The organism is Yersinia similis (genome assembly GCF_001053095.1).
Lineage (GTDB): Bacteria > Pseudomonadota > Gammaproteobacteria > Enterobacterales > Enterobacteriaceae > Yersinia > Yersinia similis.
Window position 1 is genome coordinate 1 of record NZ_CGBP01000016.1, and the last position, 57671, is coordinate 57671.

The following is a 57671-nucleotide window of genomic DNA, read 5'->3' on the forward strand; positions in this document are numbered from 1 at the left end:
CGGAAGATCTCTAAAAATGAATGGGTCGTTTTGGTGGGATACTTACATGATGACTTGCTTGCTCATCACTCATTTCCTGAGTGTCTACCCCCATTGCTTGTGCAATTCGGGCAAAGCGGCTGGTGGCTTGCGGGCGATTATATTCTTCAATCACCGGCAGCAAGATAGCATTGCAGACGCCATGAGGAAGATTATGTGTGGCGCCCGGTTGGTGGGCCAGTGCGTGAACCAAACCTAGACCAGCACTGTTAAATGCCATACCGGCCAAGTACTGCCCAGATGCCATCATTTCGCGCGCTTGCAGGTTTTTGCCGTCAGCGACGGCTAATGGCAACCATTGACTGATAAGACGGATTGATTCGAGTGCTGAATGGTCCGTTAACGTATGCGCACCTAACGAAACATACGCTTCGATAGCGTGGGTAAGGGCATCCATCCCCGTTGCCGCCGTGACACTGGCAGGAATATTGAGCATCACTGAGGGATCGTCAACCGCAATATCAGGGATGATATTGGTATCGATAATCACCTCCTTCACTTGCCGCTGACTATCAATAATCACCGCATTACTGGTCAGTTCTGCCGCCGTTCCCGCCGTGGTATTGATGGCTATTAAGGGAACACCTGTTTGTTCAACTTTACCCACACCGGCATAAGCTGTAGATGGCCCTGGATTGGCAGTCAGTATCTTGATGGCTTTGGCGGTATCAATGGGGCTGCCGCCACCGAAGGCAATCAAATAGTCACATTGATGCAGCGTAAAGGCGGCAAAACCGGCCTGTACCAACTCTTCTGTCGGATTAGGAAACACCTCTCCAAACAGCCCGTAAGGTAACTGATACTGCTCCATCGCCGCGAATAAGCTGTCCAATAATCCGAGTTCAACCAGTTGCCCGTCAGTAACAATCAGTGCTTTCCCCCACTGTTTGTCACTGAGTAATTTAACCATATCGCCGATTGCACCCGTGCCGTGCAAGCTGATTTTCGGTAGTGCCAACATGAAACTCATACTGTACTCCTCAAATAACGCATAAATGATTCGCCCCGACGTTAGCCAGGGCTTTAATCGAAGGGATTAGGCGTCCAGCGCCGCTGCCATCGGCGTAACATCAAAACGAGCCGCCAGCGCGATCAGTTGTTCACGTGAAATGGTCTGTTTTTTACCGCCCATCGACAGGACTTTTACCATGATTTCGGCTGATTTCTCGGCGGTATCAATCAGGCCAAAGGCGTCATCCAGTGTGGGTCCGCTGCCAAAAATACCGTGGAAAGGCCAAAGCACCAGGCTGTGTTCACGCATTTGCTCCGCCGTTTGTGTACCGATCCCATCGGTGCCCGGCACCATCCATGGCACAATGCCAATCCCATCAGGAAATACCACCAAACATTCCGTACTGCCTTCCCATAACAGGCGCGTGAAGCTGGCGTTCTCCAGTTTTTGTACATAACTCAGGGCAATCAGATTGGTGGCATGGCAATGCATAATGACCCGATTGGTGCCGCCGCTGACTTGCATTTTGACGATGTGAGATTGGAAGTGAGCGGCCAGCTCCGAGGTGGGTAACCCTCCCTGGGTTAGGCCCCAGTGAATGTGATATGCCGTGCCATCATTGCTGACTTGTAGCAACACCAGATTTTCTGCTGGGTTCAATTCAACATTGCGGAAAAACTTGCCGGAACCGGTGACAAGGAACCAGCTATTTGCCAGTTCGGGAGCTGGTTGCGTGAGCTCCACGTTACGCGGTTGTTGGTAAAAATCACGACGATAAGGTTCAACCTCTTCAGCGAGCAGGCGTAGGCTGATATTACCACCGTTACGTTCATCCCACCCTTTGTGCCACATATCACTGGTGGCTTTAATCATTCCCTGAATAAACCAGGAAGATAGAATAGCTTGCATAATTATGAGTCCTTAACGTTGGCTGAGAGTCTGTTGTTCATATTCACGTACTGCGTCGAGCCAGCGGGCATCAACCGGAACGTCATTGCGCTGGCAGTAACCTTCCCAGATGGCTTGCCATGGCAGGGACTTTTGCTCTTCCAGCAGTGCCAGCCGTGCAGTGTAATCACCGCGCAATTCCAGTTGACGTAGCATGTCGGTAGGTTCCAGTAAGGCGCGCAGTAGGGCCTTTTTCATGTTGCGGGTGCCAATAACCCAAGCGGCAATCCGGTTAATGGAGGCATCAAAGAAGTCGAGGCCGATGTGAACCCGATCAAATAGGTTGTGACGAATAATTTCGCTGGCGATGGCTTGGGTTTCATCATCCAGTAACACCACATGGTCACTGTCCCAGCGAACCGGACGGCTGACATGCAATAGCAGGCGTGGGACATACAGCATGGCGCTGGATATTTTGTCGGAAATCACCTCGGTTGGATGGAAGTGACCCGCATCCAAACACAGCGCCGTTTGGCGACTGGCGGCATAGCCCATATAAAACTCGTTAGAGCCCACGGTGTAACTTTCAGCACCAATACCAAACAATTTGCTCTCAACCGCATCAATATGGTGAGCCGGGTTTAACTTCTCGCTGATGACTTCATCCAGAGCCGATAGCAGGCGCTGACGGGGGGCAAGGCGATCAATCGGTGTGTCTTTCATGCCATCGGGGATCCAGATATTCATGACCGACGGCGTTCCTAACTGTTCACCAAAATAGGCAGAAACCCGGCGGCTAGCCTGACAGTGTTCAATCCAGAACTGGCGGATTTCCGGATCGGCATGAGACAAGGTAAAGCCGTCAGCGCTGAGGGGGTGAGAGAAGCAAGAAGGGTTAAAATCCAGCCCCAACTGGTGTTTTTTTGCCCATGCAACCCAGTGGCTAAAGTGGCGCGGCTCAATTTTATTGCGCGCAACCGGCGTGTCAGATTCCAGATAAATAGCATGTAAATTGAGTCGTTTAGGGCCAGGAATTAATGCCAAAGCCAGTTCAAGGTCAGAACGCAACTCGGTCGCATTGCGCGCTTTGCCAGGATAGTTTCCTGTTGCCTGAATTCCGCCGGTCAATACGCCATCGGGATCCTCAAAACCGGTGACATCATCGCCTTGCCAGCAGTGCATAGAGACCGGTAACGTATCAAGACGGGTGAGTGCGGCATCAACATCAACGCCGACAGCGGCAAAACGCTGTTTAGCCAGATCCCAGGCCTGTTCAATAGAGTTCGTCATATGCAAAGTTCCTTAGGTAATTGACTCAGTGATTGGAATTGCAGCCAATGGGCAGCAAAGTCCGAGTTGTCGTGAGGGGATAAATGGTGCAATGGGAAGTTATTCGCCACGATACGGCGGTAATGGGTGACATCAGCGACCTCACCCAGCGAGATTAATTGGCTACCAATATTGCCGAGCGTGGAGGCCTCAACCGGCCCCATGCTTACATTCAAGCCACAGGCATCGGCACACAGTTGATTCAGAAATTGGTTTTGACAGCCGCCACCGACGATATGTAAATGGCTGATTGGGCGTCCGCGGAGTGTTGCCAATTCTTGAGCCACTTGCCGGTACAGCATGGCGAGGCTATCAAAGATACAACGGGCCAGCTGGGCGGCTGTGTTCGGCACGGGGAACTGATGTTCACGGCAGGCGTTTTGGATCTCACGGCACATATTGGGTGGATTAATAAAGCGGCTGTCATTGGGATTGATCAGCGAGCGGCAAGCGGGTTGTTGTGCCGCTTGCTCAATAAGCTGCGGTAAATCGTCAATCTGCAATTCATCCGTCGCCCGTTGCAGTAGCCACAGACCCATAATATTTTTGAGTACGCGATAGCGGCCTTCAGCCCCTCCTTCGTTGGTGATATTGCTGCACTGTGCCTGCTGGTGGGTGAGTGGTGTACCGCTTTCGAAGCCCATAAGTGACCAAGTGCCGGAGCTAAGATAGGCAGCATCAGCATCAATGAGGGGGGCGGCAAGAACTGCGCTGGCCGTGTCATGGGTGGCAACGGCCACCACCGGAACCTGCTGACCGTTGGCGCTGTGCCAATAGCCGATGGTATTCCCAGGTTTGCCGGGTTTGGCAAACCAATGGGCCGGTACGCCAGCATAGGCCAGTAAATCGCTATCCCAATCGCCGGTTTCGATGTTGAGCAACTGGGTAGTACTGGCATTGGTATATTCCCAGTTTAGCTGGCCGGTAAGGCGATAATGCAAATAGTCCGGGATCAATAATAGATGGGTAACATCGGCGAGTAAGTGAGGTTGTTGTTCACTTAATGCCCGCAGTTGATACAGCGTATTGAACGGCAAGAACTGAATACCGGTACGGCGATAAATCGCATTGCTACCCAGCGTCTGCTGCGCCCGCGCCATCACTCCCTGAGTACGACTATCACGGTAAGATACTGGCTGTCCGATCCGTTTCCCTTGCTTATCAAGCAAAACAAAATCAACCCCCCAGCTATCAATACCGATGCTGTCCAGCGCTATCCCTTCACTGTCTAGTTGGCTCAGCCCCTCACGGATAGATTGTTCAATGGCATCGATATCCCAGACATCGGAGCCATCAATAGATTTAATCTGGTTGGTAAAGCGGCAGACTTCCCGCAATGTAAGCTGTTGCTGACCGGGATAATAACTTGCCAGCATCACCCGCCCGCTGGACGCGCCAAGGTCAATGGCAACCATGTGCCGTGCGGCTTTTGGCGATGTGGCTACCGATGGTGAACATGTAGGTTGTGAACATATGGGTTGTGAACATATGGGTTGTGAACATGTAGATGGTGAACATGTAGATTGTGTGGGCATGATAAGCGGCCTGTTGTTTCTCAATGCCAACAGTGTAGAAATTTGCCTGTTAGACGACCTTCTCATCACTGCCAACCGCTATGGCTTGATGGCAGAATGACGAAAGTGAAAGTGAAACAGCTCACAGTTTCGTATTTAGGCGGCTGCTCATTCCCCTGTGACCCCGCGCATACTTTTCAACATTGTCATGCCTATCTAAAAAAAATCGCTGCCAAAGTGGTTTTTAATGTCAAAAATTGAAGGTTTAGTCATCACTGCAGCTTTTACTATCAAGGGCTGAAGCAGGGCGATTTCGCCGTGCCTGTCGAAAGAGGGTAAAAGATGACTGTATTGCACAGTATTGATTTTTTCTCTTCCAGCTCAGCACCCGTGGCGATTGAAACGCGTGCGCCACAATCGGCATATCCTGAGCATCATCATGATTTTTATGAGATTGTTATTGTTGAAGAGGGGGCGGGCGTACATGTTTTTAATGGCAATCCCTATACATTAAGTCGCGGTTGCGTCTGTTTTGTCCGTGACCATGATCGCCATTTGTTTGAATCCACTGATGAGCTGTTCCTCACCAACGTATTGTTTCGTGCCCCAGATGCCTTTCGCTTTTTATCCGGTGTCGGGCACTTCCTGCCCCGAGAGTGTGATGGGGTCTACCCCTCCCATTGGCGGGTTAACGGCCAGGTTTTACAGCAAATAAAGTGCTTGATTGCTTGTCTGGAACACGCCCCGAAAAGTGATCGGGTTGAGGATATCGCTCTGCATGAAAGTGTTTTTATGCAGCTATTGGTGAAACTGTGGCAAGGGTGTCAGACGCAGGCGGGGGATGATCAGGAAGGGCGGTTATACCAACTGTTGGATTGGCTACAAAATAACTATAGCGAGGCGATTGAATGGCTGGAATTGGCTGATCGCTTTGCATTGCCGTTACGTACTCTACACCGCCAGTTAAAAAATAAGACCGGGATGACGCCCCAACGCTATCTGACACGTTTGCGCTTACTGCAAGCCCGTCATCAACTGTGTTACAGCGACAATAGCGTTACTGACATCGCTTATCTGTGTGGGTTTGGCGACAGCAACCACTTCTCAACTTTATTTAAGCGAGAGTTTTCGCAGTCTCCCCGTGATTTGCGTAGTCAACTTTAGCCGCTTGAATTGCCCTAACAAGAAAGGGCGTGAAGGGTATTACGGTAAAAATTGAAGGGTATCACGGTAAAAATTGGCAGTTTCAAGATAATGAACGAGTCATTAATTAACCTATAACGATAAGGCTGTACACATGCGGGTACCACTGCTGTTAGAAAGCCGGGATTATTTACCATCGGAACAGATGCCGGTGGCGGTAACCAATCGATACCCGCAGGAAACCTTCGTAGAGCATACCCATCAATTTTGTGAAATTGTGATTGTCTGGCGGGGAAATGGTTTACATGTCCTGAATGACCACCCCTATCGCATTACCTGTGGGGACGTTTTTTATATTCAAGCCGCAGACCATCATAGCTACGAGTCAGTACATGATTTGGTATTAGATAATATTATCTATTGCCCAGAGCGACTCCACCTGAATGCGCAATGGCATAAGTTACTGCCGCCTTTTGGACATGAACAGAATCAGGGCTATTGGCGGTTAACGACACAAGGCATGGCGCAGGCACGGCCTATCATTCAACAGTTGGCGCAGGAATCGCGCAAGACGGATTCCTGGTCGATACAACTGACTGAAGTCCTGTTATTGCAACTTGCCATTGTGCTGAAACGGCATCGCTATAGAGCTGAGCAAGCTCACTTACTGCCCGATGGCGAGCAGCTTGATTTAATCATGTCTGCGTTGCAGCAAAGTCTGGGAGCCCATTTTGACATGGCCGATTTCTGCCATAAAAATCAGTTGGTTGAACGTTCTCTCAAGCAACTGTTCCGCCAGCAGACCGGCATGAGTATCAGCCACTACCTACGCCAGATTCGCTTGTGTCATGCCAAGTGTTTATTACGCGGCAGTGAGCATCGTATCAGTGATATCGCCGCTCGCTGTGGGTTTGAGGACAGTAACTATTTCTCGGCTGTTTTTACCCGTGAAGCCGGTATGACCCCACGAGATTATCGCCAGCGCTTTATCCGCTCCCCGGTGTTACCCGCTAAAAATGAGCCGTGATAACCACAGCGCTCTCATTTAGCATTATTCTTCACCACGATTAGCCATAAGATAACGGACAGGTTTTTCAACGCTGCCCGTCAATATCATCATCTTTAATAATAGATAGTACGATCTTTAATAACAGATATTACGCAGCCATACCCAAACCAACAATATTCGCAGCCAGAATAATCACCAGACAACCAATACACAGCATTGCAACAGGCTTTTTGGTTGAACATTTCCACTCTTTGAGTAGCAGGCCGACAATACCGCCACACAATACATAGAAGCTCATGTGCAGCATCCAGCTCATATAATCATACTGTTGTGGGATCTTGGCGTGGCCCCAGGCATAGAAGAAGAATTGCAGATACCACATTAAACCAGCTAACGCCGAGAACAGAATATTGGTGATCAGCAGTGGCTTGGCAACCGAGAAATCGGCTTTGACTGACAAGTTTTTAAGTGTTGCCAACCGGATAAAACAATAGCTGAGGTTGATGATCGCCCCGCCTCCCATAATGATGACGTAGCTTGGTAGGGCGACATACAGTGAGTTGATCCCTAATGCGCTGGCGGCTTCATGCATCGGTTTTGCGGCATCCATGGCAAATGACATACCGGCGGAGAAAATGCCGCACATTACGGCTAATATTAGCCCCTTCTTCAGGTTGAATTCTTCCGCCTGAATGCCCATTGCCCGTTCTTTCAGTAACCCGGCATAACTGACGATGGCAACACCGATCAGAGCGACGAACACCCCTAAAAGGGTCATTCGCCCACCTGGGGTACCGAATAGCACATCAAAACGCCCTTGCAGAATAGGGGTCATCAACGTGCCGATAATGAGTGTGATACCGATGGCTATCCCTATTCCCATCGACATCCCAAGGTAACGCATGGTCAGGCCATAGTTGATGTTACCTATCCCCCACATAGCGCCGAATAGAAATACCGGCAGTAAGGTAGCGATGCTGAAGGAACCGTAATATTGCCAAAAATCAGGTAATAACAGATAACTGACCGTCCATGGCAGGATAAGCCAGGAGACTAGCCCCCCAATAGACCACATGGTTTCCCATGACCATTTCTTAACTTGTTTAAACGGCGCGTAGAAACACGCTGCACTGGCAGCACCGACCAGATGCCAAATTATCCCCAATATAATCGCATTATTCATCTTATTATCCTTCGCTGTGATGGTGCGGGTAGGCGCAGAATATGAAGGGCGCACAAACCGCTGATGACGAAGGAGTCTAAATAGTGTGCAGTCTTGTCACCTTCGGCTGACTGCCTTAGGACAAGGAAAACTGGCAAAATTCAGTAGGTAAGAATGATGATGATCACAAAATGGAATTCTGGTGGCAGATTGACGGGTTTTGTGGCATTAACGGCAGTCAGTCAGCAAAAGCCGCGCTGCAGGGTAGGCTGTCCTTGCTCACCCCAGTCACTTAGTTATCTAAGCTTCTGGGGATTAATGAGCCTCCCTCTTCGGACAGCATAAATGCTATTCAAATGGGTTCCCGACCCATTTGTTGCTCGGTTGCCGCCTGCCTGCATCTCGAAATCAATTGGGTATAAGCATATTAAGTCGGAGGTGATTTAATTTAAGCGTTGTTTTTGAATTTAATTCTATTGCTCGGCTTGCGTCTCGTTTTACTGCAATGTTCATATCACCCAAAATGACGTAATTCGGTGATGTTTTATATCTGAATTACTGTCAGTCCATATTATCCAGACGTCGGCGTCAGAATTTATATCGAAAATTTTTCTGGCAGAACATCTGTTAGAGATAAACTAATATTAGTTCAGATGCCTAATCTATTGGAGATTGATATGAATGGATGTTTTCACTAAATAATGCTTGGCCATCATAGTGGTATAAAATATCGAGCGAGCCATTTACTCGTATTTTCCACTATTATTACAATGTTCCAAGGTTATTCAACGACAATACACTCATATTCGTGGAGGCTAAAAAATCCACATATTGATATGTAAAATCAGACTATCATGCTTTTCTGTCCAAAAATAACTTATCAACGTTTTATCCATTTACTTATCGCCATTCGCGATAGTTCTTGACCATCTAACTTTCCCTCCCCGTCCTGTCGTCTTCATCGAAATCGTTCCCTTGCGGTACTCTTTCAGTAAGTGATAGCGCGCTTGATATACAGAGATGTTTAATGCATATGCTATTTCTGCTGTGGTTAAATAATCATGCGTGTAAAGAAGGTCACTAATTTTCTTCGTATAATTAACCATTCTATTCTCCTTAAACGGTTACAATAAATGTAACTAAATAACATTGCGTTGAATTAATAATTAGGTGGTTATTGGTTTAAAATAAATAGACGTGTATAGCATGTTTTAGGTTAAATTTATTTAATGTGAAAGCTTTTAATGTAAAAATAGTAAAAATAAATAAATTAACTAACGTTTAAATTAATAGGACGGTGAGATTACAAAATATAACATTATGTTTTTTAAATTTATTGTTCTTGTACGTGCATATGTATATAGATTGCGTGCTTAATATTGGTAAGCATGTTTGGTGTTTTTTGAAGAAAAGATGGAGCATATTTTTTTTCATTATGATGGCAATGTTAGCTGTAAATGAATCTATGGGTTGATAATTAATTGCTTTTAAAAGGTGATTGAAAAATTAAATTGACTAACGTTGTCATAGTTAGCCCACTGAGTGTGGATATTATGGCCTCTGCTGTTCCGATTATTCATCATTCTATTGCTGTACTATAGCTGGTTCCTTCTGGCTGTTTCTCTCCGTAGAGCCGTGATCTGTGTGTCACTCAACCTCTTTTTCTCATGCCCCGTTTGAAACCTTAACACTGTTAGTTTCTACAAACCGTCAATATCGTGACTCCCGAAACCAAAGGATGATATGTAAAAAAGGATAATAGAAGCAATACGGTCTATACGGAAGAAGGGAATGTCAAAGAGTGACTAACTGCGTGTGATTATATAAAAAACTTTCTTATGTCCAGTATTTTAAACTCTTTTTTTTTACACTTTGTCTTAATTTCAATGCTCATCTCATTAATAGCAAACACCTAAAAACAGTTATCATGCAAACAATGATTAAATTGTCTTTGTTGTAACTTGTTATTTATTAAAACATTTCCTTTGTTTGGCACAATATCTTATTTTGCACAATAAAAAAAATTATTTTACTTTTTTATTTGTAGTTTACGATCTTTTCTGTTGCCAATTTGCGGCGTTTTGGTTTCTTATTCCTTTATTTGTTTTTATTTTGGTTTTTTATGTTGTGTTAAACGGTATAATTAGTTTAAAAGATCGATTAAATTGCTTTTAATAGCATAAAAATTCGTATAGCATTCATGCATAAAGATGTGGCAGGTAATATATTGTCAATATTGTCAAGTGTTGTTTTAAAGGTATTTCCTGTGAGTTATTTATGTGTGGGAACAAAGGAGTGACATGGTTTTCCTTATTTTCCTTGCTGTTTTAAATATGAAGGAAAATAAGGCCAGCCATGCTGGAAAATGTTATTAACCAACTAATTAAATAGGGTTACTCACATGAAAAAGAGTATTATTTCTTCTGTTATTGCATTGGGTGTAATGGGTGGGTCAGCAGCTTATGCGGCCCCTATTGATGTAACGTTCACTGGTGGGGTCACCGCTAAAACCTGTGATATTACAGTTTCCCCATCTCCTGGCGTTATGGGAAATACCGTTGATCTGGGCGTTGTTGGGCAAGGTCAGACGGGGCAGCCAGTGACTTTTGCTCTGACTGCTTCTAACGCAACTACTCCTGAGTGCGCCAGCTTGAGCGCTCAGGAGACCGCAGAGGTGATGTGGCTTTCTTCGAAAATGGATGGAGTTGGTTTAGGGATGACCTCTGGTGACGCTACAGGTTCTAGAGTTCTGCTGACTAGCGTGAATGCTAAGGATGCTCAGGTGTCTATCAATAGTGCTAATACATCTGCTGCGTTTGAAGCCAATAAAGTCATTGGTGATGGTTTTAAATTTGAAGCCAAGTTACAAGGTGGCCAGGTTCCGGGTAAATTCCAGTCTGTTGCTTCAGTCCAGGTCCTTTATAAATAATAGTTTATCAGCATATACAAACTTTATTTAAATAAAGGGGTGGAGACACCCCTTTTATATCGCTTGCTCGAGTTTTTTTCTTATTTCGTTTAATCGAAAAAGGAGGGTGAATTGTGTTATTGCGCCCACAGATATTTACGTTGTCAGTACTGAGCCTTGCATTATTCTCACGCTTTTCTTTTGCTTCGGAGCTTAATCTTGATTTTTTGCAAGGTACTAGTGTCACGCCATCCATATTAAATACGGCTTCACGCTATCCTGTCGGTCAATATTATATTGATGTTATCGTCAATAAAGAAAATATCGGCAAGGCGCAATTAAATATTTCCCCCGAAGAAGATAAGGCTGATGTTTTATGTTTATCACCGGCTTGGTTAAAAGCTGCAGGTGTTCCAGTTCGTCTGGATAATTATACCTCTGAGTTGAATGCATCGAAACAGTGCTATGAGCTGAGTAAAAATCCATATACACATGTGGATTTTGACTTTGGTGCCCAAAGCCTGGTCTTCAGCATTCCCCAGTCTTATCTCATCAGTAAAACCGACCCCAGCCACTGGGACTATGGGGTGAGTGCTGCGCGCTTGAAATATTTCGGTAACTTTTCCCAGTCATCTGGACAAAAAACCAGTGCGTTTGCCAACACTGACCTGATAGTTAATTTGGGACGTTGGGTATTGGCCAGCAACATGAATGCCACCAAAAATAGCAGCGGCTCCAGTGAGTTTGCGGCGCGGGATATTACGCTATCGACAGCTATCAGTCAGTTGCGAGGGGATTTGTTGCTGGGGAAATCCCAGACGCGGAGCATTCTGTTCAGTGATTTTGGTTTTTATGGGGCATCACTGCGCTCCAACAGCAATATGACACCGTGGGAGTTGCGTGGGTATGCCCCACTGATCAGTGGGGTTGCCAATTCCACATCCCGTATCACCATTACCCAGAGTGGCTATACGGTGTATTCAAAAGTGGTTCCACCTGGTCCCTACCAACTGGATGATGTACGTCCTGTGGGGAACGGTGACTTGGAAGTGACGGTGGAAGATGCTAACGGTCACAAGACCACCACCCTCTACCCGGTCACTACGCTGCCAACCCTGCTACGTCCGGGGGAGCTGGAGTACAACATGGCCACCGGGCGTAAAACAAACAGCAGCAATATTAAAGATGCTTTTTCCTCCGGTGAGAATGGCCTTTTCTGGCTGGGAAGTTTGGGATATGGCTTCCCAGGTACGACATTCAATGCATCCTCGATTTTGCACAATAAGTATCAGGCAGGTGGCCTGAGCATGACGCAGTCTTTGGGCGTGTTCGGGGCTTTCTCGATCGGGGGAACTCTGGCACAGGCGCGCTATGACCACGGCGTGAGAAAAAATGGTCACAGCGCGAATGCCAAGTACGCTAAGAGCTTTTCCGACAGCACCGACCTGCAGTTACTGGCCTACCGCTATCAAAGTAAGGGGTATATCGAGTTTGCCGATTTTGATGCCACGGATCGCTATGCCCGTAACAACAAAAAAGCGCGTTATGAGATGCGGTTTTCACAGCGCCTGGGGGATGTCAACCTGAGCCTGTTTGGCTGGCGGGAGAACTATTGGTGGCTAGATGGCAATGCGACAGGGGGGGATATCTCATTCAGTAGCACGCTATTTAGTGATGTATCGATGTTCCTGCGCGGAAGCTACAGCAAGCAACCCTATCTGGATAAGCCTGATTACAGTACTTCCATCTCCTTTAGTGTGCCTTTCAATCTGGGGGGGGTACGCCATTACAGTAGCACGGGGATGAATTATAGCAGCCACCAAAAAATGGGGATGACAGCAGGGGTGTCAGCTAATCCAACAGACCGTTTCAGTTACGGCTTGAATACCTCATTGAATGAAAAAGGAGACCGAAATCTGAGCGGTAATGTGTCTTACGGATTCGATGCCATACAGACCCGCCTGATGTTAACACAGGGCCGCCATCAAACCAGCGTTTCAGGCAGTGTGAGCGGTACCGCACTGGGGACGCCGGAAAGTGGTGTGCTGTTGACCAAAGAAACGGGGAATACCCTGGGAATTGTTCGGATGCCGAATGTGGCTGGTGTGCGCTTTAACCGCTCGGCACCGACCAATCGCAAGGGGTATACGGTGGTCAACCTGTCGGACTACACACTCAATCGCATTAATGTCGATATGGAGAACGTGCCGGATGATTTAGAACTTCAAACTACGTCTTATAACGTGGTGCCGACGGAGAAGGCGGTAGTCTATCGCCAGTTCGGAGCAAAATATGTACAGCGCTATATCCTGCGAGTAAAAGACCGTAATGGCAAAATTCTGGATGGGGGCAGTGCGCGTACGGAACAGGGACTGGATGCCGGATTTATTGCCAATAACGGGGTGTTGCTGATGAACCTGCTGAGCGCGCCGACGTGGGTGAAAGTCACCTTGGATAAGGGGAGTACCTGTCGTTTTTCAATGAGCGGGATACAGGCTGATGCCAATAAGGTTCAGGAGGTACGTTGTGAATAAGGTGATGAAATGGGGGATGGTTTTTCTGCTATCCATGGCGGTGTGTGGTAATGCGATGGCTGCTTTTGTCCTGAACGGGACGCGTTTTATCTATGAAGAAGGTAAGAAGAACTTGTCCTTTGAGGTAACAAACCAGGCTGAGGAAACGTTTGGAGGGCAGGTCTGGGTGGATAACACCAATCAGGGCGATGGCGTGTACATGGTTCCGGCACCCCCATTCTTCAAAATTGGGGCCAATCAGAAGCAGATAGTGCGAATCATGAAGACGGACAGTAGGTTGCCGACGGATCGGGAATCGCTGTTTTGGTTGAATGTACAAGAAATTCCCCCAAAGCCGAAGACGGAAGACAAAAACGTGCTGTCGGTGGCGGTCAATACCAAAGTGAAGCTTATTTATCGCCCGAAATCCCTTATCGAGGGGCGTAAAGAGGCAGAAAAGAATGTCAGGGTGATTCACAACGGCGGGAAGACCTACCTGAGCAATCCGACCCCTTATTACTTTGCCGTCATAGGGGTGAAGGTAAACGGTCAGGCGGTCAAATTAAGTTCTGCTGAGCAAAATGCTTTGGCTCAGATGGCACCATTGAGTGAAGTATTGATCGGTAAGCATGCATTGAATGGCACGGTGACGATTGATGCTGTCAATGACTGGGGCGGTGTTGATAGCTACACACTACTGAAGGGTTAGAAGAAGCACAACAAACGAGGAGCGAGAGGAGATGATGATACGTGGCATTAAGCGATATGCGGGCGTGAGCTTACTCTTTCTTAGCATGGCATTGCCACCCGAAGCCGGGGCCGCGACGTCAGACACGGCAACAATAGAGGTCACGCTGATCAACAACCAGCCCACCTGTTCACTGGGGTTTAATGGCAGCAACGCCGCCAGTTTAAACTATGACTTGGGAGTGATAAGTGACGGACGGAAAACGCATGCGCCGTTTACGGTGGATATCACATGTCAGGGTAATACGCCGGTCAAGACAGCGCTGAAGGCCAAGAACCAGAACGGCAGCTTGGTTGCGGGTAATGACATAATGGTACTCCCGATTGATGGAAATGCGGGAAGTTCGGGGCCGTTGCTGTGGCTGGAAAACAATGGAAAGAGTGTGATGTTAACCGGGAATGATACGGATGCGTTTTGTATACAGACGGGGATAAATAACAGTTGCCGTTTGTCGCCGGTAACGGAGGTGAGTACGTCAGACCCACGCGGACAGATAAGCGCGACGATCCGCTTTGATGTGGTGTATCCGGCCTGAGTCTACTGCATCTATTACAAACAAAGAGTTCTATTAATGATTTTGTGATGTGAGGTTTCGACGATGTGGAGAACAACGGTAATCGTGCTGCTGGTGTTATTCAGAATAACAACTGGACACGCAGGAATGATAACTCTAAGTAACGAAAAATTGGCGATGACGTCCGTGCAGCTTGTACTCAGTACGTATATTGGAGCGGATAACAGCAAAATTGGTGACGTTATTACTGATGTTGGGGTGCTTTCCAGCTATAACAGTAAAGAGTACGCACATCTTATCCAACCAGCCACAAACTCAGCGTATCAGTGCGAACTAGCGAATGGGTTTGATGGTTATACGAACGATATCAAACTGCAAGTGAGAAAACTGCAAGCAGGATACGCAGGGGAGGCTACATGTGTCATTGAAGTGGCCGTTAAGGGACCAGACGCATGGATGAATTCGTATACGAATGTTTATGTTTATAACTCTATAACGGCACCGTCTGAATATGGGCCTAGCTCTGTCACGATAATGCCATCGGGTACAAAAGTTACGCTCCCCAATCCGTGGTATGCGTGGGGGCCGAATGGGCAATATCATCCCTGGCAAGATAAGAGCAATTTCTCTGCGAAAGCGGTCAAGTGGTCTGCAACGTACGATGAGCAAATTCAGCACAACGTATCACAAAGTAATCCATATGTTCCGATTCTGACCGTTACGGATGACAGTAACATATGGGCGTATGTGACTGCCACCACCAAAGATGTCGATGCGGGGTTTACTACGGCGGTACGTATCACGATGCCGGATGGCCGTTCTTGCTCTAGAGGGATGGGGGCTGGTGAGCAATGTTTCATGTACGTAGATAAAGACAAACTGAGGCCAGGGACGACCAAAGGGCAGATCGTACTTAATATTCAGCTACCCTGAAAGCACAATAGAGGAGGTTGTAAAGGCAGTGACATGGTTCCATGCCAAACGAGCCGAGGGGACAACAAAATGCACCCGATAATGACATTATATGGAGCATGTGATTACGAATACATCGGGTTATGTCACATCATAGATGACATGGGGTTGCCTTACCGCCGTTATCATTTTGGGCTGCCTCTCGGGCCTGATGATATTTTGGTGATGTGCTGGAGCGATAAGCCTGCATTGGGATGGGGAGAGCGGTATATTGATAAGCTGCATACGCTCTTGTCTCGCTATAACTGCACCATTATTGTACTGCACCCTTCTCGTGTCCCCTCAGCGGTTATTAGGCATCCGCGCTTGCGCATGATAGCTGGTCATGGATATAAGCGGGGGCTGCGGGCGCTACGGCAGTTGATAAGAGACAGTATCGCTTCGTTGATTGAGCGTAAGCGGGCGGATGATATGTCTGTTCCCCCTGAATCGGTGAAACGTACCGGGGCGGTATACGAGAGTCTGATGAGTGACAGTGGGGTGACAAAGTACGCGAGGGAAAAGGGGGCTTGTATCAAAACGGTACACAACCAGCGGCGCAGCTTTGTCCAGCGGTATGGGTTTTCCTGTGTGCATGAGTTTCGGCTAGTCATGCTCTCGCCTGAGCGGGTGGAGACACTCTCCGGGTGAGGTGGGCGGATCCCCTGCCTGAATTGATTGATCTGATAGTGTGAGGACAACGATGAGGATGTGGAGAACGATCAAGCTGCTGAAAATAATCGTGCTGCTAACAGTAATGAGAAATAAATACTAAAAGTAGGATTGTTATTTTAGTATTCTATTTTTTAACTCAACTTATTATTTTATATGTCTGTATCACTTTATTCTACCGCAATAGGATGCATCGATAGGTGAATTTATATGGTTTGTGGTCTGGAACTACCCCGGATTTTCTGGGCTATAATAGTTACCATTTTTGTTTTCGTATTAATCTATCTGGTAATGCGAAAATAAATGCCTAAAAATTATAACTCACCCTGCTTCGAGCGTTTATTGATAAAGGAGATGTTTATGTTTGTACGAGAGTCATTTATTATCTGATAAAACGATGCTTGTGCTTATTTTGGTGTCTTATATCTATTTTTTTCATCTTCATGATTATTTAATTCAGAGGTGTCTGTCATGATAGTTGGACTTGCTGAAAATCATGCGAAATATCATTTTTTAAATCTGATGTTTATTTTTCTTTTTGTTTTATTACTTTTGCTGCCTTTTATTTTTGCAGTGCTGGAATGGTTTTTCTCCAAAGATGCCACGCCTATTAATATTAGTAAGGTAAAATCACAGAGAGGTAAGAGTGCTAATGAGAAAATAAAGTGTAACAACGTAGTTCATAAAAGTACCTCAGTCACCTAATTATCTAAGACTCTGGGGCTTTTCGGTACTATTCTGAGTTAAATGAGACTTGAAATTCAGCTGGGTATTTTCATTTTGTCTGAATTATCAGGTAATCCATGAAATATTGTCTTTCAGAGTGGAGTATAAGGCGATTTTTATTGATAATAATATTTATACATGCCAAGTGTTGGTTATTGTCTGGTTGGCAATGTCAATCGCATGGCTAATGTAATGTTTGGTGTTTTTCTAATATATTGGGTGATTTTATGAAAAAAATATTACTAACCTATTCATTGATTTCATGCTTATCAACTGTGTCTGCTAATATATATGCTGCTGACAAAAATAGTATTTCTGTTGGGTATGCTCAAAGCCATGTAAAGGTAGGTGGAGCGTCATTGGGGGATAACCCTCAAGGTTTTAACCTGAAGTATCGTTATGAAGTTAATGATCATTGGGGGGTGATTAACTCATTTTCTTATACTCATAAAGGATATAATTTTTACTATGGCAATAGTAAAGTAGGGTCTGTAAATATAGATTTTTATTCTCTGGAAATAGGCCCAACCTTCCGTATTAATGAGTATGTTAGCTTGTATGGATTAATTGGTGCTTCTCATGGGAAATCTAAATTATCTTTATTTGATCAATCTGATAGTGTAAGTAAAACAGCAATGGTAGCTGGCTTGGGGGGGCAGATTAATCCATATCCAAATGTTGTTATCGATGCTTCATATGAGTATTCCAAACTGGGTGATGCGAAAGTTGGTACATGGATGCTTGGTGCCGGCTATCGATTCTAATTGGCCTGCGGATCTACAAATCCATTTATATTAGGCTAGGTTATAGTTTCTTAAATAAAAAGCACTTTTATCGTGAGGGATATAAAAAATCATCTATTAATAAGCTACTTCCATATTTTTTGGATTTAGTAAGGTAATTGATCTCTCTATGTTAGTGATACTAATTCCAATATTATCGGAGGGTGTGTTGATATATTTCTCCACCAGAATATGTCGTAAATCTTGTTTTTAGGTTAAGGAGTAGTCAGTCTTAGGTGAAGAAATATATTATAATTTTTCGGGTAAAAAACTGATGGATGTGTACAACGAGAAAGGGATTTCTTCTAACAAGATAGATGCCAAAAATACATTATAAGCTATGTTGTAAACCTATTTTTATAATATGGAAGTCATGCTGTCTTAGGAGGGTTTCTCCTCTTTTTTCCAATAATGAGATTTAACAAATCCCTCTAAATACTTGTAAAATCCGGGCAGAGATAAAATGTTAAGTAGATGTTGTATTATGAAGAACATACCATTGATGTATCTTTATCACCATTGGCATAGGTGCTGGAATACGACTGCACATCTACACGGAGTTACTTTTATGCAGCGCCAACACCTATACAATTGTGCAACACATCAAACGCCTTCTCATCACTGAATGATGTGCTGAATTGGAGCGGCCAGCGGGGATCGAACCCGCATCATCAGCTTGGAAGGCTGAGGTAATAGCCATTATACGATGACCGCTTTCAGTGAATAAGAATTTTAAAAGTACGGTGAATTTTTTCAAGATCCGAAGCAAAAAATCAGACAAATTGAATCTTTTTAGTTGAATATGGCTTTAGAAATAACAAAACTCGCACATTGGCGGGTTTGCAGACTGCTGACAAACCCCGATGACGCGATCTTGAACGGTGAGGATAGGCAGAGGAGTAAAGCGTCCGCGCCAAGGATGGCGCGGCTCGAGCCTACATGGATGTATTTACGGCGTCTTTACGATCTGCCTGTTCTCTCCGTCGCGGGCACTTTGTCAATAACCTCAAAACCCGCACATTGGCGGGTTTGTTGACATTATAAGGAAACATTCATTTTATAACACACAGTAAATTTACGGTTTTTTTCTATCCGGGCCAAAGCACGAACTTTCCGAGATACACGTTGAGAATCCAACCAGAGCATTTGCTGTAAGTGCCCTCACAAAACGCTTATGAGTCCAGACATCCGGAGCGTAATAAACTCTGATAAGCTTACCGGTTGTATAATAATGCATAGCCTGATCATATAACGTGTTATATGATGCTCCCCATATAGAGGTGTCCTTTACTGAACAGGCTGTTATCGTTGTTGACGGCTTGAATGCCTCAATGCAGAAATAAGGTTTCCCATCAATCTGGCCTGAATGAAATTTATTTATAATCATGCCTGAATGCATACCTTCTGCTTTATCACCAGTCCATTCAGCAAATGCAGGATTAAGAGAGACAATAAGAAAAACAGACAGAGATAATAAATAACGCATACTTTACCCTCCAATGATACATGAAAAATCACAGTTCTATTATTTTATTTATTAATTTAGTTGTAAAGTTGTTTTTAGTACGGGAAAATAAAATCGTAATAGTTAAATAATTCCAGGTACCTTGTTAGATATATAATTTAAATATTAACGAGGTAAGGATGCAACGACAAGTCTTTACTCACTCGTTTAAACTAGAATAATTCAGACTAAGTCTGCGTTACTACACTCATGACTACTTTCAGTGATAGTAGTACTTTTATTTTTATAACAAGATACATTATTTTAATTTGTTAATTATGTATGAAGTGTTAATTATATATAAAGCACCACGTGTATTTCAAATGAGTTTTTTATGTGTAAATATCACTAATGAATTACATGTGGCGCTTTAATATATAACTTATGTGATTTCATTAAGTATACCTAATTATGTCATTTTAGTGAGGGTTGTATTTATGAGACAAGTAACTAAATCAAAGAAACTTAAAATCTTGCCATATCCAGAATGGTTAATTAAGGCAGGGATGTCAAAAGGTATTGATCATGACAGACAACATTTAGGCATTATTCTTGCTGCAGGTGAAGTTATTAAAGTCCGACAAATCAATACTGAATTTAAGGCGAAGCTTAAATTATGCTTACTCAATGACAATCAAAATACTCAACGCTCGATAAGTTTTAATACTGATTGGATAGAGTTGAGTGTCGATGCTGTTTCAGTACCCTTTATTAATACCCCATATAGTGATGAGGTTATTCCTGAGATTGTTTTTGAGTATCCGGATACTTCTAAATTACTGCCAGTTTATGAAACAGGAGAGGATGAGAGCATATTTTTTGAAAATTGGGATAAACAGAATGCCGAGTTTGGCGTAGTAGAATCAGAATATATCATAATTCTGATCCCAGAAGTCAGTAAGGACAGGCTAAAATCTTTCAGTACGAGTGGAGGTATTGATAAGGTTTTGGCGTTTTATCAAGACATTTTTTCTTTCAATAATTCTCTGGCTGGGTTGTCTTTTGAACCGCAAAGAAATTCTGACGAAAATACACGGAATCGTTATTTTGCTAAAGCAGATAAAGGGGGCGGTGGGGCAGCATATTATTCTAACAATTGGGTTGCATCATCCTCTGGTTCCGTAAATACATTTTGGCTGTCTCCCAATTCTACTAACTGGGGCTGCCTGCATGAAATTGCACATGGTTATCAGGGCGGATTTATTGATGATAAATACTTTTCTACAAGAGAAGTGTGGAATAATATTTATGCCGCCTGCTACCAAGATATTATGTTAGGCGCTGAAAAATTTAATAAAGGGTGGTTATATAATTACGGTAAGCAAAAAGAGGTTGAGAAAAGCATTTTAAATAACATTAATAATGGTAAAGAAGTAAACGCCTGGGGGGAACGTAACAAATTATATTTTTTCATGCTGATGTTGGAAAAAGCGGGAGTAAATTGCTTCACTCATTTCAACCAGATATATCGTGAAAGAAAAAATGCAAATAAAAGCGTAGACTCCGTATTAGATATGCTCTCAAATACTTTCACAACTGTTGAAAATAGAGTTGATGTTACACCATTTTTACAAATGGTTGGTGGACATATATCTCAAGCTCAATACCAACTTAACTTATTTAGCCATGCAAAGGCCGTGTATCCATTGAATCAACTCTTGCAAGGTGATGAGCTAACTGCTGTTAAAAAAACGCTAGATTTGAATAGCGAACTCAGTCTTGTTGATGTAGATAATATTGAATTTACAGATATAAAAAGTAATGTGATATTGCAATTTTCTATAGATGATTTTACCCAGATCTATGGTGAAGAATTAATTATACTGAATGGTGACAACTATGTATATAATCAATCTATTATGGATAAAGAGCAAATTTTATATAATCTCCCGATTGGTGCTTATACATTACGTATTCCAACAGGAAGAAATAAAAAATATGCACCCCAAATTAATTATCTGATAGCGAAAAATGAAGACAGTCAAACACAAGTCGATTTTGTCCACAGAATAGGCTCTCCCATTGTTTCACAGAAAATTTCTTTACGGGGACTAAATGATTATACATTTGCAACTATATTTTTTGATCAAGAAAATGATACTGTCACCGTTGATATTACTAAGACTAAACCACATTATCATTTCCCTGGTATGTATGCGAAAATAACAATAAAAGATAAAGATAATAATGAGCTACTCAATGAAGTTATCACGGGAACTAATCAATCGTTGAGCAAAAATGAGTTTCCACTATCTTCTTGTCATTTTGTTGATATTTTTCACAAAGAACCTGGCAGAGTAAAGCTAATTCCGGCATATAAGGGTGTGGTTGATAATAAATCCAGTACCAATGAATTTATTATAACACCTTATGGTTTGCAAAATATAAAGTTGAATAACGATCCAAAGGTTTCTTTATTGGAAAGTATAAAATCGGCAGCAGAGACGCTGCGTAGTCACCCTGTAATGTGGCATGCAAAATTTTCGGAAGCTAAAGATAATATATATTTAGCAATCGATATTTTCCCCAGTCCACAAAAGGAAACTTTACTAGAACAGTATGCTGATTGTATTTCTTCCTACTATGAAAAGCCAAATGAAGACTTGGGTAATGCATTTAGTTTTATCTTTAAAGGAATTAATGACCGAAAATTTTTGACAGTTGAGCTTAATTTAGTGACAAAAACACTTGAAGTGAAACTTGTGAGTGGTACTGCACATAGTGGATTCAACAGGACTTACGCTGCACTACGTTATTTTGATGCTGATGGTAATGAACTCCTTAATCTGGACATTATTGGTAGTAAAAAACAGATTGGGCAAGAGTGGGGGTTCCCTATATCAGGTTATGGCGGAGAAAAACTCTATCTTCAACATGTGGAACCTAAAAATAGATTAGTGGTTACCAATATTATGCAAGGAATCAGATTATCATCGCGTACAAGCATGCAAGCCTATGAAATAGAATCTTTAGGTTTGAGTAGTTGCACCTGGCCCTAAGCGACATTTCCCATCGCGCAAGCCATAACCGTCGATATGGCAGATTTACGTTGGCCTTAATGGGGAGGTGCGATGAGTTCTATTGCGTTTACATCAGTTATGCCCTTGCGTTGTATGGTGATAGCCGCGTTTACGTCACGATCATATTCAACACCACACGCATAGTATAATCCAATGCAAACGATACAATCCGTATCACCTCCGTCATTCGCTTACCAGATATGTTCACCAGTGAGGTCTTATTTATCGCTCTGAAGACTATTACCAAGGGTTTATTTGTGAGCATGAATCTCAGTCTGGCTCATCATTGATAATAAAAGGCCGCAGTCTTGTTGAGGAGTGGAAGTTAATTTTCTCTGATAATGTGCAGGAGTTGGGGATTAAACTTGATTTACGTGGTTTTGATGACCCAGATGATTAGTTTGTTGGCGAGCGTTGGTATTATGGAAACGTTTTATAATTATTCAACAGACCATCTGCTCTTTCCTTCAATAATCATTACTTGACCTTGGTGGCTCGTTAATCTGGGTTGTCCAGAACTTAACGAAATAGTTTAAGGTTTGCAAATCCCAGGGCTTTCACAAAACTGCGATGGAGCGTCATCGTTTACATTTAAGTTGATTGACGTGAAATTGCGGCTGGTGAGTTCATTTACCGCAGGTTAACCGATAGATATGCTTGGGCGACGGTAATCCTCCCAATTTTTACGGAGGTCTTAAATAGAATCAGGCTACTCGTTTAATATGTTGTATCGGCGGGGGGAGTCTGACCGGAAATAGACCAGAATCCAGATACGAAAAAGCCCCGCTTTGCAGCGAGGCCTTATAAGTATGGTGCCCGGACTCGGAATCGAACCAAGGACACGGGGATTTTCAATCCCCTGCTCTACCGACTGAGCTATCCGGGCAACGGGGCGCATTAAACCGTATTGGCCGCTGATCGTCAACGAATTTATAACCTAAAACCGCTAAAACTATGTTGATCGCTCTCTTTTCAGGCAAAAGCAGGAAAAATCGCCCGGCGCTTGCCGTAACATTCACGTTAGAAAGATTCAGCTTAGGGCACCGTTTTTACGGCATTGTGCCATTGTTAATATGTCTTCCGCTAAACATTTGGCAACCTCAACATCTGCCAACTGACGCTTAATCAGTAACTTGCTCAGGCAACCCTCCAGAATCAACTCCATCTGCTGTGCGACCATATCGGTATCGTCGGCATCCATCTCTTGCAGCAATTCTTTTGTATAGTGTAGCGAGGCCAGTTTCTGCTGTTCAGCCAATTGGTGAATAGGGTGCTCAGCATCAGGATAGAAACTGCAGGCAGCAATAAACAGGCAACCGGGGTAGCGCTGATTTTGTACTTGCTCGCTCAATGTTTGATAGCGTGCTAGCAGCTTCTGCTGCGGTGATAGGGTCTCGTCCAGCTGTAGCTGACGCCGCCAGATATCAATCTGTTGACTGTGATAGCGTAGGCAATCGTAGAGCAATGCCTCACGATCTGGCCAAAAGCGTGTCAGGTCACTAACTTCAACTGACAGCGCTTTGGCGAGCATTTCTAGCGTGGTATTTGCCAACCCTTGCTGTTCTAACAGATTGAGTGCGCTACTTAAAACTTGTTCACGTTGCACGTTACTCTCCTCCAACCTCTTTATCTGGCAAGTGTGGTTGACCGCTGCCTATTCTGTCGATAACCCATTTTTTGCCAATAGCCCCATTTTCCAGGGCAGCCCGTTGTCGGTTGACTCTGTACCTTACCACGAGTGCGGTGGGATTTTCCTATCATCAGGGGGAGAAAGCCTATCTCTGCAATATTCTCTCCAGAACCTCATTTGGGTATTTATCCAAGATACTCGCTCTTTTTATCGATTTGCATTGGCCCCCGTGTTGGCTCTGGCAATTATATTCTTTCGCTCTAAAAATTAATTGTAATGAAACGACACTATAACCATTATGTTTATAAGGTTAATCAATGGATAAACATTGTGACGAGTTGTTGTAAATAATAACTATTTATCCGGCAATGGCATGACTTCTGGGAAGGAATATAATGAATCCATTTATTGTTGCTGACGCTGAAAGCTGTATTGGTTGTCGGAGTTGTGAAGTGGCTTGTGTGGTAGCCCATCATGAGGGCCAGTTTCCTGATAAACCAGAATATTTCACCCCTCGGGTGAAAGTATTCAAAGGCGATCAATGTGCGACGGCGGTATTTTGCCATCATTGTGAAGATGCCCCTTGTGCCAGCACCTGCCCGAATGGTGCCATTGTTGAATTGAATAATAGTGTTCAGGTGATTCAGGAAAAATGTATTGGCTGTAAAACCTGTATGATCGCCTGCCCGTTTGGCATGATGACCGTAGTCACCGAAACGGTTCAACCCGCCAGCCACCGCTTAGCTGATGTTTATCGGCGTACAGAAGCACAAAAATGTGACCTTTGTATTGATCAGCCTGATGGTCCAGCCTGTATTAAAACCTGCCCTACGCAGGCTCTGACATTGGTGGACCAACAATATTTACTGCATCAACAGCAGCAAAAGCGCCAACACATGGCGCTGAATGAGCACAATGGCCGCTTGTTCAGTCGCGCGGTGATACATGCGGCCAGTGCATCGCACAGTCGTTTGTCAAATAGCAGTCGTTTACCCAATAACTCCGGCTCGTCAAATAAAAGCATCCGCGATGCAACACCGGTTAACCTCTTGCAGCGGCCACGGGCACCACGTCTGGAGCCGAAAAAAATTCCGTTGGCGGAGCGTAAAACGGGCTTCGCTGAAATCTATCTGCCATTTACTGAAAGCCAAATCCATGAACAGGCTGAACGTTGCCTGGAATGCGGTGATAAAACCATCTGTCAGTGGACATGCCCACTGCATAACGCCATACCGAAATGGATCTCGCTGGCCCATCAGGGGCGGATCCATGAAGCGGCAGAATTATCCCATCAAACCAGTAGTTTGCCAGAAGTGTGTGGCCGGGTATGCCCGCAAGATCGCTTATGTGAGCAGTCTTGTACGCTGAATGACCACGATGGTGCAGTGACTATCGGGCAGATTGAGCGGTACATCACGGAAACGGCACTGGCGACTGGCTGGCGGCCTGATCTGTCACAGGTGAAACCCAGCGGTAAACGGGTGGCCATTATTGGAGCTGGCCCAGCAGGTTTGGGCTGTGCGGATATTCTGGTACGTAATGGCATAACGCCAGTAGTGTTTGATCGCTATTCCGAAATTGGCGGTTTGCTGACATTCGGTATTCCAGCTTTCAAGCTGGAAAAATCGGTGATGACTCGGCGGCGAGAAATTTTCACCGAGATGGGCGTTGAGTTTTGCCTGAATACGGAGATTGGCCGCGATATCACCATGGAAAACCTGCTCCACGACTTTGATGCTCTGTTTCTCGGGGTCGGGACCTACCGTTCCATGCGCTCAGGATTAGAAAATGAAGATGCGCAGGGCGTTTACGATGCCCTGCCATTCCTGATAGGTAATACCCAGCATCTGATGGGCTACACCGCCAACGGTGCTCACCCTTATGTCAGTATGCAAGACCAACGTGTGGTGGTGTTGGGGGGCGGTGATACCGCCATGGATTGTGTTCGAACTTCTCTGCGTCAGGGGGCGAGCCGCGTAGTGTGCGCGTATCGGCGTGATGAAAAGAATATGCCTGGCTCTAAACGCGAGGTGAAAAATGCGCGTGAGGAGGGGGCTGAATTTATGTTCAACCTCCAGCCACTGAGCATTGTGGTCGATGAATCGGGACAGGTGACCGGTATCAAGATGGTTCGCACCGAAATGGGACAGGCAGATGCCCAAGGGCGGCGGCAAGCCCTGCCTATCGCCGGTTCCGAGCATCTTATTCCTGCTGATGCCGTGATCATGGCATTTGGTTTCAGCCCTCACCGAATGTCGTGGTTGGCAGAACATAATGTGGTGCTGGATAAACAGGGGCGGGTGGTTGCGCCGACTATCTCCGGCTATCCCTATCAAACCAGTAATCCCAAAATTTTTGCAGGTGGCGATATTGTGCGAGGAGCTGACTTGATTGTGACCGCCATCGCTGAGGGGCGCAAAGCGGCAGAGAGCATTGCTTATTATTTGAACGTTTTATAACGCCTGCGACCAGGAGAAAAAGATGAACCGTTTTGTTATCGCTGATATGACTCAGTGCATTGGCTGCCGGACCTGTGAAATCGCCTGTGTGGTGGCGCATAGCGCAGATAATAAGGTCAATACCCTCACGCCGGAGCAGTTTCACCCACGCCTGAGCGTCATGAAAAGCTTTGCGGTCAGCACACCGATACTTTGCCATCAATGTGAAGATGCGCCGTGCGAAAACGCCTGTCCAAACGGGGCGCTTATCACGGGTTCCCATGGCGTGCAACTGCTGGCGTCGCGGTGTATCGGCTGTAAAACCTGCATGTTGGTGTGCCCGTTTGGTGCCATGAGCATTATTGAGCGACCGGTTGATGGCCCACAGGCGGCAGACAGTAAACAGGTGATGGCGAGTGGCTCAGGGCGAGCACAGGCGAATAAATGCGATTTATGCCATCAGCGGGGATCCGGCCCAGCTTGTATTGAGGTCTGTCCGACTAATGCATTGAAACTGGTGACACCAGGGGTATTGGAAGCCCTACAGCGCGAAAAACAATTGCGGGCCGCACGAGGCAGTGCACCGGGTATCGCCCGTTAACCTACGATCATAAGGATAAAAAATGAAAAAGATCCTCACGGTCTGCCCCTATTGCGGCTCGGGATGTAAGTTAAATTTATTGGTCGAAGACGGCGAGATTGTCGGCGCCGAACCCGCTGATGGTGTCACCAATCAGGGGGAGTTGTGTCTGAAAGGGTACTACGGCTGGGATTTTCTTAACGATACCCGCCTGTTGACGCCACGGTTGACTACGCCCTTATTACGGCGTCAGCGTGGCGAGGCGTTTCAACCCGTGAGCTGGCAGGAGGCGATTGCGTTTATCACGGCCAAACTTAGCGCCATAAAAGAACGTCATGGGCCTGATGCCATCATGATGACGGGCTCTTCTCGTGGGCCAGGTAACGAAGCCAATTATGTGATGCAAAAGTTTGCTCGAGCGGCGATCGGCACCAACAATATTGATTGTTGCGCCCGTCTGTGTCACGGCCCGTCGGTGGCTGGGTTGCAGCAAACGCTGGGTAACGGCGCGATGAGCAACTCTATCGGTGAAATTGAGAATACTGACTGTATTTTGGTCTTTGGTTATAACGCGGCGGATTCTCACCCCATTGTTGCCAGACGTATTCTGAAAGCCAAAAATAAGGGGGCTAAGCTTATTGTCTGTGATCCACGGCATATTGAAACCGCCCGTATCGCCGATCAATGGTTGCCGCTGAAAAATGGTGCCAACATGGCGCTGGTCAATGCATTTATTCATGTTCTGATTGAAGAAAAACTCTACGACGAAAATTATGTCCGCGACCATACTCGTGGATTCGATGAACTGAAAGCGGGCGTTGCCGCATACCGCCCAGAGGATGTTGAACCGATTACGGGGCTGTCTGCCAAAGCGGTGCGTCAGGCCATGCGCACTTATGCTGCTGCCCCTGCGGCCACCCTCCTATGGGGGATGGGGGTGACCCAATGGGGTCAAGCGGTCGATGTGGTGAAAGGGCTCTCTTCGTTAGCGTTATTAACCGGTAATCTGGGGCGGCCAAATGTAGGCGTCGGGCCGGTACGAGGCCAGAACAATGTGCAGGGCGCGTGTGATATGGGCGTGTTGCCGAATACTTTCCCTGGCTATGAAAAAGTGACCGACAGTGAGGCCAGGTCGCGTTTTGCTCGCGCCTGGGGGGTAGCTGAACTGCCCGCACATGTTGGGTATTCGATTACTGATGTGCCGCATAAAGTGGCGGAAGGGAAGCTTAAGGCCTACTACGTATTTGGTGAAGATCCAATCCAGACCGAGCCAGATTTAGCGGCGATGCGTGCGGCTTTTGCGGCACTGGATCTAGTCGTGGTGCAGGATATCTTTATGACCAAAACGGCAGAGCTGGCTGATGTCGTACTGCCTGCAACATCCTGGGGGGAGCATGAAGGGGTCTATACCAGCGCTGACCGGGGGTTCCAGCACTTTAATAAAGCCATTGAACCGAAAGGGGATGTGAAACCGGACTGGGAGATTATCAGCCTGATATCAACCGCCATGGGTTACCCGATGGCATACCAAAATACTCAGCAAATCTGGGATGAGATGCGTAGCCTGTGCCCACCATTCGCAGGGGCCACCTATGAGAAACTGGCGGGGCTGGGCTACGTGCAATGGCCTTGCCCAACCGAAAATCACCCTGGAACACCTTATCTCTATACTGATAACCAATTCGCGACGGCTGACGGTAAAGGTTTGCTCAGTTGTGCGCCATGGCAGCCGCCTCATGAGCAGACCGATAGTGATTATCCTCTGGCACTCTGTACCGTGCGCGAAGTGGGGCACTACAGTTGCCGTTCAATGACCGGTAACTGTGCCACTTTGAAAATCTTGGCGGATGAGCCGGGCTATGTGCAAATCCATCCTGAGGATGCCAGCCATTTGGGGGTTATCGATCAGGCGCTGATCTGGATTTCATCACGACGCGGAAAAGTGATCGCCCGTGCCAGTGTGACCGAGCGGGCTAATCGTGGTGCGGTGTATATGACCTATCAGTGGTGGATTGGTGCCTGTAATGAACTGACTGTTGACCATGTTGATCCAGTGTCAAAAACACCCGAGTTCAAACATTGTGCGGTTAAAGTTGAGGCGATTAGCGATCAAACAGCGGCAGAGCAATATGTTGAGCAACAATACAGCCAGTTGAAAAAACGTTTATCAGACGCCGCAGTTGTGTCGTGATTGAGCGCTGATTATGCCACGGCGAGATCTGCTCGCCGTGGTGACGGCTATTTATTTTGTAACCGTGGAGGTGTTTTGTAAATGCTGCAAGAATTGCGTGGCATCCATAAAACCGGTGACCCGTGCGGCAGTGACCTCATTGCCCTGAGAATCAAAAAACAGAATAGTTGGTAAACCTAACACGTTAAATTTCTTCAATAATGCGGCATGTTCAGCATTGTTGGCGGTGACATCCGCTTGCAGCAACAAGGTATTGGCTAACTGGCGCTGGACCTTATCATCACTGAAAGTGTATTTCTCAAACTCTTTACAGGCCACACACCAGTCTGCATACAGATCGAGCATCACCGGTTTACCCTGTGCCTGCGCTAATACTGCTTGCAATTGGGGCAAATCAGCCACTAGTTGAAAGTTTATATGTTTGATCTCATTCTGCTGCGTGTTGCCGTTAAAGGCCCAATCTTGCAAGGGGCGGGCCACGATCAACAGTGCGGCCAATAGCAATAACTGACAGACGCGCACCCAACCAGAGTGCGCTTTCAGGCTCAATACAAACGCCCAGCCAAAGAACGCGATGGCCAGCAGGCTCCATAAACGCAAACCCCAGACATCCCCCACCACCCTTTCCAGTAGAAACACGGGCAGTGCGAGGATCACAAAACCAAAAGCCTCTTTGACATATTGCATCCACGGACCGCTGCGTGGAATGAGTTTGTTGCCGAACAGGGTGACAACCACTAGCGGGATCCCCATCCCGAGCGCATATAAGTACAAAGTCCCACCACCGGCCAGCATATTACCGCTTTGGGCAATATAGAGCAGGATCGCGCTCAGCGGTGCGGTAGTGCAGGGAGAACAAATCAGACCCGCCAGTGCACCCATCGCAAAGACACCGGCCAGTGAGCCGCCACGTTGGCTATTACTCCACTGTGTAAGGCGGGTCTGTAATGATGAAGGTAATTGCAATGAATACAGGCCGAACATTGATAATGCCAACAGTACGAATAATACCGATAAGCCAATCAACACATAAGGATGCTGTAACGCAGCCTGGAACTGTAAACCTGCCGCCGCAACCACTAACCCCAGCAAGGTATAGGTCAGCGCCATCCCTTGTACGTACACCACCGCTAATATTAGTATTCGCCGTTGGCTGTGCGGTTTCTCACGGCCAAGAATGACGGCTGAAATCAACGGATACATCGGCAAAACACAGGGGGTAAATGCGATCCCGATCCCGATTAGCAGTGCCCATAAGGGAGAAAAGGGTAGCGTAGACGGTACTGGCGCGGCATCGCCCTCTGGTTTTGTTGCCGCTGGTGGATTAACGGTAACCAGTGGATTGACAGTAGCTGATGGATTGACGTTAACCGATGTACTCGTGGTAGCGCTGCCTGAAGTCGTGGAAGCAGCAACGACCACATCAAGTGGGATCACCCGCGTTTCTGGTGGATAACAGAAGCCCGCCTCCGCACAACCCTGATAGGTCACGCTGACGCTAGCATGTTCAGCCGCCTGAGTAATGGGGATCTTCAAGGTTAATTGCTGCTTGAAAATTTCGACTTCACCATAGAACTCATCATTATGCGTAATGCCTTCTGGCAGGGTGAATGCCCCCAGCGTCGCTTGTTGCGGCACAATTTTTATTTGCTGCCGATACAGGTAGTAACCGGGATGGATTTGCCAACTCAGATTCAGCTGATCGCCTTGCTGGCGGAAATCAAAGGCGAACGCTTGATCGACCGGAATAAACCGGCTCTGACTGTTTTTGGCACCCAAAGATGCATTCTCACCAAAGAGTGAGGACTGGGCGCTGTGCGGGGTGAGTAATACGCTGCACAGCAGCAGGATCAGAGTAATGAAGCGTTGAGCCATGACAGGTAATCTTTATCTCCGTCCCGTACCGGTAGCACCAGTAATTCCGGCGTTTGGTAGGGGTGATGTTGTTTGATATAAGTGAGAAGGGCCTGCTGATGGGCAGTGTTGCTCTTGAACAATAGCTGAACCTCATACTCTTGTTCGAGTTTACCTTCCCAGTAATAAAGTGAGGTTGCCCCCGGCAACAAGGTGACACAGGTGGCCAGTTTCTCCCCCAGAACCTGCGCGGCTAGATTTTGCGCGCTGGCTTCATCGGGGGCGGTGCACAATACCACGATAGCATTTGAATAAGACACTGCATTTGGATCGGTCGTAGCATCAGAATCAGACATCTTAACCTCTTCGGTCGCGCTGTTTTATGATGGTGTGGAGAGCGGCGTGATAACACGATATGTTACGTAATAAGCTTACAAATCATACTATACCCCGAAGCAGGGGCTAGCCAGAAAATGATTTATATAACGATGAGAGATATACCGAAGTCATTGGGGCGCATGATGCGCCCCATCAGACAGATTACAGAACCAGACCGCCCATCACAAAACCGAAACAAACGGCCAGTGCAACCCCGATGGTACCAGGGATAAAGAATGGGTGGTTAAACACAAAGCGACCAATACGGGTGGTCCCGGTGTCATCCATTTGTACCGCTGCCACCAGTGTTGGGTAGGTTGGCAGGATGAACAGGCCAGAAACTGCCGCGAAAGAGGCAATTGCCGCCAATGGTGAAACGTTCAGCGCCAGCGCCATTGGCATTAATGCTTTGGCGGTTGCAGCTTGAGAGTAAAGCAGGGCGGAGCAGAAGAAGAAAATCACAGCCAGTAACCATGAATGAGCTTGAATCAAGCTACCCGCAGTCTCTTTAATCCACTCAAGGTTGTGTTGTAAAAGGTATCACCCAACCAGGCCACACCTAAGATACAGATACAAGCACTCATACCGGCTTTGAAGGTACTGGAGTTCAAGATTGAATCCGTATCAACCGAGCAGACCAGCGTGGTGATAGTGGCGACACTCAGCATAATGATCAGGATAGCGTTAGTGGTGTTCATCAGCGGTGTTTCAACTAGCCCAACACTTGGGCTGTTGATGATCGCATAAGCCACCACACAAAGTACCCCAGCCAGGAACAGCAGAACGGAAGTTTTAGCCCGTGGTTTGATCACTTTTACGGTGTCACCACGTAGGGTGACTAAACCTTCTTCCAAACGTTTCAGGTAAATAGGATCATCGGACAGCTTGGAGCTAAAGCACCAAGAGACGATGAGAGACATCACAAACACGGCACAAAGGGTGGAGGGGATAACGATCATCAGCAGATGTAAATAACTGACACCTTGGCCTTCCATGACCGAGGACATATATACCACTGCCGCAGAAATTGGGGAGGCGGTAATGGCTATCTGTGCGGAAACGACAGCGGTAGACAGTGGGCGGCAAGGTTTGATGCCCTGTTCTTTCGCGACTTCTGCAATGACTGGCAGAGCTGACAGCGAAATGTTACCGGTCCCGGCGAAGATGGTCAGAAAATAAGTGACCAGTGGCGCAAGAATGGTGATGTGTTTTGGGTTCTTACGCAGTAACTTTTCAGTTTGCTGCACCAGATAATCCATTCCCCCTGCAACTTGCATCGCAGAGATAGCGGCAATCACAGCCATGATAATTGAAATAACATCGAACGGGATACTGCCGGGTTTGACACCAATGATCGCCAATACCAGAACACCAATTCCGCCTGCAAAACCTATACCAATACCCCCTAACCTGGCCCCAAGAAAAATGGCCAGCAGAACGATGACTAATTCTACGGCTATCATAGTGTTTACTCCTTGTTTAAATTTTAAAGTAAAAGTTAAAAAATTGTGTTTGCCGGAAAGTAAAAAGGCACGCTGTCCAGAGGAGCATGCGTGCCTTAGAGGGCTACCGAATATTTAAATTATTGTTCATTTTCATCGGTATAACGTTTCGCTTTATAGGCTGGGTGCATCAGGTTTTCAACAGAGAAAATGTCGTCCAGTTCGGCTTCAGTTAACAAACCGCGCTCCAGAACCACTTCCCGCACATTTTTACCGGTTTCCGCACAGATTTTACCCACAATGTCACCATTATGGTGGCCAATGAATGGGTTAAGATAAGTAACGATGCCTATGGAGTTAAAGACGTAACGCTCGCAGACCTCTTTGTTAGCTGTAATGCCATTGATGCACTTCTCTAACAGGTTGTAACACGCATTAGTCAGGATATGGATAGACTCAAACATGGCCTGACCAATCACTGGCTCCATCACGTTTAACTGGAGCTGACCCGCTTCAGCTGCCATAGTAATGCAAGTATCGTTGCCGATCACCTTAAAACAAACCTGATTGACAACTTCAGGGATCACCGGGTTCACTTTTGCAGGCATGATAGAAGAGCCAGCCTGCAATTCTGGTAGGTTGATTTCATTCAAACCAGTACGAGGGCCAGATGAGAGCAAGCGTAGGTCGTTACAGATTTTGGACATCTTAACAGCCAGGCGTTTCAGGGCGCTGTGTACCATCACGTAAGCGCCGCAATCAGAAGTTGCTTCGATCAAGTCTTCGGCAGGAACACAGGCTAATCCACTGATTTCTGCCAGTTTCTGCACGGCAAGTTGTGAATAACCTTCTGGTGTATTCAGCGCAGTGCCGATGGCGGTGGCACCTAGGTTGACTTCCAATAGCAACTCGGCGGTTCGTTGCAGGTTTTTGGTTTCTTCATTCAATAACACCTGGAAGGCGCGGAATTCCTGTCCCAGAGTCATTGGTACTGCATCCTGTAATTGGGTGCGGCCCATTTTCAGAATTTTCTCGAATTCTTTAGATTTCCTACCGAAACCTTCGCCTAATTGGTTGATAGCATCGATCAACTTGATGATGGAGGCGTAGACCGCAATGCGGAAACCGGTTGGGTAGGCATCGTTGGTGGACTGGCATTTGTTCAGATGGTCGTTAGGGTTAAGATACTGATATTCCCCTTTTTGGTGGCCCATCAGCTCTAGGCCAATATTGGCCAAGACCTCGTTGGTGTTCATATTGAGAGAGGTACCTGCGCCGCCCTGGAACACATCAACGGGGAACTGATCCATACATTTCCCTTTATCCAGAACTTCATCACATGCCTGAATAATGATGTCTGCAATTTTACGCGGGATGGTATGCAACTCTTTGTTAGCCATTGCCGCCGCTTTTTTTACCATGACCATGCCACGTACAAATTCCGGCACGTCACTGATTTTACTGTTACTGATATAGAAGTTTTCAATCGCACGCAGGGTATGAACACCGTAGTAAGCCTCTGCGGGGACTTCTCGTGTACCTAACAGGTCTTCTTCAATACGAATGTTATTTGACATGAGAACCTTCTCTATTTGTGCTGTCTTGTATTGTATTTGTTAACTGATTTATGCTGCTGTCAGTAATATGATGCGGTGATGCACGATATGTACGGAAATATTAACCACCCATCTTATTACTGACAGGATGATATGCTGCTTAGCGATAAAAAGCCTTGAACTAAGATCACTATATTGCCGGAATTAATCGAGATGATCTGATATCTGTGATTGCTCTCACACTTAGTTTAATGAGTAATAAAACGGTTACCCCTGCTTGAAAAGTGCTTTGTTCACCACCATTTTAGTAAAGTTGACCGATGTTGACGGGGAGCGCTGATACTAAAATCCGCAAATAGAGGAAAATAGCCGTATCAGCACCTACCAGGTCAAGGTTTTCATGGTATCTGTCAGACAGGTTACTCACCTGATGAGGGGTGCTGAATGATTGAAATTAAGGAGAATACGGTGCGTTGGTTACCGTTTGCGCTGATATTTTTATTGGCATATATAGAAATATCGATATTTATCAAGGTCGCTGCGGTGTTAGGGGTGCTAGTCACCCTGCTGCTAGTGATCATTAGCTCCTGTGTGGGCATCTCACTGGTTCGTAATCAGGGCATAAAAACCTTTATCCAGATGCAACAAAAGCTGGCAGTGGGTGAAAGCCCGGCGGCTGAGATGATCAAAAGTGTTTCACTGGTCTTGGCCGGTATTTTGTTACTGATCCCCGGTTTCTTCACTGACTTCCTCGGCTTGTTGTTGCTATTGCCTTGGATTCAAAAAACATTAACGTTGAAATTGATGCCGCACCTGAACATTTATCGTGGTGGTGGCTTTGGGAATGGTAGCTTTGGCAATGGTAGCTTTGGCAACAGCAATCGCCATGATTCTGGCCCAATGAGTGGCGGGGATACCTTTGATGGTGAATTTCAGCGTAAAGCCGATGACCGCTTTACGGTGGAGCACCGCCCGGATGAAAATGGTAAATCAGCAGATAATCGTTTTAAGGATGATAGTTTTAAAGATGATAAGTAAAGAGGAGGGAATAATTTTCTAATAGCCTGTTTATTAATCATAAATTTATAAAGTAAATTATAGTGCTTTCTTTGTACCGTAAGCGATAGGCGGATAAAATCATCTACCGTCGGGCGAGAAAAAAATGAAAAATTTTTGGTCGCCTCCCTTGAAGGAACAAGAAGTCGCCCCCACTTAGAAAGCCACGGTATCGGTTATGAAGTCATACCGGTATTAATCTTAATCTGATACGGACCTTCTCATAGGAGAGCTATCAATGAAAATTCGTCCATTGCATGACCGCGTTATCGTCAAGCGCAAAGAAGTTGAATCTAAATCTGCTGGCGGCATCGTTCTGACTGGCACTGCAGCGGGTAAATCTACCCGTGGTGAAGTTCTGGCAGTCGGCAATGGTCGCATCCTGGATAACGGTGAAATCAAGCCGCTGGATGTGAAAATCGGCGACGTCGTGATTTTCAACGATGGTTACGGCGTGAAGGCTGAGAAGATCGACAATGAAGAAGTGTTGATCATGTCAGAAAGCGACATTCTGGCAATTGTTGAAGCGTAATCACGCTCTCTAATCTTCTGAACTGAACGAGTTAAGGGAAATACCAATGGCAGCTAAAGACGTAAAATTCGGTAACGACGCTCGCATTAAAATGCTACGCGGCGTAAACATCCTTGCTGATGCAGTGAAAGTGACTCTGGGCCCTAAAGGCCGTAACGTAGTTCTGGACAAGTCTTTCGGCTCTCCAACTATCACTAAAGACGGTGTTTCTGTTGCACGTGAAATCGAACTGGAAGACAAGTTTGAGAACATGGGCGCACAGATGGTTAAAGAAGTTGCCTCTAAAGCGAATGACGCTGCGGGTGACGGTACCACGACTGCAACAGTATTGGCTCAATCTATCATCACTGAAGGCCTGAAAGCGGTTGCCGCAGGCATGAACCCAATGGATCTGAAGCGCGGCATCGACAAAGCGGTTATCGCAGCGGTAGAAGAGCTGAAAAAACTGTCTGTACCTTGCTCTGATTCTAAAGCAATTGCTCAGGTAGGTACTATCTCTGCAAACTCCGACTCAACCGTTGGCGAGCTGATCGCTCAAGCGATGGAAAAAGTCGGTAAAGAAGGCGTTATCACCGTTGAAGAAGGTTCAGGCCTGCAAGACGAGCTGGACGTTGTAGAAGGTATGCAGTTTGATCGCGGCTACCTGTCTCCTTACTTCATCAATAAACCAGAAACTGGTTCTATTGAACTTGAAAGCCCATTCATCCTGTTGGCTGACAAGAAAATCTCTAACATCCGTGAAATGCTGCCAGTTCTGGAAGCCGTAGCGAAAGCCGGCAAGCCACTGCTGATCATTGCAGAAGACGTTGAAGGCGAAGCCTTGGCGACTCTGGTAGTCAACACCATGCGCGGTATCGTTAAAGTTGCAGCGGTTAAAGCACCTGGCTTCGGCGACCGTCGTAAAGCTATGCTGCAAGACATCGCGACCCTGACTGCGGGTACTGTTATCTCTGAAGAGATCGGTCTGGAACTGGAAAAAACCACTCTGGAAGATCTGGGTCAGGCGAAACGTGTTGTTATCAACAAAGACACCACCATCATCATTGATGGCGTAGGCGATGAAGCTGCAATCCAAGGCCGTGTGGCTCAGATTCGTCAGCAGATTGAAGATGCAACTTCTGACTACGACAAAGAAAAACTGCAAGAGCGTGTTGCTAAACTGGCTGGCGGCGTTGCCGTAATCAAAGTGGGCGCCGCAACTGAAGTTGAAATGAAAGAGAAGAAAGCACGTGTTGAAGATGCTCTGCACGCAACTCGTGCCGCAGTAGAAGAAGGCGTAGTAGCGGGTGGTGGTGTTGCACTGATTCGTGCAGCTCACGCTATCGCTGGCCTGAAAGGCGATAACGAAGACCAGAACGTGGGTATTAAAGTTGCTCTGCGTGCGATGGAATCTCCACTGCGTCAGATCGTGGTTAACGCGGGCGAAGAAGCCTCTGTTATCGCGAACAAAGTTAAAGCGGGTGAAGGTAGCTTCGGTTACAACGCTTATACTGAAGAATACGGCGACATGATCGCGATGGGTATCTTGGATCCAACTAAAGTGACTCGTTCTGCTCTGCAGTACGCAGCCTCTATTGCTGGCCTGATGATCACCACCGAGTGCATGATCACTGACCTGCCGCGTGATGACAAAGGTGCTGATATGGGCGCTGGCGGCATGGGTGGTATGGGCGGCATGGGCGGCATGATGTAATGCTCCCGGCCTTTCTGCGGTCTTTGGTGCTTTTTCGCTAAAAAGTAGTTAAAGGCAGCAAAAGGTAAAGCTGTTGATAAAAGCGAGTAGGGTGACCTGCTCGCTTTTATTTTGTGAAGACTGTAATTTAAATTGTATTAAGCACTAAATCTGTTGCTTCTGATCTCTGTCATAACCACGCCACAACTGAGTTCTACACTCAATTCTTTCTGACCTACATTTTGCAATCTAACGTCCTAAAGCGGCTTTATTCTATGTCTGTGTGATGATTGCTGGACTTTTTTTATCTATCACGCTGATTTAATGTGTAAACTGTTATACCCTTCATATTTGTTGTTACAGCAGTGTTAGCGGCGCTCGTTATTCGGTCTATTCATGGACCTCACCTCTGAGAGGCGGCTGCAAACAGCGTTCAAATCTGCTTTTGGTAGATTTGTCACCCGAATCACTTAGTTTTTATAAGTTCATCGGGGTTACCTTGCTGTAACACCTGATATTGTTGGTATATGTTTCTCAGAACATTGTGTCTGGATAGTTTCGGCAACGGATGCCTAAGCGGCAGCGGTGCTTTCTGGTAATCTTTAACGTGATTCTCAAACGTCGAATGGGGAAAAAAATGCGGATTAATGTGTTACTAAGAAGTAATGTTTTACTAAAGATTAAGATATTATTTGGCCTTTCAGCCGCACTGTTGTTGGCGGGTTGTAGCTCCTCTAACCCATTGAGTTCGGCGGGTGAGCAAGTGAAGTTTTCTGATACTCAGCCCGGCAGTGAGTGCCAGCTAGTCGGGCAAGTAACCGGTACTCAAAGTAACTGGTTATCAGGTCAGGGCGGGGAAAGCAGCTCAATGCGTGGTGCAGCAAATGACCTGCGTAATAAAGCAGCGGCAATGGGTGGCAACGTCATCTATGGCGCAACCAGCCCGAGTGAAACCTTCTTATCAAGCTTTGCACCACTAGAAAGTAAAATGGTTGGCCAAGTTTATAAATGCCCTCAATAGCTCAAATGTAGAGGTATTAGTGGCTGTGCTTTGTTATACGTTTTTTCATCGTAAACAAAACAGGGGATACCTTATGGTGTCTCCTGAGTTTTATTTAATAGATGATAGGTTATTGAGATGAGTCTGCGCGTGCCTTGCACGGTCAGTGATTAATTTTGCGTCAGTCTCAAATCCAATGGTGTTTTACTTGGTTCTCCACCGACTTCCCTTGTGAGACGCGGTACCAGGTAACCGGATACACGGCTTAGTAAACCTTTCATCAATTGCCGCGCTTCGTCATCGTCGACCATAAAGTGGGCTGCGCCCTGTACTTTATCCAATACATGGATGTAATAAGGCAAAATTCCGGCATCAAATAAGGCATTGCTTAATGTTGCCAGTACATCCGCATCATTATTCACCCCACGCAGTAATACACTCTGGTTTAATAGCGTCACACCTACCTGCTTCAACCGTGCCATACTGTCTCGTAGGGGTTGGTCTATTTCGTTGGCATGGTTGATATGTGTCACCATTAATACCTGTAACCGTGAGCTTCCCAACCGTTGACACAGGGTTACAGTAATACGGGCAGGGATCACCACCGGTAATCGGGTATGAATACGTAACCGCCGGATATGCTTTATATCCTCCAGTTGATCCAGTAACCAACTGAGTTCGTGATCTTTTGCCATTAACGGGTCACCCCCTGAAAAAATGATCTCGTCCAGTTCAGGGTGTTGACGAATATAATCCAGTGCTTGTAGCCAGTTAGTTTTATTGCCTTGATTATCCTGATAAGGGAAATGGCGGCGGAAGCAATAGCGGCAATTGACTGCACAGCCACCTTTGACCAACAACAGCGCGCGGTTACGGTATTTATGTAACAGGCCTGGAACGACGCTGCGCTGTTCATCAAGTGGATCGCTGGTAAAACCGGGAGCGGCAATAAACTCTTCACGCGCGGTCAGCACCTGAAGTAATAAAGGATCTGATGCATTTCCCGGTTGCATACGAGCAACAAAAGCGCGGGGCACGCGCAGGGGGAATAAACGACGAGCACCGGTGCCTTGTTGCAGGTGGGGGTGTTCATTTAAGAACAAAATACGTAGCAATTCGTCCGGATCAGTAATTACATCGGCGAGTTGTTGCAACCAATCTTCTCTAATTGGCATGTTTCGGGTTACAATACTTGCCATTTTTTAGGCTTACTACCAGTTTCTTGAGGACCATCATGGCCAGTTATTATAGCAACGATTTTCGTCCCGGTCTTAAAATCATGTTCGAGGGCGAACCTTATGCAGTTGAGTCGAGCGAGTTCGTAAAACCCGGCAAAGGCCAGGCTTTTGCTCGTGTTAAGATGCGCCGCCTGCTGACTGGTGGGCGCGTTGAAAAGACCTTTAAATCAACAGATTCTCTGGAAGGTGCTGACGTTAATGATATGAACCTGACTTACCTGTATAACGACGGTGAGTTCTGGCATTTCATGAATAACGAGACTTACGAACAGCTGCAAGCTGATGCCAAGGCCGTTGGTGATAACGGTAAATGGCTGATTGACCAAGCTGAATGTATCGTAACTCTGTGGAACGGCCAGCCAATTACTGTGACCCCACCAAACTTTGTTGAGCTTGAAATCGTTGATACTGATCCAGGCCTGAAAGGCGACACTGCGGGTACGGGTGGTAAGCCTGCAACCTTGAGCACCGGTGCCGTGGTTAAAGTGCCATTATTCGTACAGGTTGGCGAAATCATCAAAGTTGATACCCGCTCTGGCGAATATGTTTCTCGCGTGAAGTAAGCCGTGATAGCTAGGTTTGTAATAGCCAGTTTGTAATAGCTAGGTTCGTAAGAACTAAGTCGTAATCAATCGCGCTAAGAACGAAAGGAAACCGCTTAAACGGCGGTTTCAGACTGCTGACAAACCCCGATGACTCGATCTTGAACGGTGAGGATAGGCAGAAGAGTAAAGAGTCCGCGCCAAGGATGGCGCGGCTCGAGCCCCCAGGGAAGGCTATTTTTATACAGGGAAGCCGGCGTCTTTACGATCTGCCTGTTCTCTCCGTCGCGGGCACTTTGTCAATAACCTCAAACCGCTTAAACGGCGGTTTTCTGTTATCTGGCGCTAGCAATATTGCCGCTAATTATTGAGCGTGATAATGTATTGTTCTTATCTCTCCGCTGGCTGGGACGACCCAGTTACGCATCTGTTTTTCGGGGACGGCCCCGCCTGAGCGAGGTTGTTACCATGGCTTGGATTATTCTGGTTATTGCTGGTCTATTAGAGGTTATTTGGGCCATTGGCTTGAAGTATTCTCATGGGTTTTCGCGGCTGACGCCGAGCATCATTACCCTTGTGGCGATGGCTGCCAGTGTCTTTCTGTTGGCCTATGCGATGAAAAGTTTGCCAGCAGGCACGGCTTACGCTGTTTGGACTGGTATTGGTGCGGTAGGTACTGCCATTTTAGGGATTGTGCTACTGGGGGAGTCAGCCAGTCTGGCGCGGATATTAAGCTTAGGGCTGATTCTGGCAGGGATTATCGGTTTGAAGTTAGCATCATAAAGCTTGTGTCATCACGTTATGTGTCATAAGGCGGCAAGGCCCTTCACTGGTGGCCTACGGAGGTCAAGTGAGCTGTGAAGTTATGACAACCGAACTGATCGCTTTAACCAAAGAACGGCCTGCCAGAATAGCAGGCCGCTAATACTGTATGAGTGACTATGACTACAGTGTCAGCACACCGATAAAAGTGACCACACTCAAAATTGCCGCAAGGCCATAAAATACCCATTTCCCTGCCGGGACGTGGATTTTCAAATCATGCATGGCATGGTGAATACGGTGTAAACCGCACCATAAAGGCAAAATGACCATCAGCAGCAGGAATACCCGGCCAATAAAGCTCTGACAAAATGCCAGAATACGTTCGTAGCTCAGCGCGTCACCTGGGAATGCACCCAATGGCAATAAAATAGCGACCAGCAGAATAATCGCTGGGGCAATAATTGCACCCCACATGCCACCAGCACCAAACAGACCCCAGAAGATCGGTTCATCGGAGCGTTTAGGGACTTGATTCATCTTTTTCTCCTCCGGGTTAGAGTAAGGCGACGGCCAGGATAATCGCGCTAGCCATGACAGTCACAACCCATAGCGCCTTAATCACTGGCTCTGGACTCATTTTTTCGCTTTTAACGATAATATTGACCGCTTTCGGTGCCAGCTCAAACCAAGTTTTGGTGTGTAGCAGCGCGGCGAATAGCGTAAGGATATTCAGAAATAGCACCAGCGGGTTTTGCAGGAAGCCGATAAACCCTTCCCACCCTTCGGGGCCACTCTTCAGTGCGAATACACCGTAAATCAATAGCACACTAAACCACACGGCTGGAATGGATGTACCTTCACGCAGCATATAAAAACGGTAGAAACCGAGCTGTTGCCACCAGTTTGGTGCCATGGTTCGAACATAAGCTTTACGTTTGGTTGTCATTGCTGTCTCCCCTCCCTTATTGTGGTTTCAGCATAGCGATCATAAAGTCTTTCGCACTTTCGACCTTGCCCTGCTGGATAGCAGCAGCGGGATCAACGTGTTTTGGACAAACTTCAGAACAGTAGCCGACGAAGGTACAGCTCCATACGCCATTTTTACCGTTTAGCTGAGGCATACGCTCTTTCTTACCGTGGTCACGGCTGTCCAGATTGTAACGGTGCGCCAGGGTGATTGCGGCGGGGCCAATAAACTCAGGGTTTAAGCCAAACTGTGGGCAGGCGGCATAGCACAAACCACAGTTGATACAGCCGGAAAACTGATGGTATTTCGCCATCTGGGCTGGTGTCTGCTTATTAGGCCCATCCTTGGGTAGACGTTCGTTGCCAATAATATAAGGTTTGATGGCTTCCAGACTTTCGATAAAGTGAGTCATATCAACTACTAAATCGCGTTCAATCGGGAAGTTACCCAGCGCTTCGACTTTCATCCCCGCAGTATATTCCCGCAGGAAGGTCTTACAGGCGAGTTTCGGCACCTTGTTGACCATCATGCCGCAGGAGCCACAAATCGCCATTCGACAAGACCAGCGATAAGATAGATCCGGTGCCAGGTTATCTTTGATATAACCCAGTGCGTCGAGTAGAGACGTCTGTTCATCGTAAGGCACTTCGAAAGTTTCAAAGTGAGGTTCGCTATCACGTTCCGGGTTATAGCGCATGACTTCCATTTTCAGGACGTTCATATCAGTCATTCGCTTGCTCCTTATCCTTTAAATCTTGTGCATCTTTTGCGTCTTGGGCGGTGGCTTCGCCACCATAGACCCGCTTGGCCGGTACCAGTTTGGTGATTTTCACATCGCTGTATTCAATACGCGGTGCACCACCCGGCGTATGGAAGGCTAAGGTGTGTTTGAGGAAGTTAACGTCATCACGTTCGGTACAGCCTTCGTCCAAACGCTGGTGGGCACCACGAGATTCTTTACGATTGAGCGCAGAATGTGCCATGCATTCGGCCACATCCAAACCATAACCCAGCTCAATGGTGTAGAGCAGATCAGTATTAAATACGCTGGAGTTATCAGTGATTTTCACACGTTTGAAACGTTCTTTCAGCTCGGCCAGTTTATCCACGGTTTTCTGCATCAGTTCCGGTGTACGGTAAATACCGCAACCCTCTTCCATCGACAGACCCATTTCATCGCGAATCTTAGACCAGTTCTCAGTTCCTTCCTGTTTCATCAAATTGCTCAGGCGGGTTTCCACGTCACGAGTTTGGGCATCCAGTGCGCTACCATTTGCTGGGCCGCTTTCCATAGCCCGTAAAGCCGCTTGTTCACCGGCCACACGGCCAAATACCACCAGTTCAGCCAATGAATTGGAACCTAAACGGTTAGCGCCGTGCAGGCCAACAGAAGAGCATTCGCCGACCGCAAACAAGCCTTTGATTCGGGTTTCACATCGCGGATTGGTTTCGATACCGCCCATGGTGTAGTGCGCGGTTGGGCGTACAGGGATGGGGTCTTTAACCGGGTCAACACCGACATAGGCTTTTGCCAATTCGCAAATAAACGGCAGGCGCTCAAGTAGTTTTTTCTCACCCAGATGGCGTAAATCCAGATAAACTACATCACCACGTGGCGTCGCAACCGTGCGGCCAGCACGCCATTCATGCCAGAATGCTTGCGAAACTTTATCCCGCGGGCCTAATTCCATGTACTTGTTTTTAGGTTCACCGAGTGGCGTTTCAGGCCCCATGCCGTAATCCTGCAAGTAACGATAGCCGTCTTTATTAACCAGAATTCCGCCTTCACCACGGCAACCTTCAGTCATCAGGATGCCAGAGCCCGGCAAGCCCGTTGGGTGATATTGTACAAATTCCATATCCCGCAGTGGAACGCCATGGTGGAATGCCATCCCCATACCATCCCCGGTAACAATACCGCCGTTGGTGTTATAACGATAAACCCGGCCAGCCCCCCCTGTGGCCATGATCACGGCGTTCGCGCGGATTTGTACGCGGGTGCCTTCCATCATATTCATGGCAACTACACCGCGTGCCTGACCATCGTCTACCAGAATATCCAAGACGAAATGCTCATCAAAACGCTGAATTTGCGGATACTTAAGGGAGGTTTGGAATAGGGTGTGCAGCATGTGGAAACCGGTTTTATCGGCAGCAAACCATGTGCGCTCAATTTTCATACCACCAAAGCGGCGGACGTTAACCGAACCATCCTCTTTGCGGCTCCATGGGCAGCCCCAAATTTCTAACTGTGCCATTTCTTCGGGGCAACTGTGGACAAAATGGTCAACAACATCTTGTTCGCATAACCAGTCACCGCCCGCAACGGTATCGTGGAAATGATAGTCAAACGTATCGTGGTCCTGTGTGACGGCAGCTGATCCCCCCTCGGCAGCCACGGTATGGCTACGCATTGGGTAAACTTTCGAGATCAAAGCAATCTTCAGTTGGGGGTTGGCTTCCGCTGCGGCTATTGCTGCACGTAAGCCAGCACCTCCGGCCCCGATAATGGCAAGATCGGCGTTAAAGGTTTGCACTGCGCTTCTCCATTGTTCAAGTGAAAATCTTATACCCTCCGTCCTTGTCGTTACAGGGTGTTAGCTTACGGCCTGGCTGTAACGCCAATGATTTTGGGTATATAAAGTGAGTCATTATTCTTTATGTATTCTTAATATTATTATTCCGCCAACTTATTTCTCGGCGGTTAAGTTGATGATATTAAGCATAGCTATTTCTTACTTTTTGTATGGGAATAATTATACCCAATGATAAGTCGCAGAAATTTGATGTGATCGATTGTTTTGTTTTATTTGAACCACCTCAAATGCATTACTGACAAAAATGTGATCCCAAACAGGATATGCTGGGAAACGCATTTTTTTACAGAGTGAAATGCTAAATTCAGGCCGAGAATTCGGCGGGTGCGTGACAGATTTGTCTGGGGCGCGGGATACGGGTAGACTGCATCCCCTGTTTGATTTCGGAGTTAACCACCATGAGCGAAACGGCAAGCTGGCAGCCAAGTGCACCTATCGCCAATTTGTTGAAGCGCGCAGCAATAATGGCAGAGATTCGGCGCTTTTTCGCTGATCGGGGCGTATTAGAAGTAGAAACGCCAACCATGAGCCAAGCGACAGTGACGGACATTCATTTAGTTCCATTCGAAACCCGGTTTGTTGGCCCGGGCGCTGCCGATGGTTTGACGCTGTACATGATGACCAGCCCGGAATATCACATGAAGCGGTTGTTAGCGGCTGGGAGTGGCCCTATCTATCAACTGGGGCGCAGCTTCCGCAATGAAGAGGCTGGCCGCTATCATAATCCTGAATTCACCATGCTGGAATGGTACCGCCCTCATTATGATATGTATCGTTTAATGAATGAGGTGGATGATCTGTTGCAGCAAATTTTGGATTGCAACAGCGCGGAGACTTTATCCTATCAGCAGGCATTTTTGCGCCATTTAGATATTGATCCGTTGTCTGCTGAAAAAGCACAATTGCGTGAAGTGGCGGCAAAACTGGATTTAAGCAATATTGCAGATACCGAAGAAGATCGCGATACGTTGCTGCAATTACTGTTTACTGTGGGTGTCGAACCTTATATTGGCCGGGATAAACCAGCATTTATTTATCATTTCCCGGCATCGCAGGCTTCTCTGGCTGAAATCAGTACCGAAGACCATCGTGTAGCGGAACGCTTTGAGGTTTACTTCAAGGGGATAGAACTAGCGAATGGTTTCCGAGAGCTGACTGACGGTGATGAGCAACTACAACGCTTTGAGCAGGATAACCGTAACCGTGCGAAACGGGGCTTACCGCAGAATCCAATCGATATGAATCTCATCGCAGCGCTTAAGCAGGGCTTACCGGATTGTTCAGGCGTGGCTTTAGGGGTTGATCGCTTAGTGATGCTGGCGTTAAATGCGGAAAGGTTGAGTGATGTTATTGCCTTCCCTGTCAATATCGCCTAATTCCCCTTCGTCCTTGGCGCTGCAGCGGTGTTAGCGGCGTTCACTTACAAAAACAAATGCCCTGACCAGTGAAGGCGCAGGGCATTTCTATTTCTTACTCACTGAGATTACAAGCTACCCGGTGTACGGCTGCGGGCCGAAGAAATAACACGTCCAGTGCCGCGGCCCAGAGTTTCCAACCGTGCCTGGAACGGTGGGAATGGCAGGGTAATACCGTGCTCACGGTAACCAGCCAGAATCAACTGATGGATTTCATGGCGCAGTGGCATCCGGTGGCCCATTTCAGCGGCATAAATACGCAGTTCGAAAATCTGAATCCCTTGCTGTAGATCGACCAGATAGACCTCTGGAGGAGGGGTATCCAGGACTAACGTGCAGCGCTGGGCCGCAGTCATTAATACGTTAGTGACTTCCTCACTGCTGGTTTCCGCAGGTGCCGGAACGGTTAGTACCACACGAGTAATGGAATCCGAGAGTGACCAGTTAATAAATTGCTCGGTAATAAAAGCTTTATTCGGCACAATAATTTCTTTGCGGTCCCAATCGGAAATTGTGGTGGCGCGCGTATTGATTTTAGTCACGCTACCGGTGAGATCACGAATGGTTACGGTATCGCCGATTCGGATCGGCTTTTCGAACAGAATGATCAGGCCAGAAACAAAGTTGGCAAAAATCTCCTGTAAACCAAAACCCAGACCTAAACCGAGTGCGGCAACCAACCATTGGAACTTCGCCCATTCAATCCCGAGTAGGGAGAACCCAAGCAAGCCACCAAATAAGATCACCAGATATTTGGTGATTGTGGAAATGGCATAGCCGGTTCCCGGCGTCAGATCCAAATGCTGTAACAGTGCCAGCTCCAGTAATGCGGGCAGATTACGCACCAACTGGGCGGTGATAATCAGCACCAAGACGGCGATCAATAAAGATCCCATGGTGATCGGCTGTACTGATTCAATACCGTTGATGGTGGAAGACACATCCCACAAGCGAATGTTTTCCAAGAAGCCAAAAGCGGAATGAATTTCAGACCACAGCGCGATCACTGAAACCAAGGCTATCATGGTCAGGATCGACCTAACTAACCGTAAGGATTGGGCGCTGATCACATCCAAATCAATGATTGGCTCCTCGACATCAATCGAGCCTTCGGTGCTGTTACTGTGTGGCGAATCTTCCTCACCACGGGCACGCTGCGCGAGAATATCGGCGCGGCGCTGCTTGGCGCGATCAAAGGCAATACGCCGCCGCTGAATCAGCATCCAGCGGCGGATAATATGATAGACCACCAACAGGAAGAACCAGATAGCGACCGAGGTCTCCAGACGTGCCAGCAGCGCTTGTGAGGTGGTGAGATAGCCTAATGCTGAGGCCAGTGCCGCAATTAATGGTGCTGATAGCAGTAGCCCCCACAGCGCCACGTTAATAATATTCTCACCCGAACCTTTTTTATCCAGATACAGCGGAATACCCGCCCGTTTCAGGCTGTTTGTGACCAAACTTAATGCAATACACAGCAAAATAAAGCACAGCCGGCCCAGTGTCCCAGCAAATTCACGGTCGTTATAATTTTCAAAAGTAATCAGTGCCATCATCAAGGGGACAATCAACCACACTGACAGACGGTAAAAACGCATTGCTCGCGCAACTTGTGTGGGCGACCAGCGGAAGTGAGTAATAAACAACCCGTGCGGATGAGCAAATGAGGCGCTGATCATAAACACCCAGAGCACGGGCACGGTGGCGGTGACGGCATTGCCAATCGCAATGGCCATCGGATATGACCAGGCATTTTGCAGGCCATAACCCAGAGCCGCCCATAAGACTGGCAAGGGGAGAGCCATCAGAATTGACCAGAATACCGTACGTAATGTCAGGGAGAAGTGGTCCTGCGTCACTTTGCCCACCCGGCTACTGGCACGCTCAAGAAAGGCATGGTAGTGGCGGCGTGAGCTAATACTGAAACCGACAAACAGCAGGGCAGCGATAATGGGCAGCAGGGTTTCCTGGCTAGTCATCATCATGACAAAAGCGCCACTCAACTGTGACAAGGTATCCAGTGACAGTAGGCGAGTTAGGTCTTGAGCCACGGTAATGGGATAAGAAAGCGAAATAGGGCTGACATCTGCCACCCAGAACAGATAGCGGTGAGTCGCTTCACGTACCCCATTTAATGCGTCAACCAACTGACTGTTGGCCACTTTTAGTTTGGTCAGTTCCAGGATTTGCGTGTCATAGCCTGAAAGCAGAGAATTCAGTAATTCGCTCTGTGTCCGCCATTGGGCATCCAGAATACGTTGCTGATCGGGCGTGAGCGGGGTGCCATCATCCTGTTTTAATGTGGTTTTCTGTTGCTGTAACTTTTCCAGCATATCTTCATATTGCAAGCGCTGAACTCGCAACTGTGCCATATCACGATCCAGTTGCTGGGATTTGGGCATCTCTGGCAGCCTAGCGACCTGCGCTCGCAGGGTTTCCCCTAACACTGTTGAGACCCCAAGCCATTGAGCCTGTTCACGGATGGTGTTTAGTGCTTGCCGGACTTGTTGAGTTTGCGCGACAGCCTGGCGTTGCTGGGAAGAGATAAGATCAATCCGCTGTACCTGCTGATTAAGCGCCTGAGATAACTCACGGTTTCTTTGTAACTGCTGGATGATAGATTCGGGTAAATCCCCCCCTTGCTCTGCCAGCAATTCTGTCCGCTCAAGTGCCTGTTCCGCGGCTTGCTGGCGTTGATTATTCAGGTTATTACGTAGGGATTGGAGCTGAGCTTGAACCCGTGCTTCGCGCTTTTTGTATAATTCTACTTGTAGCCGAGACAGCTCCTGCCGGTTATTGGCAGACAGTTGTGAAAGCTCTAATTCATTGACTTTGGCTTTACGAGCCACGGCTTCAGCTTGCAATAGCGTAAGCTGAGCCTGAGCGACAGGCGTCGAGGGATTACTTTGTGACTGAATCCGCGGGCCGATCTCTGCGAGCATTCGCCGGGCTTCGGACTGTTGTTGTGGTAATTGCCCAAGGGATTCACTGATTTCCCGAGCGCGGTCTTGCTCTTGCTGTGATAAACGGTTTAGCTCCAGCAACTGACTGCTGACTTGTAGCACCTGTTGTTCCAAATCAGATGTGGACAAGTTGCTGGGGACTGGCAAAGGTTTATCACCTTCCTGAGCTAATTGCTGACGTAACTCGCGAGTAAGTTTAGGAAAATCATCAATGGCTTTTTGATACTGCTGGGCGCGTATATCTGATTCTTTTGCATCTGCAAGCCAGCTAAGAGCCGCTTGCAGCGCCTGAACAATCTCTGCCTGATTCGGTGTCGTTTTATTGGACTCAGCCAGCTTTAGCTCTTGCCGCACTTGCTCTTCGTTAGGCTGAGTTGCCGCATGTAGCGGCATTAACAGGAAAAACGACAGTACCAGACCAAAAGACCATGAAATTATCGGGCGCACGTAAGAGCTCCTTAACATCGTGTTACGTCGTCAGCATCATGCTAGTAAGAAGGGGTAATAGGAGCCGCTTCGGCTAAGACTTCACCCATACGGGTAACCGCGCCGCTGTTTAGCTGTGGTGCGAAATACACTTTACCTTCAGCAAACAGGTTAATAACGGTTGAGCCTAATTTAAAGCGCCCCATCTCTTGGCCTTTCTCTAGGGTGATAGCCCCTTCACTGCCTGCTTGCGGGTATGTCCAACGGCGGATAACGCCTTCCCGTGGTGGGGTAATCGTCCCTGCCCATACGGTCTCTATACTGCCAACAATGGTCGCACCCACCAGAATTTGGGCCATTGGGCCAAAGGCGGTATCAAAGATACAAATAACGCGTTCGTTACGGGCGAACAAATTAGGAACATTGGCAGCGGTTAACGGATTGACCGAGAACAAATCCCCTGGCACATAAATCATTTCGCGTAGCACACCATCACATGGCATATGCACCCGGTGGTAGTCTCGGGGAGCCAGGTAAGTGGTGACAAACTGCCCATTTTGGAATTCAGCAGCCAGCAGATAGTTACCGGCTAATAGGGCTTCCAGACTATAATTATGGCCTTTCGCCTGTAAAATTTGCCCCTCTTGGATGGCCCCTAACTGGCTTATTGCACCATCGGCAGGTTGGGCTAACAGGTTTTCTTCAGCCACAACCGGGCGTACACCTGCGCGTAGTGGGCGAACAAAGAATTCGTTGAAGGTACGATAAGCAGAGAATTCAGGATCCTGAGCTTCTTTCATATCGACTTTGTAATAACGGGCAAAAGCTTTGATGACCAACTGAGTCAACCAGCCGCCTTGCTTATTCGCTCCCCAGCCTGCTAGTTGTGTTAGCCCTTGTTTCGGAAGTAAATATTGTAATTTGATTTTGATACTGTCTAGCACGTCAACCTCTTGGGTAAACCGTTAGATAAAATAAGGGGGCGCATTGTATCGCTCTGCGCCCACCCTGTCAGACCCTTCTTACTTGACGCCGCAGCAGCGTTAGTGGCGTTCGCTCACCCGAATCACTTACTGATGTAAGCTCATCGGGACTCGTTCACTTGCTGCAACGTCAAGAAAGCCGTTAGTTAAACATCACTTCTCGTCACTGTCTGATGTTTTACGCGGCTTCGCTTGTTCCATACTTTCCAGAATTCGATGGTAATTATCAAAACGTTCCTCAGCAATTTTACCTTGCTCTACGGCTTCACGTAATGCGCAGCCTGGATCGTTGGTATGGCTGCAATCACGGAATTTGCAATGGCCGAGATAATCACGGAATTCGACAAACCCCTGCGTAATTTGTTCCGGAGCTAAATGCCATAGACCAAATTCACGCACGCCTGGTGAATCAATCACATCACCGCCATGTTGGAAATGGTACAGACGCGCGGCGGTTGTGGTGTGCTGGCCGAGGCCCGAGTTACCAGAAACCGTATTGACCAGAATTTCGTTATCTGTTGGCGGCAACAGGGCATTCAAGAGGCTGGATTTGCCCACCCCGGATTGGCCGGCAAAGATACTGATACGGCCAGCCAGTGCATTCTCAAAGGCTTCCATACCCTCACGTGTTTGGCTGGAGACTTCCAGAACGTCGTAACCAATACGACGATAAATATCCATCATGCCATCAACGAATTTACGGCCATCGGCATCTAATAAGTCAATTTTATTCAGGACGATTAATGGTTCGACCTCCAGTGTTTCGCAGGCCACCAAATAGCGATCGATAATATTAAGCGAAAGCTCGGGTAAGATCGCCGATACGATAACAATCTGGTTAATATTGGCGGCGATAGGTTTCACGCCATCGTAGAGATCTGGGCGAGTCAGGACGGATGTTCGTTCGTGAACGGCCTCGACAATACCTTTAACTCGCACGCCTTCCTGCGCTTGTAAACCGGGACGCCAGACTACCCGATCACCGGTCACCAGTGATTTGATGGTACGACGGATATTACAACGGTGCTGAGTGCCATCAACGGCCTCGACATCGGCATGCTGACCGAAGCGACTGATTACGATACCTTCTTGCGCATCGCCAAGCTGAGAGTCATCTAACTCAGGTTTTCTATCAGTGCGTAGTCTACGCTGATGATTAGCCTGTACACGGCGTTGTTGACCTTTCGACAGTTTATTCTTGCTCACTGTGCCTCACTTGAATCTGCATTTATCCCCTTCGGACTTTACGTTGTAGGGTTGTTAGCGATGTTCACTTACAACCTACCTGCAACGCCAAGTTCTTTGGATATATCGCTCGTTGCGACCAAAAGGACTATGATACACATTATTTTATCAATTAACCGTTTGTTCGGTTGCTCCCCCGGCTTACAGATAGGAAATATCATGGCAGAAAATCAAAATAATCTGATCTGGATCGATCTGGAAATGACCGGTCTTGATCCAGAGCGGGATCGGATCATCGAAATCGCTACCCTGGTCACTGATGCGAATCTTAATATTCTGGCAGAAGGGCCTGTGCTGGCAGTCCATCAATCTGATGAACAGCTTGGGCTAATGGATGAGTGGAATGTTCGCACCCATACCGGTAGTGGTTTGGTTGAGCGGGTGAAAGCCAGCCCCTTTAATGACCATGATGCTGAATTACAAACTATCGAATTCCTGAAACAGTGGGTCCCAGCAGGGGTTTCACCCATTTGCGGTAACAGTGTGGGTCAGGACCGCCGTTTCCTGTTCCGTTACATGCCGGAGCTGGAAGCGTATTTCCATTACCGCTATCTGGATGTCAGTACATTGAAAGAGCTGGCGCGCCGCTGGAAGCCTGAAATTCTGGCTGGTTTTAAAAAGCAAAATACCCATCAGGCATTGGATGATATTCGTGAGTCAGTTGCCGAGCTTGCTTACTATCGTGAGCATTTTATTCAATCTTAATTCCCTTCGGCCTTGAAACAGCAGGGGCGTTAGCTGCGCTCACTTACCCGAATCACTTACTGATGTAAGTTCATCGGGACGCGTTTGCTTGCTGCCTACCTGCTGCTCCAATGACTTTGGGAATTCCCTTGATACGTGAAACAGCAGGGGCGTTAGCTGCGCTCACTTACCCGAATCACTTACTGATGTAAGTTCATCGGGACGCGTTTGCTTGCTGCCTACCTGCTGCTCCACCAATGATTTTGGGTATATACTCTGTCTGGTGCTGGTAAAAACATCACATTGCTGTTTTAATCGACACTTAAATAGAAAAATGATTTTTTTGCTTTCAGGGGCTTGCGGCAAAACGGATTTCTCGTATAATGCGCACCCCGTACCGATGAAGAATTCGCAAGCATGCGAAGACAGATTTAGTACAAGATAAGTAATATCCAGAGCGGGAATAGCTCAGTTGGTAGAGCACGACCTTGCCAAGGTCGGGGTCGCGAGTTCGAGTCTCGTTTCCCGCTCCAAGTTCTTTAGCAATAAAGAACTTCAGTCAAAAGTGAAGAGCATCAGAAATAAAAAGTGTATAAATAACCAATGGGTGTTTATACAGGCGACGCGGGAATAGCTCAGTTGGTAGAGCACGACCTTGCCAAGGTCGGGGTCGCGAGTTCGAGTCTCGTTTCCCGCTCCAAATTTTTATTTGTCAGAATAAGATTTCACCTGCTTTCAGATACAGCAGGGTGTAATAGCACCTCAATGCGGGAATAGCTCAGTTGGTAGAGCACGACCTTGCCAAGGTCGGGGTCGCGAGTTCGAGTCTCGTTTCCCGCTCCAAATTTTTTCATTCAATTCCTGATTATTTATCCACAGCTATAGTGGGTACGATGTTGCGTCTCACATACTTAGCGAATTAACTTCGTCAACAGACTTATCCACAGATTCTGTTCTTTTTATATCCAGCTTGTAATTTGTACGTTAAATTTTCCCATCAATTATATTACTGATTTATTTGCATATATTTTTATATGGAAACGTTATGCCGATCACTTGTGCTTTTTTTTGCACTTGATTGCCAAGGCATTTTTATTTTTATGCACAGTAAATTACTTCGCTTATTCATCAAAAAAATGCTGAATAAAAAGATATCAGGCATCCCGTGGTAGACCCTTTTCAATTGCACGAATCAACCGTTTTTTCTGTGGCAATTGAACCTCTACCGCCTGAGCAGCCCGCCGCGCTAATTGCTGTGATATCGCCCATTCAATATGCTCATCCAGCATAGGATGCTGCCCCCGACGTGTTTCCAATGCTAATACGATGCTATCAAGATAAGGCGCATTGCCGAGTGCTACTGATATGTTACGTAACCAACGTAGATGGCCAATACGCCGTATGGCAGACCCCTCCGTTACCCGCAAAAATTTCTCTTCGTTCCAGGCAAATAGATCTAGCAACTGCGGGGTGTGCAATACAGCTCGTGGACTAAAATCTTCTTCATCGGTTAATTGCGAGAAGCGATTCCAGGGACAAATAAGCTGGCAGTCATCGCAGCCATAAATCCGGTTACCCATGAGCGGGCGGAACTCTTCAGGTATTGCGCCTTCCAGTTCAATCGTCAGGTAAGAGATACAGCGGCGGGCATCAACAGTGTAGGGGGCGACAATCGCCCCTGTTGGGCAGGTGGTCATGCAGGCCACACAGCGCCCACACTGCTCTTCCTGCGGTTTATCCACCGGCAAAGGCAGGTCAATCAGTAGCTCGCCAAGGAAGAACCAAGAACCGGCATCGCGGTTTAATATTAGTGAGTGCTTGCCAACCCAGCCAAGCCCTGCTTTAGCCGCCAGTGACCGCTCCATTATCGGCGCGGAGTCCACAAAGGGGCGAAAGTTGATTTCACCGGTAGTATGCTGTTCCGACTGGCCTTGTTGTTCTGGGCAATCATCTTGCTGTGCTAAGTCATGTTGTTCTAAACCATGTTGTTCTAAACGATATTGTTCTAAACGATATTGTTCTAAACAATAGTGTTGAATCTGATCGCCCAATTTTTTCAGGCGCTGGCGCAGCAATTTATGGTAATCACGACCCAGAGCATAGCGGCTGACATAACCCAATTCTGGGTTATTTAATGTACTGGCAAATGCTGCCTTGGCTGGCAGATAATTCATCCGTACGCTTATCACCCGCAAGGTACCCGGCAATAACTCATGGGGCCGAGCGCGCAGCATACCGTGGCGTGCCATCCACGCCATTTCGCCATGATATTGTTTATCAAGCCAGGCTTGTAAACGCGGTTCTTCCGCCGTCAAATCGGTATCGCAAATACCGACTTGCTGGAAACCTAGCGATTGCCCCCATTGCTTGATATGTTGGGCTAATTGATTCAGATCGAGGGGGTGTGCCATGACAGACCATAGTAAGAAACAAACCAGAGTCAGTTTACCACACTCTGTTTTTTCTGCGGACTGGGTACGTCAGAATGAAGCGGCGGCGGCGGCCCACTTCTCATTAACCCTGTTTGATCTGATGGCTCGAGCCGGAAACGCCGCCTTTGAACTGGCACATAAACAATATCCTATAGCGCGTCATTGGCTGATTCTGTGTGGGCATGGCAATAATGGCGGGGATGGTTATATCGTTGCCAACCGTGCGTTGGTTGCGGGTATCGATGTTACTCTTATCGCCTGTTCAGGTAACCGCCCTTTACCTGCGGAGGCGAAAGAAGCACAATCTCAATGGCTGGCTATCGGTGGTGTTATTCACCAGCCTGATGTTCAGTGGCCACAAGATATTGATTTAATTGTTGATGGTTTATTGGGCATTGGCCTACGGGCAGCGCCACAAGGCATCTATGAGACCTTGATTGACATGGCTAACCGCCATCGGGCGGTAAAAGTTGCATTGGATATTCCCTCCGGGCTGTGTGCGGATAGTGGTGCGGCCCTCGGTTCGGTGCTCCGTGCTGACCACACGTTGACGTTTGTTGCATTGAAGCCCGGTTTACTCACCGGGCAGGCTCGTGATTGGGTTGGGCAGTTACATTACGATGATCTAGGGCTGGCACCGTGGTTGGATACTCAGTCAGCACAAATCGAACGAATAACCGCCGATCATCTTCCTCAGTGGCTGAAACCTCGCCGCCCGTGTGCCCATAAAGGGGAGCATGGGCGTCTGCTGTTGGTGGGCGGTGATAAAGGATTCGGTGGTGCTATCCGTATGGCGGGAGAAGCTGCCCTACGAAGTGGTGCTGGGTTGGTGCGAGTACTTACTCACTCCGAGCATGTGGCACCGATTCTGGCTGCCCGTCCAGAGTTGATGGTGCAGGCGCTAACCGCCGAAACCCTAGAGCAAAGCATTCAATGGGCTGATGTGCTGGTCGTCGGGCCGGGATTAGGCCAGTCTGATTGGAGCAGGAATGCTCTGAAACTACTGCAACAGAGTGATAAACCCGCATTGTGGGATGCGGATGCACTTAACTTACTAGCATTAAATCCTCATAGGCGTCAGAATTGGGTATTGACTCCTCATTCAGGAGAGGCTGCTCGTCTCCTTGGTTGCCGCGTCGTTGACATTGAAAGTGACCGCTTACTTTCGGCTCGAAACATCGTCAAGCAATATGGTGGTGTGGTGGTCTTGAAAGGCGCGGGCACCCTGATCGCTAATGAACAGGGTGAGATGGCCATTGCCGATGTGGGTAATGCCGGTATGGCTTCCGGTGGAATGGGCGATATTCTGTCCGGTATTATTGGTAGTTTAATAGCACAAAAGCTGGCGCTGTATGATGCCGCCTGCGCGGGGTGTGTCGTGCATGGCGTTGCCGCAGATAAGCTGGCTGAAGTTCAAGGCACCCGGGGTTTACTGGCCACAGATTTGCTGCCTGTTATTCCGAAGTACATTAATCCTGAGTTAGCAAAATAGATATCATAGAATGAAAGAACTCGTTTTACTGTTGCCTGATGAGGCAGCGACTGTTGCATTGGGAGCCACTTTGGCTCAAGCCTTCGGTGGTGCCAGCGTTATTTATCTGTTCGGTGATTTAGGTGCCGGAAAGACCACTTTTAGCCGCGGTTTTTTGCAGGCTCTGGGTCACAATGGGCATGTGAAAAGCCCAACTTATACCTTGGTTGAACCCTATACGTTGACACCAAGGCCAGTCTACCATTTTGACTTATATCGTCTGGCTGACCCCGAAGAGCTGGAGTTTATGGGTATTCGCGATTACTTCGACCAGCAGGCTATCTGTTTGGTGGAGTGGCCACAGCAAGGCGCAGGGTTCCTGCCGCAAGCTGATGTAGAACTGCATCTGATTTATCAGGCGGCAGGGCGTGAAGCTCGGTTGGTCGCTATTTCCGATGCAGGCGCTGAAGTGTTGCGCCGTTTAGCTGCTGTGCAAGGATAACGAGACGATGATGCATAGCCTCTCGCTGATATGTCGCTGGAAACACTGTTTCACTGCTATTTATTGTTTCACTGCTATTTATCGTTTCGCTACGATCCGCCGCTTCGCTACGGTTATGCGGATGACTATTGGTCTATTAACGCTCAGTTTACTCACGCTTCCTCCTGCGTTTGCCATGAAACTCACAGATATTAAGGTGATCAATGGGGCGAGTGAAAGTAAGGTCACCCTCAGTTTTGATGGTAAGCCGATTTATGCCTTTTTCTCGCTAAACTCGCCGGAGCGGGTGGTCTTGGATGTCCGCCAAAGTGGCAATATCTCAGGGTTACCGCTGGAGTTCAGTGGACAGAACCTGCTGAAACGAATTCGCTCTAGTACCCCGAAAGATGAACAAAGTACCCGTCTGGTATTGGAACTGACGCAGAAAGTAAAAACCCGAGCTGCCACCCAACAGTCGGGCAATAACTACACGGTAGTGCTTACCATGACTGCCGTCGCCAGTACTCCTGTAGGTCAGGCTCAGGCCTCATTAAACCAGACGAATACCCCGAGTCCCAACGCCGGACGAGTGGTACCACAGGTCACGAACAAAGATTCGGTAGCTAAAAATCCGTTTAATAATAAGCCAGTCGTCGTGGTTAGCAGCGAAAATGTGACCACGAATACTGCCCGGCCAATTAAAACCGCTAGTGGGGCTAACAGTAGCCGTGTTGTGGTAGCCATTGACGCTGGTCATGG

47 protein-coding genes, 5 tRNA genes and 4 pseudogenes (1 of these 56 running past the window's edge) are annotated in these 57671 nt (G+C 47.2%); 33 read left to right on the forward strand and 23 right to left on the reverse strand.

Features of this window, described 5'->3' with window-relative positions; translation table 11 throughout:
• Window positions 1-52 precede the first annotated feature (52 nt).
• The 4 genes and pseudogenes from AC971_RS12770 to rhaB form a co-directional block, all read right to left on the reverse strand.
• Window positions 53-1009: pseudogene (locus tag AC971_RS12770) on the reverse strand (iron-containing alcohol dehydrogenase); the annotation flags it as partial.
• A gap of 66 nt (window positions 1010-1075) precedes the next feature.
• Window positions 1076-1900: a rhamnulose-1-phosphate aldolase gene (gene rhaD / locus AC971_RS12775; protein WP_025382327.1), complete on the reverse strand. Its 825-nt coding sequence runs from the start codon at window positions 1898-1900 to the stop codon at window positions 1076-1078.
• A 12-nt stretch (window positions 1901-1912) separates the two neighbouring features.
• Window positions 1913-3169, reverse strand: coding sequence for an L-rhamnose isomerase (locus AC971_RS12780; protein WP_025382328.1), 1257 nt, complete (start codon window positions 3167-3169; stop codon window positions 1913-1915).
• The gene (gene rhaB, locus AC971_RS12785; protein WP_025382329.1) at window positions 3166-4623 is read right to left on the reverse strand and encodes a rhamnulokinase; all 1458 of its coding nucleotides are present in this window, start codon (window positions 4621-4623) and stop codon (window positions 3166-3168) included. The genes AC971_RS12780 and rhaB overlap by 4 nt, the downstream gene beginning before the upstream one ends.
• On the opposite strand from rhaB, the gene AC971_RS12790 reads away from it, so the two are divergent.
• From AC971_RS12790 to rhaR, 3 genes are all read left to right on the forward strand, one after another.
• Window positions 4622-4843 (forward strand): hypothetical protein, encoded by a 222-nt coding sequence (locus AC971_RS12790; protein WP_025382330.1) that lies wholly within the window; start codon window positions 4622-4624, stop codon window positions 4841-4843. The two genes, rhaB and AC971_RS12790, sit on opposite strands and share 2 nt — an antisense overlap.
• 221 nt (window positions 4844-5064) lie before the next feature.
• Entirely contained in the window at window positions 5065-5886 is an 822-nt protein-coding gene (gene rhaS / locus AC971_RS12795; protein WP_025382331.1) for an HTH-type transcriptional activator RhaS, read from the forward strand.
• A 133-nt stretch (window positions 5887-6019) separates the two neighbouring features.
• Window positions 6020-6892 (forward strand): HTH-type transcriptional activator RhaR, encoded by an 873-nt coding sequence (gene rhaR, locus AC971_RS12800; RefSeq protein ID WP_025382332.1) that lies wholly within the window; start codon window positions 6020-6022, stop codon window positions 6890-6892.
• Window positions 6893-7022: 130 nt separating this feature from the next.
• On the opposite strand, the gene rhaT is transcribed toward rhaR, so the two are convergent.
• Window positions 7023-8057 carry an L-rhamnose/proton symporter RhaT gene (rhaT, locus tag AC971_RS12805; protein ID WP_025382333.1) on the reverse strand — a complete coding sequence of 345 codons (1035 nt, stop codon included), beginning with the start codon at window positions 8055-8057 and terminating at the stop codon, window positions 7023-7025.
• Between the two features lie 875 nt (window positions 8058-8932).
• Complete coding sequence (locus AC971_RS12810) at window positions 8933-9142, reverse strand: FaeA/PapI family transcriptional regulator (protein ID WP_025382334.1); 210 nt, start codon at window positions 9140-9142, stop codon at window positions 8933-8935.
• 1295 nt (window positions 9143-10437) lie between these two features.
• Between AC971_RS12810 and AC971_RS12815 the strand changes: the two genes are divergently transcribed.
• The 8 genes from AC971_RS12815 to AC971_RS12850 all read left to right on the forward strand — a co-directional run bounded on the left by AC971_RS12815 (window position 10438) and on the right by AC971_RS12850 (window position 17832).
• Window positions 10438-10965: a fimbrial protein gene (locus AC971_RS12815; RefSeq protein WP_025382335.1), complete on the forward strand. Its 528-nt coding sequence runs from the start codon at window positions 10438-10440 to the stop codon at window positions 10963-10965.
• Window positions 10966-11078: 113 nt separating this feature from the next.
• Window positions 11079-13478 (forward strand): PefC/AfrB family outer membrane usher protein, encoded by a 2400-nt coding sequence (gene pefC, locus AC971_RS12820; RefSeq protein WP_025382336.1) that lies wholly within the window; start codon window positions 11079-11081, stop codon window positions 13476-13478.
• On the forward strand, window positions 13471-14166 hold the full coding sequence (locus tag AC971_RS12825) for a fimbrial chaperone (RefSeq protein WP_025382337.1): 696 nt from the start codon (window positions 13471-13473) through the stop codon (window positions 14164-14166). Before pefC ends, AC971_RS12825 begins: the two co-directional genes overlap by 8 nt.
• A gap of 31 nt (window positions 14167-14197) precedes the next feature.
• Complete coding sequence (locus tag AC971_RS12830) at window positions 14198-14740, forward strand: hypothetical protein (RefSeq protein ID WP_025382338.1); 543 nt, start codon at window positions 14198-14200, stop codon at window positions 14738-14740.
• Window positions 14741-14866: 126 nt separating this feature from the next.
• Entirely contained in the window at window positions 14867-15652 is a 786-nt protein-coding gene (locus AC971_RS12835; RefSeq protein ID WP_144236066.1) for a hypothetical protein, read from the forward strand.
• Window positions 15653-15721: 69 nt separating this feature from the next.
• Window positions 15722-16321 carry a glycosyltransferase family protein gene (locus AC971_RS12840; RefSeq protein ID WP_025382340.1) on the forward strand — a complete coding sequence of 200 codons (600 nt, stop codon included), beginning with the start codon at window positions 15722-15724 and terminating at the stop codon, window positions 16319-16321.
• 492 nt (window positions 16322-16813) lie between these two features.
• Complete coding sequence (locus AC971_RS12845) at window positions 16814-17047, forward strand: hypothetical protein (RefSeq protein ID WP_025382341.1); 234 nt, start codon at window positions 16814-16816, stop codon at window positions 17045-17047.
• A gap of 248 nt (window positions 17048-17295) precedes the next feature.
• Window positions 17296-17832, forward strand: a complete 537-nt coding sequence (locus AC971_RS12850) for an Ail/Lom family outer membrane beta-barrel protein (protein WP_025382342.1) — start codon at window positions 17296-17298, stop codon at window positions 17830-17832.
• A gap of 657 nt (window positions 17833-18489) precedes the next feature.
• Here AC971_RS12850 and AC971_RS12855 read toward each other — a convergent pair.
• Window positions 18490-18564: transfer RNA gene (locus tag AC971_RS12855), tRNA-Gly, on the reverse strand.
• 225 nt (window positions 18565-18789) lie between these two features.
• On the opposite strand from AC971_RS12855, the gene AC971_RS24325 reads away from it, so the two are divergent.
• Window positions 18790-18894 carry a gluconate 5-dehydrogenase gene (locus AC971_RS24325; RefSeq protein ID WP_071825463.1) on the forward strand — a complete coding sequence of 35 codons (105 nt, stop codon included), beginning with the start codon at window positions 18790-18792 and terminating at the stop codon, window positions 18892-18894.
• 31 nt (window positions 18895-18925) lie between these two features.
• Here the strand turns inward: AC971_RS24325 and AC971_RS12860 are convergent, their stop codons facing one another.
• The gene (locus AC971_RS12860; RefSeq protein ID WP_025382343.1) at window positions 18926-19336 is read right to left on the reverse strand and encodes a subtilase family AB5 toxin binding subunit; all 411 of its coding nucleotides are present in this window, start codon (window positions 19334-19336) and stop codon (window positions 18926-18928) included.
• 455 nt (window positions 19337-19791) lie between these two features.
• Here AC971_RS12860 and AC971_RS12865 point away from each other — a divergent pair, with 455 nt between their 5' ends.
• Both AC971_RS12865 and AC971_RS24330 read left to right on the forward strand, forming a co-directional pair.
• Entirely contained in the window at window positions 19792-22353 is a 2562-nt protein-coding gene (locus AC971_RS12865) for a putative mucin/carbohydrate-binding domain-containing protein (protein ID WP_025382344.1), read from the forward strand.
• Between the two features lie 274 nt (window positions 22354-22627).
• Window positions 22628-22774, forward strand: a complete 147-nt coding sequence (locus tag AC971_RS24330) for a hypothetical protein (protein WP_231573017.1) — start codon at window positions 22628-22630, stop codon at window positions 22772-22774.
• Between the two features lie 410 nt (window positions 22775-23184).
• Here AC971_RS24330 and AC971_RS12870 read toward each other — a convergent pair.
• A tRNA-Phe gene (locus AC971_RS12870) sits at window positions 23185-23260 on the reverse strand.
• 144 nt (window positions 23261-23404) lie between these two features.
• Window positions 23405-23980 (reverse strand): transcriptional regulator, encoded by a 576-nt coding sequence (locus AC971_RS12875; RefSeq protein WP_025382345.1) that lies wholly within the window; start codon window positions 23978-23980, stop codon window positions 23405-23407.
• A gap of 31 nt (window positions 23981-24011) precedes the next feature.
• On the opposite strand from AC971_RS12875, the pseudogene AC971_RS25630 reads away from it, so the two are divergent.
• The 4 genes and pseudogenes from AC971_RS25630 to fdhF form a co-directional block, all read left to right on the forward strand.
• Window positions 24012-24194 (forward strand): annotated as a pseudogene (locus AC971_RS25630) (hypothetical protein); the annotation flags it as partial.
• A gap of 205 nt (window positions 24195-24399) precedes the next feature.
• Window positions 24400-26463 (forward strand): formate-dependent uric acid utilization protein AegA, encoded by a 2064-nt coding sequence (gene aegA, locus AC971_RS12880; RefSeq protein ID WP_025382346.1) that lies wholly within the window; start codon window positions 24400-24402, stop codon window positions 26461-26463.
• A 22-nt stretch (window positions 26464-26485) separates the two neighbouring features.
• On the forward strand, window positions 26486-27043 hold the full coding sequence (locus tag AC971_RS12885) for a 4Fe-4S binding protein (protein ID WP_025382347.1): 558 nt from the start codon (window positions 26486-26488) through the stop codon (window positions 27041-27043).
• Between the two features lie 22 nt (window positions 27044-27065).
• Complete coding sequence (gene fdhF, locus AC971_RS12890; RefSeq protein ID WP_025382348.1) at window positions 27066-29213, forward strand: formate dehydrogenase subunit alpha; 2148 nt, start codon at window positions 27066-27068, stop codon at window positions 29211-29213.
• A gap of 51 nt (window positions 29214-29264) precedes the next feature.
• Here fdhF and AC971_RS12895 read toward each other — a convergent pair whose 3' ends face one another.
• The 4 genes and pseudogenes from AC971_RS12895 to aspA all read right to left on the reverse strand — a co-directional run bounded on the left by AC971_RS12895 (window position 29265) and on the right by aspA (window position 34464).
• The gene (locus AC971_RS12895) at window positions 29265-31088 is read right to left on the reverse strand and encodes a protein-disulfide reductase DsbD (RefSeq protein WP_025382349.1); all 1824 of its coding nucleotides are present in this window, start codon (window positions 31086-31088) and stop codon (window positions 29265-29267) included.
• Entirely contained in the window at window positions 31064-31423 is a 360-nt protein-coding gene (cutA, locus tag AC971_RS12900; RefSeq protein ID WP_025382350.1) for a divalent cation tolerance protein CutA, read from the reverse strand. Before cutA ends, AC971_RS12895 begins: the two co-directional genes overlap by 25 nt.
• A 184-nt stretch (window positions 31424-31607) precedes the next feature.
• Window positions 31608-32908, reverse strand: a pseudogene (locus AC971_RS12905) (anaerobic C4-dicarboxylate transporter).
• Window positions 32909-33027: 119 nt separating this feature from the next.
• Entirely contained in the window at window positions 33028-34464 is a 1437-nt protein-coding gene (gene aspA, locus AC971_RS12910; protein ID WP_025382351.1) for an aspartate ammonia-lyase, read from the reverse strand.
• Window positions 34465-34911: 447 nt separating this feature from the next.
• Here aspA and AC971_RS12915 point away from each other — a divergent pair, with 447 nt between their 5' ends.
• The 4 genes from AC971_RS12915 (at window position 34912) to AC971_RS12930 (ending at window position 38724) form a co-directional block, all read left to right on the forward strand.
• A complete protein-coding gene (locus AC971_RS12915) occupies window positions 34912-35481 on the forward strand; it encodes an FxsA family protein (protein ID WP_038402513.1) in 570 nt (189 codons plus the stop codon).
• Window positions 35482-35737: 256 nt separating this feature from the next.
• Window positions 35738-36031, forward strand: a complete 294-nt coding sequence (locus AC971_RS12920) for a co-chaperone GroES (protein WP_025382353.1) — start codon at window positions 35738-35740, stop codon at window positions 36029-36031.
• 46 nt (window positions 36032-36077) lie between these two features.
• Window positions 36078-37724 (forward strand): chaperonin GroEL, encoded by a 1647-nt coding sequence (gene groL / locus AC971_RS12925; protein WP_025382354.1) that lies wholly within the window; start codon window positions 36078-36080, stop codon window positions 37722-37724.
• Window positions 37725-38340: 616 nt separating this feature from the next.
• Window positions 38341-38724 (forward strand): DUF4156 domain-containing protein, encoded by a 384-nt coding sequence (locus AC971_RS12930; RefSeq protein WP_025382355.1) that lies wholly within the window; start codon window positions 38341-38343, stop codon window positions 38722-38724.
• Window positions 38725-38873: 149 nt separating this feature from the next.
• Here AC971_RS12930 and epmB read toward each other — a convergent pair whose 3' ends face one another.
• Window positions 38874-39902: an EF-P beta-lysylation protein EpmB gene (epmB, locus tag AC971_RS12935; protein ID WP_025382356.1), complete on the reverse strand. Its 1029-nt coding sequence runs from the start codon at window positions 39900-39902 to the stop codon at window positions 38874-38876.
• A 35-nt stretch (window positions 39903-39937) separates the two neighbouring features.
• On the opposite strand from epmB, the gene efp reads away from it, so the two are divergent.
• Both efp and sugE read left to right on the forward strand, forming a co-directional pair.
• On the forward strand, window positions 39938-40504 hold the full coding sequence (gene efp / locus AC971_RS12940) for an elongation factor P (protein ID WP_025382357.1): 567 nt from the start codon (window positions 39938-39940) through the stop codon (window positions 40502-40504).
• A gap of 447 nt (window positions 40505-40951) precedes the next feature.
• Complete coding sequence (gene sugE, locus AC971_RS12945; RefSeq protein WP_002228124.1) at window positions 40952-41266, forward strand: quaternary ammonium compound efflux SMR transporter SugE; 315 nt, start codon at window positions 40952-40954, stop codon at window positions 41264-41266.
• A gap of 162 nt (window positions 41267-41428) precedes the next feature.
• Here the strand turns inward: sugE and frdD are convergent, their stop codons facing one another.
• The 4 genes from frdD to frdA are packed head-to-tail and all read right to left on the reverse strand — an operon-like array spanning window position 41429 to window position 44752.
• A complete protein-coding gene (gene frdD / locus AC971_RS12950; protein ID WP_025382358.1) occupies window positions 41429-41785 on the reverse strand; it encodes a fumarate reductase subunit FrdD in 357 nt (118 codons plus the stop codon).
• Between the two features lie 16 nt (window positions 41786-41801).
• Window positions 41802-42194, reverse strand: a complete 393-nt coding sequence (frdC, locus tag AC971_RS12955) for a fumarate reductase subunit FrdC (RefSeq protein WP_025382359.1) — start codon at window positions 42192-42194, stop codon at window positions 41802-41804.
• Between the two features lie 16 nt (window positions 42195-42210).
• The gene (locus AC971_RS12960; RefSeq protein ID WP_025382360.1) at window positions 42211-42945 is read right to left on the reverse strand and encodes a succinate dehydrogenase/fumarate reductase iron-sulfur subunit; all 735 of its coding nucleotides are present in this window, start codon (window positions 42943-42945) and stop codon (window positions 42211-42213) included.
• Entirely contained in the window at window positions 42938-44752 is a 1815-nt protein-coding gene (gene frdA, locus AC971_RS12965) for a fumarate reductase (quinol) flavoprotein subunit (protein WP_025382361.1), read from the reverse strand. Before frdA ends, AC971_RS12960 begins: the two co-directional genes overlap by 8 nt.
• 106 nt (window positions 44753-44858) lie before the next feature.
• Here frdA and AC971_RS22070 point away from each other — a divergent pair.
• Window positions 44859-45051: pseudogene (locus tag AC971_RS22070) on the forward strand (hypothetical protein).
• A gap of 159 nt (window positions 45052-45210) precedes the next feature.
• Window positions 45211-46188, forward strand: coding sequence for an elongation factor P--(R)-beta-lysine ligase (gene epmA, locus AC971_RS12970; protein WP_025382362.1), 978 nt, complete (start codon window positions 45211-45213; stop codon window positions 46186-46188).
• A gap of 107 nt (window positions 46189-46295) precedes the next feature.
• On the opposite strand, the gene mscM is transcribed toward epmA, so the two are convergent.
• The 3 genes from mscM to rsgA form a co-directional block, all read right to left on the reverse strand.
• On the reverse strand, window positions 46296-49637 hold the full coding sequence (gene mscM, locus AC971_RS12975; protein ID WP_025382363.1) for a miniconductance mechanosensitive channel MscM: 3342 nt from the start codon (window positions 49635-49637) through the stop codon (window positions 46296-46298).
• A 41-nt stretch (window positions 49638-49678) separates the two neighbouring features.
• Window positions 49679-50560 carry an archaetidylserine decarboxylase gene (asd, locus tag AC971_RS12980; RefSeq protein WP_025382364.1) on the reverse strand — a complete coding sequence of 294 codons (882 nt, stop codon included), beginning with the start codon at window positions 50558-50560 and terminating at the stop codon, window positions 49679-49681.
• A gap of 192 nt (window positions 50561-50752) precedes the next feature.
• Window positions 50753-51805, reverse strand: a complete 1053-nt coding sequence (gene rsgA, locus AC971_RS12985) for a small ribosomal subunit biogenesis GTPase RsgA (protein WP_025382365.1) — start codon at window positions 51803-51805, stop codon at window positions 50753-50755.
• Window positions 51806-52003: 198 nt separating this feature from the next.
• Here rsgA and orn point away from each other — a divergent pair, with 198 nt between their 5' ends.
• The 4 genes from orn to AC971_RS13005 all read left to right on the forward strand — a co-directional run bounded on the left by orn (window position 52004) and on the right by AC971_RS13005 (window position 53371).
• Complete coding sequence (gene orn / locus AC971_RS12990) at window positions 52004-52549, forward strand: oligoribonuclease (protein WP_025382366.1); 546 nt, start codon at window positions 52004-52006, stop codon at window positions 52547-52549.
• A 436-nt stretch (window positions 52550-52985) separates the two neighbouring features.
• Window positions 52986-53061 (forward strand) — tRNA-Gly (locus AC971_RS12995).
• Window positions 53062-53152: 91 nt separating this feature from the next.
• Window positions 53153-53228: transfer RNA gene (locus tag AC971_RS13000), tRNA-Gly, on the forward strand.
• Between the two features lie 67 nt (window positions 53229-53295).
• Window positions 53296-53371, forward strand: a tRNA-Gly gene (locus tag AC971_RS13005).
• 311 nt (window positions 53372-53682) lie between these two features.
• On the opposite strand, the gene queG is transcribed toward AC971_RS13005, so the two are convergent.
• Entirely contained in the window at window positions 53683-54939 is a 1257-nt protein-coding gene (gene queG, locus AC971_RS13010; protein ID WP_025382367.1) for a tRNA epoxyqueuosine(34) reductase QueG, read from the reverse strand.
• Here queG and nnr point away from each other — a divergent pair.
• The 3 genes in view from nnr to amiB are tightly spaced (at most 10 nt apart) and all read left to right on the forward strand, a layout consistent with a single transcriptional unit that may run on beyond the window.
• Window positions 54938-56452: a bifunctional ADP-dependent NAD(P)H-hydrate dehydratase/NAD(P)H-hydrate epimerase gene (nnr, locus tag AC971_RS13015; RefSeq protein WP_025382368.1), complete on the forward strand. Its 1515-nt coding sequence runs from the start codon at window positions 54938-54940 to the stop codon at window positions 56450-56452. The genes queG and nnr overlap by 2 nt on opposite strands.
• 10 nt (window positions 56453-56462) lie before the next feature.
• On the forward strand, window positions 56463-56933 hold the full coding sequence (gene tsaE / locus AC971_RS13020) for a tRNA (adenosine(37)-N6)-threonylcarbamoyltransferase complex ATPase subunit type 1 TsaE (RefSeq protein WP_025382369.1): 471 nt from the start codon (window positions 56463-56465) through the stop codon (window positions 56931-56933).
• A 7-nt stretch (window positions 56934-56940) separates the two neighbouring features.
• A protein-coding gene (gene amiB, locus AC971_RS13025) for an N-acetylmuramoyl-L-alanine amidase AmiB (protein WP_025382370.1) crosses the window boundary here: on the forward strand, window positions 56941-57671 show its beginning. 1219 nt of this gene lie beyond the right edge of the window; 731 of the gene's 1950 nt are visible here — the first part of the coding sequence; the start codon lies at window positions 56941-56943; its stop codon lies beyond the right edge, outside the window.

What these genes read in the sequence shown, in the direction of transcription:
- rhaD (WP_025382327.1), bottom strand. Translation starts at nt 1,900, where the DNA reads ATGCAAGCTATTCTATCTTCCTGGTTTATTCAGGGAATGATTAAAGCC.
- AC971_RS12780 (WP_025382328.1), bottom strand. Translation starts at nt 3,169, where the DNA reads ATGACGAACTCTATTGAACAGGCCTGGGATCTGGCTAAACAGCGTTTT.
- AC971_RS12790 (WP_025382330.1), top strand. Translation starts at nt 4,622, where the DNA reads ATGTGCCGTGCGGCTTTTGGCGATGTGGCTACCGATGGTGAACATGTA.
- rhaB (WP_025382329.1), bottom strand. Translation starts at nt 4,623, where the DNA reads ATGGTTGCCATTGACCTTGGCGCGTCCAGCGGGCGGGTGATGCTGGCA.
- rhaS (WP_025382331.1), top strand. Translation starts at nt 5,065, where the DNA reads ATGACTGTATTGCACAGTATTGATTTTTTCTCTTCCAGCTCAGCACCC.
- rhaR (WP_025382332.1), top strand. Translation starts at nt 6,020, where the DNA reads ATGCGGGTACCACTGCTGTTAGAAAGCCGGGATTATTTACCATCGGAA.
- rhaT (WP_025382333.1), bottom strand. Translation starts at nt 8,057, where the DNA reads ATGAATAATGCGATTATATTGGGGATAATTTGGCATCTGGTCGGTGCT.
- AC971_RS12810 (WP_025382334.1), bottom strand. Translation starts at nt 9,142, where the DNA reads ATGGTTAATTATACGAAGAAAATTAGTGACCTTCTTTACACGCATGAT.
- AC971_RS12815 (WP_025382335.1), top strand. Translation starts at nt 10,438, where the DNA reads ATGAAAAAGAGTATTATTTCTTCTGTTATTGCATTGGGTGTAATGGGT.
- AC971_RS12830 (WP_025382338.1), top strand. Translation starts at nt 14,198, where the DNA reads ATGATGATACGTGGCATTAAGCGATATGCGGGCGTGAGCTTACTCTTT.
- AC971_RS12835 (WP_144236066.1), top strand. Translation starts at nt 14,867, where the DNA reads ATGATAACTCTAAGTAACGAAAAATTGGCGATGACGTCCGTGCAGCTT.
- AC971_RS12840 (WP_025382340.1), top strand. Translation starts at nt 15,722, where the DNA reads ATGCACCCGATAATGACATTATATGGAGCATGTGATTACGAATACATC.
- AC971_RS12845 (WP_025382341.1), top strand. Translation starts at nt 16,814, where the DNA reads ATGATAGTTGGACTTGCTGAAAATCATGCGAAATATCATTTTTTAAAT.
- AC971_RS12850 (WP_025382342.1), top strand. Translation starts at nt 17,296, where the DNA reads ATGAAAAAAATATTACTAACCTATTCATTGATTTCATGCTTATCAACT.
- AC971_RS24325 (WP_071825463.1), top strand. Translation starts at nt 18,790, where the DNA reads ATGGATGTATTTACGGCGTCTTTACGATCTGCCTGTTCTCTCCGTCGC.
- AC971_RS12860 (WP_025382343.1), bottom strand. Translation starts at nt 19,336, where the DNA reads ATGCGTTATTTATTATCTCTGTCTGTTTTTCTTATTGTCTCTCTTAAT.
- AC971_RS12865 (WP_025382344.1), top strand. Translation starts at nt 19,792, where the DNA reads ATGAGACAAGTAACTAAATCAAAGAAACTTAAAATCTTGCCATATCCA.
- aegA (WP_025382346.1), top strand. Translation starts at nt 24,400, where the DNA reads ATGAATCCATTTATTGTTGCTGACGCTGAAAGCTGTATTGGTTGTCGG.
- AC971_RS12885 (WP_025382347.1), top strand. Translation starts at nt 26,486, where the DNA reads ATGAACCGTTTTGTTATCGCTGATATGACTCAGTGCATTGGCTGCCGG.
- fdhF (WP_025382348.1), top strand. Translation starts at nt 27,066, where the DNA reads ATGAAAAAGATCCTCACGGTCTGCCCCTATTGCGGCTCGGGATGTAAG.
- AC971_RS12895 (WP_025382349.1), bottom strand. Translation starts at nt 31,088, where the DNA reads ATGGCTCAACGCTTCATTACTCTGATCCTGCTGCTGTGCAGCGTATTA.
- cutA (WP_025382350.1), bottom strand. Translation starts at nt 31,423, where the DNA reads ATGTCTGATTCTGATGCTACGACCGATCCAAATGCAGTGTCTTATTCA.
- aspA (WP_025382351.1), bottom strand. Translation starts at nt 34,464, where the DNA reads ATGTCAAATAACATTCGTATTGAAGAAGACCTGTTAGGTACACGAGAA.
- AC971_RS12920 (WP_025382353.1), top strand. Translation starts at nt 35,738, where the DNA reads ATGAAAATTCGTCCATTGCATGACCGCGTTATCGTCAAGCGCAAAGAA.
- groL (WP_025382354.1), top strand. Translation starts at nt 36,078, where the DNA reads ATGGCAGCTAAAGACGTAAAATTCGGTAACGACGCTCGCATTAAAATG.
- AC971_RS12930 (WP_025382355.1), top strand. Translation starts at nt 38,341, where the DNA reads ATGCGGATTAATGTGTTACTAAGAAGTAATGTTTTACTAAAGATTAAG.
- epmB (WP_025382356.1), bottom strand. Translation starts at nt 39,902, where the DNA reads ATGGCAAGTATTGTAACCCGAAACATGCCAATTAGAGAAGATTGGTTG.
- efp (WP_025382357.1), top strand. Translation starts at nt 39,938, where the DNA reads ATGGCCAGTTATTATAGCAACGATTTTCGTCCCGGTCTTAAAATCATG.
- sugE (WP_002228124.1), top strand. Translation starts at nt 40,952, where the DNA reads ATGGCTTGGATTATTCTGGTTATTGCTGGTCTATTAGAGGTTATTTGG.
- frdD (WP_025382358.1), bottom strand. Translation starts at nt 41,785, where the DNA reads ATGAATCAAGTCCCTAAACGCTCCGATGAACCGATCTTCTGGGGTCTG.
- frdC (WP_025382359.1), bottom strand. Translation starts at nt 42,194, where the DNA reads ATGACAACCAAACGTAAAGCTTATGTTCGAACCATGGCACCAAACTGG.
- AC971_RS12960 (WP_025382360.1), bottom strand. Translation starts at nt 42,945, where the DNA reads ATGACTGATATGAACGTCCTGAAAATGGAAGTCATGCGCTATAACCCG.
- epmA (WP_025382362.1), top strand. Translation starts at nt 45,211, where the DNA reads ATGAGCGAAACGGCAAGCTGGCAGCCAAGTGCACCTATCGCCAATTTG.
- orn (WP_025382366.1), top strand. Translation starts at nt 52,004, where the DNA reads ATGGCAGAAAATCAAAATAATCTGATCTGGATCGATCTGGAAATGACC.
- nnr (WP_025382368.1), top strand. Translation starts at nt 54,938, where the DNA reads ATGACAGACCATAGTAAGAAACAAACCAGAGTCAGTTTACCACACTCT.
- queG (WP_025382367.1), bottom strand. Translation starts at nt 54,939, where the DNA reads ATGGCACACCCCCTCGATCTGAATCAATTAGCCCAACATATCAAGCAA.
- tsaE (WP_025382369.1), top strand. Translation starts at nt 56,463, where the DNA reads ATGAAAGAACTCGTTTTACTGTTGCCTGATGAGGCAGCGACTGTTGCA.